Source organism: Candidatus Sulfotelmatobacter sp. (genome assembly GCA_035504415.1).
GTDB lineage: Bacteria > Vulcanimicrobiota > Vulcanimicrobiia > Vulcanimicrobiales > Vulcanimicrobiaceae > Vulcanimicrobium.
In genome coordinates, this window is record DATJRY010000019.1 from 114779 (window position 1) to 169346 (window position 54568).

The following is a 54568-nucleotide window of genomic DNA, read 5'->3' on the forward strand; positions in this document are numbered from 1 at the left end:
GGTTGACCTCGGTGACGTCGAGCTCGGCCGCGTCACGCCAGAACGTCGAGGCGCGGAACTTCTCGCCGACGTGCATCGGGTAGCCGCTGGCGAGCGCCGTCATCAGCGAATACGCCTCGGCGTTGATGTGGAAGAAGGGCAGCACGCACCACAGGCGCTGTGGGCCTTCCAGGCGCAGCCACGTCGGCATCGACTGACCGGCGCCGGCGTACGCGAGGTGGCGAACCTGCGCGCCCTTCGGACGGCTGGTCGTGCCCGACGTATAGACGATGGCCGCGACGTCGTCGGGCGAGACTGCGGCCGGGGCGATCGGATCGGCTCCCGCGCCGATGAGCCCCAGCCCGAGCGCGGCGTCCAGACCCGCCAGCGGGATCGTCGTGCCGAGCGCGCCACCGCCGTAGCCGAGAGCGTCGTCGCCCGCGGCGAGCAGCACCATCGACGGGCGCAGATCGTCGAGCAGATACGCGAACTCGGGCTCGGTGAGGGCGGGATTGGTGGCCGCCGGGATCGCCCCGGCGTGGATGGCGCCCAGCCACGCTTCGATGGTCGCGATCGTGTTGGCGCCGCGAATCAGGATGCGCTGGCCCGGGACGACGCCGTGGTTGCGCAACCAGCCGGCGATGCGCGCGGTCCGGTCCGCCGTTTGCGCGAACGTACGCGCGTCGGCGGCGGTGCTCAGGAACGGCGCGGACCCGAACCGCTCGGCGGCCGCCGCCACGAGTCCGGAAACCGTGAGCGGGGCATTTTGTATCCTGGAATCCAAGATGCCCTCGGGTTCGGCAGGGCCAGGAAGTTGACCCTCTCAACGGACGAATGCGCGGCGCCGAGGGGAAAGCCCTTGGCCCGGCGCACGGAGCCGGCGATGCGAACCGTGCTGGTCGCGGGCGCCGCGGGCGGGGTCGGCGAGGGGATCGTCCGACAAGTGCTGTTGCGCTGCCCCGAGCTGGTGCTGATCGCGACGTCGCGCTCGCAAGCGCGGCTGGACGCGCTGCGCGAGCGACTGGGGCCGGTCGACCTCACGCGGCTGCGCACGCTCGTCGGCGACGTCGCCACCGCGCAGCGCGCCGAGGCGCTTGACGCACAGATCGCGCACGAGTTCGGCCCGCTCGACGTCGCGATCGCCTCGCTCGGCGGCTGGTGGGAAGGCGGGCCGTTCTTGGACGTCGATCCGCCGACGTGGGACGCGGTGATGCACGAGATGCTCGGCACGCACGTCCACTTCGCGCAGACGTTCGTGCCGCGCTTGGCACGGCGCCCGGGCAGCATGTATCTCGGCATCGGCGGCGGCGCCGCGATCACGCCGGTGCCGAATGCCGGCCTCGTCTCGATCGCCGGCGCGGCGCAGGCGATGCTCACCCGCGTGCTGGCGGCCGAGATGACGGACGTGCGGATCGTCGAGCTGATCGCGAACGGCCCGGTGCGCACCTACGAGTCTCCGCCCGACGCACCGGCGGATTGGATCAGCGCCGACGACGTCGGCGCCGTCGTGGCCGCGCTCGTCGCGGGGGACACACCGAGCTGGCCCGCGCTGCGCAAGCGGGGCCCGCTCGTGATTATGGATCCCCTCGCAGATCGTCGCCGATGACGGCGACGGTGGTGCGCCCGCGGAATCCGCACCGTTCCGCTCGCCGTATCGCTCTGCGGTCGACCGGACATTCGGCGTGGCGGAAGCGCCCCGACATGGGTATCTCTCACCGAGACGGCAGCTCGCCGGAGGAGGATCCATGGATCGGTCGGATGTTCAGCGTGCGGCGCAAGGGATGATGCGCGTTTCCGGGTCGATGGTGCGCGCGCAAATCGACGCACGCGCGGAGTTGTTCGGCAAACAGCTGACCGCGGTCGGCGCCGAGCTGCGGCGCGTCTCCGCGGACATGCGGCAGAATCCGAACGTGCCGGGTGGCGCCGAGCTGACGGCGCGCGGCGCCGAGCTGGCCGAACGCGCGGGCGCGTACTTCGAGGCCGCCGACAGCGAGCGGATGATCGCGGATGCCGAGCACTTCACGCGCAAGCGTCCGCTGGTCGCGGCCGCGGCGGCGGCCGCCGTCGGCTTCGCGGCCTCGCGCATCCTCAAAGCGGCCGCGACCCGCCGTTATCACGAATCGACCGAAGGAGCCCGCTGACATGGATGCCGAGACGCTGAAGGACGAGATCCCCGAGCAGAGCTACGCCGGGATTCGCGGACGGATCGAAACGGTGCGTGGCACGATCGTCACGGCGATGCGCGGAGCGAGCGGTACGGTGACGAGCACCGTCTCGGACGCGGGCACACGCGTCACCCGTGCGCGCGACGAAGCCTCGCAGCGCGGTCGAAAGATGGCGCAAGCCGTCGCCGAGAATCCCCTCGGCATCACGCTCGGGGCGCTGGCCATCGGGTTCCTGGTCGGCCTGCTGATCCCGGTCACGGAGATCGAACGCGAGCGGGTCGGCAAACCCGTGCGCGACGCGGCCACGCAGCGCACGCACGCGGTCATGGAGAACGCGGTCGAAGCCGCGCGCGAGATCGTGCGCGACACGCTACAAGCCGCGCGCTCGTCAGCGCAGGCGCACGGCGCGACGATGGCGCGCCAAGCGTTGGACGGCGCGCCGTTCGCCGCCGGGGACGTCAAAGAGGTCTGAGCGTTACCAGCGCTTGAAGGCGCGTTCCGCGAGCTCGCGCTCGAGTTGGTCGGTCATGACCGCGCCGGCCAGCGAGTTGTCCTCGCGGTGCGTCAGGCGCGTCCAGGCCTGGGAAACGGTGTGGGCGGCGGTGCGAAACGCGTCGCCGATCGAAGCCGTGCGATCGCGGCGAATCGTCTGTTGCATGGTGCAAGCGTAGCAGGGTTCACCTGGCCGCGCAGTGAGGATAGTCGTTATCGGCCACGCCGATCAAGGACGATTCTTGCGCCCGCGACGCATCGTGGCTGAAAGCATCTGCGTGCCGATCAGCCTTCGCCCAGGCTGATCCGGCCCCAGAGCTGCGCCGAGTCACCAGCCGGCGGCTTGCCCAACGTCATGTGCCGCAGACGCCGGCTCGCAGCGAACCCCCGGGCGGCCAGGAGCTCCGGGCCGGCCGCGTTCGTCGACGGGAGATGAATGCGGCGGGGCGCGCCGGATCGCAACGCCAGGGCCGCGTCGATGACGGCTTCGGCCGCTTGGGGGTTCGGGGCCGCGATCGGGCCGATCAGATCGTGGGGCCGAGCCATCGCGAACGCGCCGCCGCCTCCGACAAAAGCCACCGTTTCCGGCTCTTCGATCAAGGAAGCGAGCCGCCAGCCGCGATCGGCGCCGAACGCGCGCCGGTCGAGCGCCGTCATCGCGTCGAGGTCGGCGCTCGTCGCGCGGCGCACGGTGCCGTCGGGCGTTCCCACCGGATGCGCCTCACCGGCATATACCACCGTCTCGCCGTCGTCGACGAAGCCGAACGATGCATAGAGCGGCGCGCCCATCGCCGTCGCGTCGAGCCGCCACGGCAACCGGCGCGCTTCGCCCCACGCCAACATCGCCGCGAACAGTGCGCGCGCGATGCCACGCCGGTGCATCGCGGGATCGACGCCCATCATCGAGACGTACGCGACCGTCTCGTAGTCGATCGCGAACACGCAGCCGACCGGGGCTGCGCCGTCGTCGGCGACGAACGAGGCGACCTGCGGCGCGCGCAGGTACGACGCCAGCCGATCGACCCACGACGAGGGACGGCCGTACGCCGCCTGCAGCACGCGGTCGAGCGGCGCGACGTCCGCCGGCCGCAGCTCGCGAATCTGCATGCGGCAGCTCAGATGAGCGAGATGGTTTCTTTCGGCCGCGGACGCGCCGCGATCGCCGCGTCGAGCTGCCGCGCCAAGCGATCGATGATCGGGTCGTCGATCTCCTCGACGCGGCCCGAGTCGGCCAGCGCGACCAGGTTCGGATCGATCGGCATACGCGCGAACACCGGCGCCTGCGCCAGCTCCGCGACCTGATCGGCGTACGAGGGCCCGAAGACCTCGTAGCGTTTCCCGGTGTCGGGCGCGACGAAGTACGACATGTTCTCGACCACGCCGACGATCGGTTTCTTCAACTGGTGCACGAGGTTCGCGGCCTTGCGCACGATCATCGTCGCCAGCTTCTGCGGCATCGTGACCAGCACGATCCCGTCGACGGCCAGCGACTGCAGCACCGTCAGCGGCGCGTCCGACGTCCCCGGCGGCAGGTCGATCAGCAGATAGTCGAGATCGCTCCACAGCGCCTGCTCGTAGAACTGGCGGATCACGCCGGAGAGGATCGGGCCGCGCCAGATCATCGCCGTGTCTTCCTTGTCCGTGAGCAGGTTCGAGCTGACGACTTCGATCGCCGAGCGCGTCACGGCCGGCACCATCAACGGCTTGGGCTGCTGGCCGGGCGGCGTCGAGGGGTCGGACTCGAGCAGCAGCGGTTCGGTCAGCCCGAACAACCGCGGGATCGACGGCCCCGTTATGTCGGCATCCAGAATGCCGACTTTCTTGCCCATGCGCCGCAGGCCGACCGCGAACAGCGCCGTCGTCAGCGACTTGCCGACGCCGCCCTTGCCCGACATGACCGGGACCACCGCGCCGAACTTCGCGCGGCGGGTGAACTCCCCGGGCGCGCGCCGCTGCGGGGTGCGGTCCTCGTTGGCGATGGTCGGAATGCGACCGGAAAGGCGGGCCTGCGTGAGCGCCGCGACGATCGGCTCGACGCGCAGCCCGTGGGCGTTCGCGCCTTGGCCGATCGTCTCGTACTTGTTGACGCCGCAGCCCGCGCAGTGCAGGCCGAACTGCGTGAGCACGTCTTCCGCGATGGGGAAGGCCGCGACCAGCTCGCTGATGTTGGTGTTCGGGGTGATCTCGATCGATGCGGTCATAGGGAAGCGGGAGGTCCAATCTCGGATGGCGGAAGCGCGAGGGAAGCTCCTCGCTCCAAGACCCGCTTGCGGAGGACGATGGTTGACGCGCTGATCGTGGGCGGCGGCCCGGCAGGCCTGGCAGCCGCCCTCTACCTCGTCGAGGCCGGCCGCAGTCCGGTCGTCTTGGAGAAGCGACCGGTTCTGGGCGGCAAGCTCTCGTCCTGGCGCGACGCCGACGGTGACGTCCTCGAGACGGGGTTGCACGCCTTCTTCGGCGGCTACGCGCGGCTCCATGCGCTGTTGGCCAAAGTCGGAATCGCCGACCGCGTCCGGTGGCAGCCGCACACGCTGACCTGGGCGATGCCGCCGCACTTCTCGCCGCGCTGGAACGGCCAGGCCGTCTACGAGGAGTTCCGCTTCGTCGACGCGCCCTCGCCGTTCAACGGCATCGGCGCCGTGCTCAACGCGCGCTACGTCTTCAACGCGTGGGAGAAGGTGCTGTTCGCGAGCGGCACGCTGCCCGTTCTGCTGCGCGATCACCGCTACGCCGAGCGCCAGGACGATCTGAGCTACGCGCAGTGGCACCGCAAGCGCGGGATGTCCGAGCACATGCTGCGCACGTTCTTCGCGCCGATGGCCCTGGCGCTCAACTTCACCCCCGTCGAGGCGATCTCCGCGACGGCGATGCTGCGCGTCATGGCCTACTTCGCCTCGACCCGCAACGCCAGCCGCGCGGGCTTTCTCGACGGACCGCCCGGACCGCGCTTCGTCGACCCGCTTGCCGACCACGTCCGCCGCGGCGGCGCGACCGTCGAGACCAGCGCGGGCGTGGCCGAGCTGCTGTTCTCCGGCGATCGCTGCACCGGCGTGCGCACCCGCGACGGGCGCACGATCGAGGCCGAGCAGGTCGTGCTGGCGACGCCCATCCACGACGCGCGCCGCCTACTCCCGACCGATCTGTTGCGCGCGCCCGCACTGCGCGGCGTCGCGACGCTCGAGAGCGCGCCGGTCATCAACGCGCACCTGTGGTTCGACCGGCCGGTCTCGCCGTTCACCAACCTGATGTTCGCGCCGGGAACGATTCTGAGCGTGCACGCGGACCTCGGGCAGGCCTCGCCGGGCTACGGCTGGCGCGACCGCTCCTTCATCGAAGCGTGCGTCGCGCCGGCCGACGAGCTGATCGCGCAGGACGACGAGACGGTGATCGCGCGCGTGCTGGACGATCTGGGCAGGCTCTATCCGGCGGCGACGCGCGAGCGACTGGTCAAGGCGAAGCTCGTCCGCGTTCCGCGCAGCGTCTACCGCGCCAGTCCGGGCGCGGAACGGCTGCGGCCCGGTGTCCGCACGCCGGTGCGCAACCTGTTCCTGGCCGGCTGTTACGTCGACACCCAGTTCCCGGCCAGCGTCGAGGGCGCGGTGCGCAGCGCCCGCATGGCGGTCGACGCGTTGCTGGCGGAGTCGCATGCGCGCGCGTGAGGTCGATCCGGTCGACGCGTGCCGCGCCATCGCGCGCCGGCACTCGAAGACGTTCTACTGGAGCTCGCTGTTCCTGCCGGCCGTCCGCCGGCGCGCGGTGTGGGCCGTCTACGCGTTCTGCCGCCGGGCCGACGACATCGTCGACGACGACGCGCCGGTCGCGCAGCGCGAGGCCGCGCTCGACCGGTGGGAGCGCGCGGCGCGCGACGCCTTCGCCGGCCGACCGAACGAAGATCCGGTCCTGATCGCGCTGGCGGGCGCGGTCGCGCGCTTCGGCGTGCCGCTGGCGCCGGCGCTGGCGCTCCTGCGCGGCGCGCGCCAGGATCTGCGCATCCAGCGCTACGCGTCCTACGAGGACTTGCGCGAGTACTGCGATCTGGTCGCCGCCACCGTCGGGCAGCTGGTGCTGCCGATCCTGGGCGCGCGCGACCCGCGTGCCGAGCGCTATGCGACGGCACTGGGACGGGCGATGCAGATGACGAACATCCTGCGCGATGTCGGTGAAGACGCCCGCCTGGGCCGCGTGTACCTGCCCGCCGAGGACCTGCGACGGTTCGGATACTCCGAGGAGGCGATCTTCGCCCATGCGCTCGACGATCGGTTCGTCGCGCTGATGCGGTTCGAGATCGCGCGCGTGCGCGAGCTGTACGCGCAGGCCGAGCCGGGCGTCGCGATGCTCGAGCCCTCCTCGCGCTTCACCGTCGGCGTCGCGCTCTCGCTCTACCGCGCGATCCTCGAGCGCATCGAGGCCAACGGCTACGACGTCTTCGGCCGGCGCGCCTACGTGCCGCTGCGCGGCAAGCTGCTCGGCGCGCTGAGCATCGCGCTGGCCCGATGAGCGAACGCCCCGTGCGCGAACCGCATGCGATCCGAATCGTCGAAGACCGCTGGACGACGTTCCGCCACGTCATCGAGGCGGTCGCCATCATCGCGGCCGGGTTGTGGGCGTTCTACACGTTCGTCTACCAAGAGAAGATCAAGCCCGCCGGCGAGCCGGCCGCGCTCGACCCCACCATCCTCGTGCAACGGGTCGGCCACGACGCCAAGCGCGAAGTGCTCCGGGTGACCGTGCAGTGGCGCAACACCGGCCAAACGGAGATCGACATCGCCGCCGACGGGTGGAACCTGTACGGTGAGCGCTACGGCCCGCGCCCCGTTCACCATACCGTCGATCAGGACGGGAACCTGCGCGACGAGACGAACGCGCTGCCGATCGTCTCGCGAACGCTGCTGCGCGCGTACGGCCAACTGCGCGACGCCGCGGTCGGCGGGCTCACCGGCGACCATATCGTGATCGAGCCGGGGACGACGACGACGTACGACGACCCGGGCGGCGACGTGATCGTCCCGCGCGGACGCTACGACGTCATCGACGCCGAGATCATCGGCGTTCCGGTCAAGACGCCGGTTCGCCGCAAGGTGCACATCACGATGACGCGCAGCTCGCGGGGCGGCGTCTGGTTTCGGTCCAACGAGGTGACCTCTTCGGACACGCGGTCGAGCACGTCCCTGATTCCTTAGACGGGCGAAACGGCGGCGGCGCCGCCGACCAGCGTCTCGTAGGCGGCTCGCAGCGTGGCGGCGGTGACGGCCAGACCGAGCTGTTCGTCGGCGGTTCGTTCGACCGAGTGGCGCTCGCGCACGCCGTCGCGGCCCAGCGCGCACGGGAGCTCGAGCACGACGTCGCCGACCGCGTACGATCGCGGCGCGGTGGCGCAGACCTCTTGGACCTCGCCGCGATCGCTCAGAATGGCCGCGACCACCTGCACGACCCGGTCGGCTTGGTCGCGGCGCGGGCCGCCGACACCGACGATGCGTTCGCTCGAGCGGGTGGAGACGTCGATCGCGATGCGCGTCGTCAGCGCGGCCGGCGGGGACGCGATCACCAGCACGGCGTGCGGCACCGCTTCGTCCAGGCGGCGCACCACCCAGGCGACCGACGGCGCGTTGCGCGCGGCGGCGGCGACCAAGTTCTCGGCGTCGAGCGCGAACGATCCGGTCGCCAGCACGACGACGTCGGCGTTGACCCGGGCGGCGTCGGCCGGCTCGACGACGGCGACCCGTATGGGGAGCGCCGCGAGGGCGGTCTGAAATGAGGCGGCGACGCAACCGTGGCCGACGACTGCGACGCGAGCGGGCTGGGGGGTCATTTCACGGGAGGATCGCACGGCGCGCTGTCCGCGCGCTTACGAATCGGGCGATGTCTCGCGCGAGAAGGCGAACGCGAGCGCCGAGAGCGCCGCGATCGCGAGCCAACCGATCAAGCCTTCGGGGACCGGTCCGCTCGTCGCGGCCGGCACGTGTGGCGTATTCGAGTCAGTCGCGAGCTGGAAGACGTAGGCCGCCACGTCGTTGAGGTCCGCGTCGCTGAGCTGCTGGGTGGTGAAGGGCGGCATCTCGTCGGGGCCGATGCGAATCGCCTCGGCGACCTGCGTGATGCTGGTGTGGTGCAGGTTCGGCGCCCAGTAGTCGCCGCCCAGCGGCGCGCCCTCGGCGGCGACGCCGTGGCAGTGCTCGCAGTTCTGTTCGAACAGCGTGCGGCCGCGGGTTGCATCGCCGATGACGACCTGGGGGATCGCGGGGCCGCCCGGCGCCACCGCCGCGATGTAGGCCTCGATGTGCGCGATCGTCGCCGGCGGGAGCTGTACCCGGCGGTCGCCGATCTCGACGTTCGGATCGGCGGCCGGCATGCGCCCCGTCTGCAGCATGAAGTCGACGGTGGCCGCGCCGACGCCGACGAGCGGCGGCCCGCCGAGGCCGCCGTGGAGATCGGCACCGTGACACGACGAGCAATGTTGCGCGTACGCCAGCGCGCCGGCGGCGTCGGGCGCGGGCGTCGCGGTGGCGAGGATCGCCGCCAGCAGTAGCGTCACGTCGCCAGCCGCCGTTCGCGCGCGCCCCAGTCGCCGACGCACCACAGCAGTGCCAGGAACAACGGGACCCCGCCGCCCAGCCACATCACCGTCCCGGCGTCGCGCTGGTCGGCCAGCGCGCCGGGCATCGCCGCGTAGTGCGGATACAGGACGTGGCGCGCGACGTAAAACGCGAAGCCGAGGAACGCGCAGGTCGGCATCGCGAGGAACAGCGTCATGATGCGCAGCGGGTGCGAGGGCGCGTGCGGCGCCGGCGCGACGGCCAGGATCGGCGTCCAGAACAGCAGCGCGGCGGTCAGGTAGAGCGCGTGCTCGAACGCGTGCACGTTCTCGTTCTCGAGCGCGGCCTCGTAGAGCGGCGAGAAGTGCGTGCCGTACAGCACCGCGAGGAAGAGGACCAGTGCGACGATCGGGTGCGTCAGCCAGCGCACCGGCGCGGAGCGCATCACCCGCGCCAGCGTGCTCGCCTGGCGCGCCGGCAGCGCCGCCAGCGCCAGCCGCAGCGGCGCGCCCAGCAACAGCAGCGGTGCGGCCAGGCCCGTCAGCAGCAGATGCTCGGTCATGTGCCACGAGAACGAGGCGTCGGCGAGCCGGTCGACCGGGCCCGTCAGCGCGAGCGCGATGACCACCAGACCGCTCGCGAACGCGACGATCGCCCACCGCGAGAACGACCGTCCGCGCGCGTGCGCGCGTGCCAGGCCCCAGCCGTAGAGGCACGCGGCGAGCAGCAGCAGCGCGGCGATCGTCACGTCGTCTCCGGTTCGCGTTCGTCGAAGCCGCCCTGCGCGTTGCGCACCAAAGCGACGACGCGCTCGCGCTCACGACCGTACCGCGCACGCCGCGCGGCCAGCTCGCGCGCGAACGTGGCGGCCGCGACGCCGGCCAACAGGCTGCCGAACGGAAACAGGATGCGATAGAACCAGACCACCGCGACGACCGGCATGTGCAGCGCCTGCGCGAACTGGTCGTCGCTGGCGGCCAGCGTCAGCACGACGGCCGCGGCCAGGAGCGTCACGCCGACGCCGACGCGTCGCGGCGCCAGGCTGGGCGGAACGAGCACGTCGTGTTGCGTCGCCTCGTCGTGCGTCCAGCGGCGATCGATCCACGGCCACGTGTAGAGGAAGGCGAACGCCAGCGTCGGCAGCAGGACCCCGGGCCAGAAGACCGGCGGGATCGGATGCCCGAAGATGCGCAGCTCGGTCGAGGGCCCCAAACGCAGCCCACCGTCGAGGAAGGCCGCGTACCAGTCGGGCGTGGCGGGATTCGGGACCGTCCAATCGTGATAGGGCCCGTACTGCGCGATCGGGTTGATCTCGACCAGCGTCGCCAAGAGCACGATCACGGCGACGGTGGCGGCGAACGCGGCCAGCGTGCGCAGCGCGTAGTCGGGCCAAAAGCGGCGGCCGACGACGTGCGCCGGATCGCGCACGAACTGCGTGTGCTTCTGGTAGACGAGCAGACCGAGGTGGAGCGAGAGCAGCGCCGCGATCGTCACCGGCAAGAAGTAGACGTGGATCGTGTAGAGGTGCGGGAAGAGCAGCGGTCCCGGGTAGGCGCCCCCGTTGAACACCTCGGCCACCCAGCCGCCGACGAAGGGGACCGACTCGGTGACGCTGTCGGCGATGCGCAGGCCGGTTCCGGAGAGCGCGTCGTTCGGCAACGAGTAGCCGGTGAAACCGGTCAGCGAGGCCAGCACCAGCATCGTCAGACCGATGACCCAATTGACTTCACGCGGCGCGCGGTACGCGGCGGTGAAGAAGATGCGGCCCATGTGCACGACGATCGCGGCGACGAAGACGTCGGCGCTCCAGTGGTGCACCTGGCGGATCAGGTAGCCGACCGGGGTCGCGCGCGTCAGCGCGGCGACCGAGTCGAAGGCGCGGTCGGGCGCGTCTTGATAGACGAAGGTGAGCCAGATGCCGGTCGCGACGAGCAGGATGAACGCGTAGAGCGCGAACTCGCCCAGATAGAACGACCAGTGGTCGGGATAGATCTTGGCCAGCACGAAGCGTACCGCCGCGTTGGTGCCGAAGCGGTCGTCGAAGAAGCGCGCGGTACGGCGCACGATCACAGCGTGCGCCACCAGGTGTCGGGCCCGACCGGTGCGTCGAAGTCGCCCTCGGCGACCAGGTAGCCCGCCGCGTCGGTGCCGAGCGGCAACTGCGGCAGCGGGCGCGGCGCGGGGCCCGAGACCGGACGCGCGCCGTCGGTCACGTCGAACACCGACTGATGGCACGGGCAGTAGAGCTGCTGCGAGACGCGGCGATAGATCGCGACCGGACAGCCCGCGTGCGTGCAGATCTTCGAGTAGGCGACGTTGTGCTGCTCGTCGAGCCGGATCAGCACCGCGGCCGTCTCGGGCGCGTCGACCTTGCCCTCGGGGAAGACGGTCTCGATGCCGCCGACGGCCAGATCCGTCGGCCGCAGCGGCGTTCCGGCCGGGCTGACCAGGCGCGTCCCGCGCGCCCATGCCTGCGGGCGCTGGTCGTTCCAGCGCTGCAGCGCCAGCAGCGGGACGACGCCGAGCAGTGCGAACGCGCCCAGCGTCACGCCCCACATGCGGTTGAAGACGCCGCGGCGCGAGACGACGTCCTCCGGCAGCGGCGCCAGATCGAGCGTCGGTCCGCGCGCATGGCGCGGCTCGGTCAGGTCGTTCGGCGCGTGCAGCGCGACGGCGGCGGCGCCGGCCGCGACCGCGACGGCGGCGCACGCGATGACGGTGGCGGCGCCCAGCAGCGCCGGACTGGCGTGCAGCGCCGCCGCGACGATGCAGCCCACGACCGCCAGCACGGCGAGGATCAGGGTGGCGCGCGTCATCGGATCAGGTAGATCGTCGACCACACCGCGAGCCAGACGATGAAGACGAAGTGCCAGTAGTACGCGATCGCCTCGACGCCGGCGTGGGCGTCGCGCGTGAAGGCCGGCTTGCCCAAGAACAGCGTGAGGGCGAAGAGCAGGATCGCGCCGGCCAGGACGTGCGCGAGATGCGTGCCGGTCAGGCAGTAGAAGAGCGTCCCGTAGGCGTCGGTGTTCACCTTGAAGTTCGAGCGCGACCAGTCGTCGAGCGCGATATAGGCGAAGCCGAGCGCGAAGAACAGCGTGAGCACCAGCATCGCGCGCGCGACGACGCGGCGGCCGCGGCCGGCCGCGACCTGCGCGATCCCCATCGTCACGCTGCCCAGGCCCAGCAGTATGGTGCCGAAGGTGGCCGTCGCGACGTCGAGCTGCGCCCCCACCGGCGGCCAAGTGCTCGCCTGCCCGCGCAGGTCGTAATACGCGGCCAGCAGTCCCGCGAACAGCATCGACTCGGACGCGAGGAAGATGACGACGCCGAACACGAGGGGATGCGCGCGTACCGGCAACGGTCGCATGGCGTTCCCCTACCCACGCGTTCACGCGACGAAAACCGGGGTACGAGACCGGCGTGCACGGTCATGTGTGGCCCGCTGCCGTCACCACGCAGGCGTCGGCGATGACCTCGGATTGGGTGTTGTTCATCGCCTGCGGTGCCGGCGTTGCGCTGCTGGTCTGGGGGCTGATCCTATTCGCCGTGTTCCGCTGGCGCGTGCGGTCGTCGGACGACGGCGGGCTGCCGCCGCAGTTCAGCTCGAACAACGTGCTCGAGATCAGCTGGACGCTGATCCCGCTGGCGCTGGTCATCGCGCTGTTCGTGTTCACCTACCGGGTCGAGGCGCGGGTCGAGGCCGTCACCCCGCGGCCGGCGGTCTCCGTCGACGTGACCGGGTTCCGCTGGGGCTGGACGTTCGCGTACGCGGGCGGCCCGACGATCACCGGGACGGCGCTCGCGCCGCCGCAGCTGGTGCTCCCGGCCGGCGAGACGACGCGCATCTCGATCACCTCGAGCGACGTCAACCACGCGTTCTGGGTGCCGGCCTTCCTGTTCAAGCGCGACGCCATCCCCGGGCTGGTGACGACCTTCGACCTGCGGCCGGTCGAGACGGGCACGTTCCAGGGGCACTGCGCGGAGTTCTGCGGCCTGCAGCACGCGCTGATGGGCTTCACCGTGCGCGTCGTCTCGCCGGCCGACTACACCGCTTGGCTCCACGGAGGGCACACGTGAGCGCCACCACCGCGCCGCGCATCGAGGCCGAGTCGAACGATCTGCTCGGCTGGCTGACGACGACCGATCACAAGCGGATCGGCATTCTGTACCTGACGACGAGCCTGGCCTACTTCGCCGTCGCCGGCCTGCTGGCGATCGCGATTCGCACCCAGCTGGCCCGGCCGGACAACGCCGTCGTCACCCCGGAGCAGTACGCGCAGCTCTTCACGCTGCACGGCACCGCGATGATCTTCTTGGTCGTCGCGCCGTTCGCGCTCGGGTTGGCGAACTTTCTGATCCCGCTGCAGATCGGCGCGGCCGACATGGCCTTCCCGCGCCTGAACGCGACCTCGTACTGGATGTTCCTCTTCGGCGGGTTGACGGTTTTCGCCGGCGCCGCGACCAACGAGGGTGCCGCCGGGAACGGCTGGACCTCGTACGCGCCGCTCTCCGAGATCGCGATCAGCACCGGCCTGGGGCAAGACTTGTGGATCGTCGGGATCTTCCTGGTCTCGGTGGCGACGATCCTGACCGCGATCAACTTCGTGACGACGGCGTTCATCTATCGCGCGCCGGGGATGACGATGTGGCGGATCCCGATCTTCACCTGGGAGATGATCGCGACGTCGCTGCTGATCTTCATGGCGTTCCCGTCGCTGGCGGCGGACCTGGAGCTGCTGTTCGTCGACCGGAACCTGGGCGGCCACGCCTTCGATCCGGCCTACGGCGGCAACGCGCTGCTCTGGCAGCACCTGTTCTGGTTCTTCGGGCACCCCGAAGTCTACGTGATGATCTTGCCGTACTTCGGGGTCGTGAGCGAGATCATCCCGGTCTTCTCGCGCAAGCCGATCTTCGGCTACACGGGGCTGGTGCTGGCGGCGTTCGCCATCGCCGGGTTGTCGATGGGCGTGTGGGCGCACCACATGTTCACCAGCGGCGCGGTCGACGACCCGTTCTTCAGCGCGGTCTCGTTCCTGATCGCGGTTCCGACCGGGGTCAAGTTCTTCAACTGGATCGCGACCATGTGGCGCGGCCGGATCGTGCTCGCGACGCCGATGCTGTTCTGTATCGGCTTTCTGATCAACTTTCTGCTGGGCGGCGTGACGGGCGTGATGATCGCCTCGCCGCCGATCGACTTCCAAGCGCACCAGTCGTACTTCATCGTCGCGCACATGCACTACGTGCTCGGCGGCGGCAGCCTGTTCGCGATCTTCGCCGCGTTGTTCTTCTGGTGGCCGAAGATGTTCGGCGTCAAGCTCGACGAGACGCTGGGCAAGGTCTGCTTCTGGCTGCTGTTCGTCGGTTTCAACGTGACCTTCTTCCCGATGCACCTGAGCGGGCTGTACGGGATGGCGCGTCGCGTCTACACCTATCCCGCCAACGGGCCGCTGCCCGAGCTGAACATGATCGCGACGATCGGGTCGTACGTCATGCTGCTGGGCGTGCTGGTGTTCGTCTGGGACGTCATCGTCTCGACGCGCCGTCACGAGCCGGTGCCGGATGATCCGTGGGGTGGGTACTCGCTGGAGTGGGCGACCAGCTCGCCGCCGCCCGAGCACAACTTCGATTCGCTGCCGCCGATCCACAGCGAACGGCCGGTCTTCGACGCACGCCATCCGGAGCTCACGCCGCCATGAGCGTGGGGGTTCGGCTGTTCCTCTCCTCGGCGCTGTTCTCGATCGTGATCGCGGTCGCGTACTGGTATCTCAGCCACGAGCCGACCGGCACGTTCCTGTTGGGCGTGATGGCGTTCGGCCTCTCGTTCGCGTCCGGTTACATGATCTTGGCCGAGCGCGATGCGAATCTCGTCGGCGACAAGCGCGATGCCGATCCGGACGCCGAGACCGGCGTCCTGGTCGGCACCTACAGCTTGCACTCTCCGCTGCCGCTGTGGAGCGCGCTGTCGATCACCTGCGTGCTCGTCGGCCTGGTGATCTCGCCGGCGCTCTCGGCGCTCGGCCTGGTCGGCGGTCTGGTGCTCGGGGTGTTCTTCATCCTGCAGAGCCGCTGAGGGAGAGACGCGCAAGCCGGAGCGCGAAGGACGCGGTTCGACCATGCGCAGCCCGACCGTTTCCGCTCCAGCTCTCGACGACGTGCTCGCCGGCGGCGCCAGCTCGCCCGTGCGAGCGGGGCGGCGCGTCGGCGGCGCCCCGTTCGTGTGCGCGCGCTCGGACGGCGCCTACGCCTTCGATCGCGCGGGACGGCGCTACATCGATTACGTGATGGCGTACGGGCCGCTGCTGTTCGGGCACACGCCCCCGTTCGTGTACGGCCTCGACGCGCTGGCGGCCGACGGCATCGTGCACGGCTCGACCTCGCCGCTCGAGCTGGAGCTGGCGGCGCGGATTCGCGGGCACCTGCCCTCGATGGAGAAGCTGCGCTTCTCGACGACCGGCAGCGAGGCGGTGCAGGGCGCGGTGCGCGTCGCCCGCGCGTTCACCGGCCGTGACGCGGTCCTCAAGTTCAGCGGTAACTATCACGGCCACTTCGATCTGGCGCTGCAAGACGCGGGCGCGTCGGCCGAGACACCGCTCGCGACGAGCTCCGGCATCCCGGCCGCCGTCGTCGGCGACCTCGCCGTCGCGCGCTACAACGATCTGGCCGACGTCGACCGGCACCTGGCGCGCATCGGCGATCGTCTGGCGGCCATCCTCGTCGAGCCGATCTGCGGCAACATGGGCCTGGTCGAGACCGAGCCCGGCTTCCTCGAAGGCCTGCGCGAGCGCGCCGATCGATTCGGTGCGCTGCTGATCTTCGACGAGGTCATCACCTGGCTGCGACTCGGCCTCGACGGTGCGCAGGGCCGCGTCGGCGTTCGCCCCGATCTGACGACGGTCGGCAAGATCCTCGGCGGCTGCTTCCCGCTGGCCGCGTTCGGCGGCCGTGCCGACGTGATGGGCGTGCTCGCGCCCGACGGCCCGTGCTTCACCGGTGGCACCCACGCCGGCATGCCGTTCGCGGTCGCGATGGGCTTGCGCGTGCTCGACCACCTCGAGACGCGGCCCGAGCTGTACGTCGAGATGGATCGCCGCGCGCGCACGCTGGCGGACGCACTCCGCGCGACGCTGCGCGACCTCGACCTCGATTATGTCGTCGTGCAGATGGAGTCGATCGTCGACTTCAAGTTCCGCCCGGGACCGCCGACGCGCTCGTACGACGACCAGCAGCGCGACGACCAGCGCGCCTATGCCGCGTTCTACTGGCAAATGCGCGAGCGCGGCATCCTCTTGCCGCCCTCGCACAACGAGGTGATGTTCCTCTCCACCGCCCACAGCGACGCCGACGTCGCCGAAACGATCGCCGCCGCCGACGCGAGCCTGCGCGCCATGCGCGCGGAAGGGATCGTCTGATGGACGCTCCGCCCGGCTGGACCAACGACGGCCATGCTCTCACCAAGACCTTCGATCGCAAAGACTTCGACGGCAGCATCGCCTTCGTCAACGCCATTGCCAAGATCGCCAACGAGCAAAACCATCACCCGGACATCACGATCTCCTGGAACGAGGTGACGATCCGAACCTGGTCTCACGACGTCAATGCGATCACCGACCGCGACGCCTTGCTTGCCGCCGCGATCGACGCGGCGGCGAATGACGACTGACCCTCCTGGTAACGTTGTGAGGCACGCGGACGTATTATTCGGCCTTCGAGGCCGACCGATACAACGGCCCGGAGGGTCCCCCAACCTCCCTGATACGCCCTGGGCGGGCGCGGGCTCGAATTGACCACCCACCCGCCGAGGAGGCTCGTGCTCTCGACGCTGAGCGTCCTCGGCTGGGTTTGGTTCGGGATTCACATCCTGTTCGTCGCGCTGCTTCCGCTCTTGATCGGGTTCGCGCCGCTCTTGCTGTCGTTCGTTCCGTTCTTCCTCGCGGTCCGCTATGCGAAGCGCGGGGCACGCCACGCGCCCGAAGTCGACGCGGCTACGATCGGCTCCGGCATCGTCGTGATCGCACTGGTCGACGCCTACGCGTTCTACGTCGGGTTCCACCCGTGGGCGTACCCGATCGGGCCGATCGACGCGTTCATCTTTCGGTCCCTGCATTGGTGGCCGCTCTGGCGGCGATGAGCGCTATCGGGTCGGCGTCGGTTCCCGCAACGAGTCAGCCGTGAAGCGGCGGGCCGCCGTCGGCGTCTTCCTCGCCGTCGAGGTCCTCGTCGGACTCCAGGCCCGGATCGTCGGCGTCGCCGAACTGGCCCGTTTCCTCATCCGGGATGTCGCCCGGCCGCGGCCGGTCGCCGCCGTATTCCCGATCCGTTTCCATGGCGAGGCTATTCCCGCCGTCGCGACGGTCCACCCGGCGGCTAACGCACCGGTGTCGGAAAACCCGCCGGTGACCGGTGTCCCGCGGCGTCGACGCTGACGACGCCGAACTGCCAGTCGTCCTTCGAGTAGGGGATGGTGATCTTGGTGACGTTGCCCGCGTCTTGGGCCGACGTCCATTGCGCGTCGGTCGAGGCGCGGCGGACGACCTCGTAGCGGACGGCGCCGGGGACGGCGGTCCACGCCAGCGTCGTGTCGTTGCTGAGGTTCTTGGTATCGACGGTCACGACGGGGACGGCGGCCCCGAGCGCCATCGTCGCGAGCGACGCGATGTTGTAGCGCGTGACCTTGGCCAGGTAGTCGAAGTCGACGTACCGCAGCAGGTCGCCGTATTGGACGCCGTTCTCGACGCGCACGTCCTGGTGCTGGTGGGCGAAGGTTTCGCGTGGCTCGGTGAAGCGGAGCGCGGCGTAGCCGGCGGCGTTGAACGACTCGTGGTCGCCGCCGCGCAAGAACCGGTCGGCGCGGAAGATCAGGTGTCCGGTGAAGCCGGGGTCGTACGCGTCGCCGGTCGTCTTCGCGAAGCGCGCCAGCTCGCGCGAGGGCGAATCGTTCTCGGTGCCCAGCGCGTTCACGCGCGCGACGCTCGCCTCGGCCGGGATCGCCTCCGAGAAGATGCGCACGTAGTCGTCGCGCTTGACGCCGTCGTCGCCGACGGACGCGCCGACGATGTCGTTGTTGAGATCGCCCTCGACCGGGACGGCGTCGGCTTGCAAGGTGCGCGCGAAGTGCGCGCTGCCCAGCAGCCCTTGCTCCTCGGCGTCGAAGCAGGCGAACACGACCGCGGCGTGGACCGGCAGGTTCACCATCACGCGGGCCGCTTCGAGCACGGCCGAGACCGCGGAGCCGTTGTCGTCGGCGCCCGGCGCATCTTTGACCGCGTCCTCGACGTCGGTGACGCGCGAGTCGAGGTGGCTGGACATGACGACGGTGCGGCCGGTCGGATCGTCGCCGCGGAGCGTCGCGATGACCGACGAGATCACGACCGGCCGCGGTGTGCGTTTGGCCGGATCGGTCGGCTGCAGATACTCGTCGTAGCGGACCGTCAGACGTCCGTTGCTGTGGCGCGCGATCTCACGGAACTGCTCCGCCACCCAGTCGCGCGCGGCAAAGATGCCGCGCCCGCCCGGGTCGTGTTCCGAGAGCGTGCTGCGCGTCCCAAAAGCGACCAAGCGTGTATCGGTGGCGCGCAGGCGGGCCGCCGAGACCTGGGCCAGCACGGCCACGACGGCCGGGTCGAGCGGCGGCGTCAGGTCGTCGGCGCGGGCCGGCAGACCGGCGGCCAGCGCGAGGGAAGCGGCGAGGGCGAGCAAACGTGCCGTGCGCATCCCTGCGCGGCTACCGTCAGCTGGCGATCGACTCCTGGTTCGCCTCGGCGTCGTAGCGCAGCGTGCGGCCCAGGACGACGGTCGTCCCGCCGCCCGGCGTGGTGCGCAGCGAGAAGTGGTCGGTGCAGCGCCGCATGATCGGCAGGCCGCGGCCGCGCTCGGAGAAGTCGTCGGGCAGGTCGACGGGCCGCAGCACGCGCTCGATCGGGAAGCCGCGGCCGTGGTCGACGATCGTCGCGAGCAACGTGACCCCACCCAGCAGCGAGCAGCTGATTTCGATCGGGCGGACGGTCTGGGCGTGCTCCACCGCGTTCGCGAACGCCTCGGCCACGGCGCTGACGAACTCGAGCGTATCGGCCTCCGGGATGCCGCACGCTTGCGTAAACGCCATGACGCGTGCGCGGACGAATCGGCTCCGCCGCGGATCCGGTGGAGTGCTCAACCGAAGGGCGGCGACCTTCGGGCGGGGCATGTTCGCTGCTACCTCGGTCTTCGCGGCCGGACGACCAGATGGCCGTCCCTTGTCACCATCGTACCCATCGCGGGCAGGGTGCCTAACGCGGGTCCCGGCCGGTCGCGTGTGGTACGAGGCCCGACGATGGCCACGCACGACAAACCAACCGCCGACGAAGTCACGACCCTCGCCGCCGAGGCGAAGACCGCCAAAGCCCGCATCTCGACCGCCAAGGGCGACATCGTCTTCTCGTTCTATCCCGACGTCGCGCCGCTGCACTCGGCCGCGTTCATCAAGCTGGCGCGCGCCGGCTTCTACGACGGTACGACGTTCCACCGGGTCGAACCGGGCTTCGTCATCCAGGGCGGTGACCCGGACGGCACCGGCATGGGCGGCCCGGGCTATCGGCTCGAGGCCGAGTTCAGCGAGCAGCCGCACCTCAAAGGGACCGTCGCGATGGCGCGTTCCTCGAACCCCAACTCCGCCGGCTCGCAGTTCTACATCTGCCTGGACGACGCGCCGTTTCTCAACCGCCAGTACACGGTCTTCGGCCACGTCGTCGAAGGCCAGACCGTCGTCGACGCCATCCGCGTCGGCGACGTGATGGACAAAGTCACCATCGAATAACGATAGCGCAACCGCACGCGCGACGTGGAGGTTCGATCTCTGATGGACACCACAACACTGACCCCATTCCAAGCGCGGCTCGGAACCCCGTCGGATTTGGCGGAGTCGGACCGCGGCGAGATCGGCAAGGCGCTCACGCCGCTGGTCGCCGATCTGATCGCGCTCTACCTGAAGACGAAGAACTACCACTGGCACGTCTCGGGCAGCCACTACAAGGAGTACCACGAGCTGCTCGACGAGCAGGCGGATCAGATCTTCGCCTACGTCGACCAGCTCGCGGAGCGCTCGCGCAAGCTCGGTCAGCCGACGATCCGTTCGGCCGGTCAGGTGGCGCGCATCACGCGCATCGACGACGACGATCGCGAGTACGTCGAGCCGCATGCGATGCTGCACCAGCTCGTCGAGGACAACAAGGACATCGTCGAGCGGATGCGCGAGCTGCACGGCGTGTGCGACGAGATCGGCGACATCGCGACGGCCTCGCTGCTCGAGACGTTCGTCGACGAAACCGAACGGCGCATCTGGTTCTTGTTCGAAACCGTCCAGGGCGGTCAGTACACGAACTAAGTGGCTTCGGATCTGCCGAAGCCACTCAGGATGTGCGCAACGCGGCGTCGACGCGGCGAGCGATCGCGGCGATGCCGGCGTTGCCGGCCGTGTAGTCGGTGAGGTCGCGGGTGAGCACGACCAGCACGTAGGGCGCGTCGCCGAACGGGTCGACGATCGCGGCGTCGTTGCGCGTGCCGTCGAGCTCGCCCGTCTTGTGCGCGCACGGCGTGCCGGGCGGCAGGCCGCGCACGATCTTGGTCGCGTCGTCGTTGCCGAGCATCACCTCGATCATCGCGCGGCAGCTCTGCGGCGTCGCGATCGTGCGTTCGCCTTCGCGCGTGCCGTGCTCGAGCGAGAACAGCAATCGCGCGACGTCGCGCGGGGTGACCACGTTCAGGTTGCGCTTCCAGGCCGGCACGACGTCGGCGAAGTGGCGCGCGAGCTTCGAGTCGCGCATGCCCGCCAGCCGCATGGTGTGATTGATCGTGCTCATGCCGAACTGCGTGATCAGCGTGTTCGCGGCCGCGTTGTCGCTGACGCGGATCATGGCCTTCACCAGCGTGTCGAGCGACCAGGCCGCGCCGGGCTGCGAGCCCGCCAGCACGTCGGAACCCCCGATGAGGTCGTCGGCACGCGTGCGCACCAGATCAGTCGGTCGCGCCGTCCCGGCGTCGTACGCGCGATAGACGGTCGCCATGATCGCGAGCTTGATGACCGACGCGGCCGGGAACTGTTCGCCCGCCCGCCAACTGGCGGCCGGCGGACCCGCGGCCAGCGTGCGCGCGTAGACGCCCGTGATGCCGGGAATCCCGGCGATCAGACCGTCCAGGGCCAGCTCCGGCGCCGCGAACGCCCGGCGCGGTGCGAGTGCGGCGGCGCCCAGCATGCCCAGGAACGGTCCGCGCCTCATCGCGGCAGCTCGCTCTCGACGAATGCCGCGACCTGATCGCCCAGCCACCGCAGGCGCGGATACATCCACGCGCGCTGCGCCGGACAGCTCAGCTCCCCGAACTCGATCAGCAGCTTCTGGGGCGCGTCGACCTTGCGGAACCCGTAGTAGCCGCTCTCGTGTCCGGTGAAGTTTTCGCCCACGAAACGGAACGGAAAGAGCGGCCGATAGAAGCGTTCCCACGCGGCGACGAACGCGCGGCTCGTCGTCGGCGGAAAGCCCACCGAGGCACCGCTGGCGCAGGCCGGCGCCGAGCCGTCGAAGTGCAAGAACAAGGCGATGCGGGCCGTATCGTGCTCGGGATAGTCGGCCGGCCGCCGCAGGACGCGATACCCGTCGGCGCGCAGACGCCGCGTCGCCTCGTCGGCGACGACCGGCGTCCAGTCGCGCTCGCGGAACCCGCCGCCGGCCGCGCCCAGGTAGCAGTGGACGACGTGGTTGGGTGCGCAGCTGGCGGGCCGGCCCTGGTGACCGGCCTGGATCAGCACGTCGCCGGTCTGGGCACGCGCCGTTCCCGGGAGGACGAGGGCTACCAGAAGCACGGAGAACGCGGGAAGCCGCATCGTCGGGCGTAAATGCACCGCGTCGATGGCCACTCCTCTCGTACCGAGCGACCTGCTTCGTGTCGTCTTGGTCTCCGATCCGCAGATCACCCCGGCCGGCGACGCGGTTTTCTACCGCCGCACGACGTTCGACGCGTCGGCCGACGAGCTGCGCGGCGCGATCCATCGCGTCGACCGCGACGGGAGCGACCGCCCGTTCACGCGCGGCACGAACGATCGCTTGCCGCGCGTCGCGCCGGACGGCTCGGCGCTGGCGTATGTCGGCGATCGCGGCGACGAGCAGCAGATCTTCGTGCTGCGGTTCGACGGCGGCGAGGCCATCCCGGTGGGCGCCACGCACGCCAAGATCGCCGCGCTGGCGTGGTCGCCCGACGCGCGCCGGCTGGCCTTCGTCGCGACGGCCGAACTGGATCCCGCGACGGCGCTCGGCTATCACGATGAGCGAACGGGCGCGCGCCACTTTCGCGCGCTGCCGTTCAAGAGTGACGCCGACGGTCTGCTGGACGGCCGGCGCAAGCATCTATTCGTCGTCGACGTCGCCGGCGGTGACGCGCGCCAGATCACGCACGGCGACTTCGACGCCGGTGCGCCGTCCTGGTCGCCCGACGGGACACGGATCGCGTTCGCGGCGCGGATCGATCTGCCCGAGACGGTGACGGCGCTGGCCGACGTGTACGTCGTCGACGTCGAGAAGGGCACGCGCACGCAGATCACGCGCGGCGCGGGACCGGCGGCGTTGCCGGTGTTCTCGCACGACGGGCGCGAGATCGCGTTCATCGGGCACGAGCACGGTGACAGCGGCGGCGGCCAGTACGACTTCGAGCTGCTCGTCGTGCCGGCGGCCGGTGGCACCCTGCGCTCGCTTTCGGCAACCCTGGGACGCACGATCGGCGATCAGTTGGCCGGCGACCTGCGCACCTCGCTACCGGCGGCACCGGTCTGGAGCCCGGACGACGGTGAGATTCTCGCGCACGTATGCGACGAGGGCGCGACCTCGGTGCGTGCGTTCGCGCGCCACGGCAGCGGCGTGCGCACGCTGGCCGGCGGTGAACGGCACGTGTTCGCGTATACGCTGGCGGCCAACGGCGCGGCGGCGATCGCGTTCTCCACGCCGACGGTCCCCAACGAGATCGCGCTGCTCGAGCCGTACGGTGCCGAACGCGTCCTGACGGCGAGCAACCCGTGGTTGGCGGAAAAGACGGTGCTCGCGCCGCGCCGGTTTCGGCCGCGGGCCGCCGACGGCGCGGTGCTCGACGGCTGGCTGCTCGTCCCCGAACGCGCGCGAGAGACGCGCGTCCCGCTGGTGCTCGAGATTCACGGCGGCCCGCACGGCGCGTACGGCGCGACGTTCTTCCTCGAGTTCCAGGTGCTGGCGGCCCAGGGCATGGCGGTCGCGTACGGCAACCCGCGCGGCTCGCAGTCGTACGGCACGGCCTACGCCGACGCCATCCTCGGCGATTGGGGCGGCATCGACGCCGCCGACGTGCTCTCGATCCTCGATGGCGCGCTCGCGCTGGGAACGTTCGACGAGCAGCGGCTCGGCGTGGCGGGCGGCTCGTACGGCGGCTTCATGACGACCTGGCTGGTCGGCCACAGCGACCGTTTCGCCGCCGGCGTGTCGATGCGCGCCGTCAACGACTTCCTCAGCGAGATCGGCGCCTCGGACATCGGGTGGTTCCTGGAACGCGAGCTGGCGACGGCGTGGGTGGACGACGCGGGCCGCGCGCTGTTCGAGGGTTCGCCGATCCGCGCGGCCGGCTCGATGCGCGCCCCGCTGCTGATCGAGCACAGCGAACGCGACTATCGCTGTCCGGTCGATCAGGGCGAGCAGCTGTTCACGCTGCTGCGCCGGCTGGGCCGTGGCGAGACCGAGTTCGTCCGGTTCGCGCAGACGGGACACGAGCTCTCGCGCGGCGGCAAGCCGCGCAGCCGCGTGCTGCGGTTGCGTGCGATCGTCCAGTGGTTCGTGCGGCACCTGCGTCCCGCCGGCATCGACGCCGCCCCGCGCGAAGCGGGCGCGCTGTTCCGCCCGGTACCGGGTGAACCGGCGCTGCCCGACTGACGCCGCCGCGCGTCACGGCGCGCCGAAGACGGGGATGTGCAGGTTGGGCTCGCCGCGATAGCGCGGTGCGGCCGTCGCGCTCGCGATGTCGACGCCGGCGGTGAGCACGCGGCGCACGACGGCCGTCGCGATGGTGACGGCGAGGTGCTCGCCCAAGCACGCGTGCGCGCCGTCTCCGAAGGTGAACGAGACCGGCGCGGGGCGATCGGGGTCGAACGTGTCGGGCCGGCGGTTCGCGGCCGGATCGCGATTGGCCGCGGCCAGCATGACGATCACGGTATCGCCGGTGCGGACGCGGTAGTCGCCGAGCGTCGTGTCGGCGGCGGCGAACCGGCGCGTGCTGAGCACCGAGGGATCCCAGCGCGCGGTCTCGCGCACGACCCGCTGCGTCAGCGCGACGTCGTCCGCGGCCACGCGAGCGAGCTGCGGGCGCGCCGCGAGCGCCAGCAGCGTCGCGCCGATCAATCCGGCGGTGGCGTCGAACGCCTGGGTGAAGACGCCGACGAGGTTCGCGTGCAGGTCGTCATCGCCGGGCCACACGGCCGCGACGCGTTCGGTCAGCCGGACCGCCGCGGCCGAAGCCGCCACGATCGCATCGTCGGTCGGCGCGGGCGCGAAACCGGCGACCAGCGCGCCGACGTCGTCGGCCATCGTCTCCGCCTCGGGCAGATCGAGAAGCGCCGCCAGCGCCGTCGAGGGGACCTCGCGCGCGAGCCGATCGAGCAGCGCACCGTCGCGCGCCGGGGACGCGGCGATCAGACGTCCCGTCCGCCGTCGCGCGGCATGGTCGAGTGCCGTGCCCTCGCCGTTGCGCAGCGCCGTCATCAGGATCGCGCGCAGCGCGTCGTGGCGCGGCCCGTCGTTCTGCCGGCACAGCCGCGCGAAGAGGTCGCCGGCCGGCGTGCCGGCGATCGCGAGCGGAATTGGCTCGTCGATCGGACGCACGCGTAGCAACGGATCGGCGAGCGCTTCGCGCACGCTGGCGGCGCCGTTGGCGACCCACACGCAGGGAGACTCGCGCGGCTCCGACACCGGTATCGCATTCAACATATCAGAATATCTTGATGTATCGCAGAAAGCGCGCTATACTATCACCGATGCTGGCCTCGGTCAACCCCGGTTTGCGCTTGGTGCGCGCGCTCGACGATCCGTTGCGCTACGAACTGGTCATGCGGCTGTTCGCCGGCCCGGCGACCGTCTCGGAGCTCGTCGCCGCCAGCGGCGCGGCGCAGTCGAAGGTGTCGAATCATCTCGCGATCTTGCGCGACGCCGAGGTCGTGAGCACCGAACGCATGGGGCGTGCCGTCGTCTACGCCGTCGCCGATCCCGCGATCGCCGCGGTCGTCGAGGCGCTCGAGCATGCCTGCGGCGGCGCGCGCGCGGCGATCCGCACGGCGCCGGAGCTGGCCGTCGCGCGCAGCTGCTACGATCATCTCGCCGGCCGCTTGGGCGTGGCGGTGTACGACGCGCTGGTCGCGCGGCGCGCGCTGCACGACGTCAACGCGCCGACGCCGGCCCGCAAAGTGCGCGGCGCGTTCGGCGCGGTCGAGCTCGGCCCGGCCGCGCGCGGCGTGTTCGCGCAGCTCGACATCGACCTCGACGCGGTGATGGCGCAGCGGCGGCAGTTCGCCACCGCGTGCAGCGACTGGACCGAGTCGCGCGCGCATTTGGGCGGCGCGCTCGGCGCGGCGCTGCAAGAGCGTCTGCTGCGCGAGCGTTGGGTGCTACGGCGCGGCGGCACGCGGGCGCTGCGGATCACCGACCGCGGGCGCGCCGGGCTGCGCGAGCGGTTCGGCATCGAGGTCGACGCGCTGGGACGCTGACGACGAGGGCTCGGCAGGCGCGCCGCGTAGGAGGATGGATGCGCCGTTTTCGTCTCACCGTGCTCGTCGCGTTGCTTCCCTTGCTGCTGGCCGTGCCGGCCGCGCACGCGCAGAGCGCGCGCCGGGTCGATCCCTCGCTGTACGCGGGCATGCGCTGGCGCAACATCGGGCCGTTCCGCGGCGGCCGCACCGTGGCGGTCAGCGGTGTGGTGGGCGACGGCCGGACGGTCTACATGGGCGCGGTCGGCGGCGGGGTCTGGAAGACGACCGACGCCGGACGCAGCTGGACGCCGATCATGGACGGTCAGCTGGTCGCGTCGATCGGCGCGCTGGCCGTCGCGCCGAGCGATCCGAGCACGGTCTACGTCGGCAGCGGCGAGGCCGACATGCGCTCCGACATCATTCACGGCAACGGGATGTACCGCTCGACCGACGCCGGCGCGACCTGGACGCGCATCGGCCTGGAGGACTCGCGCCAGATCGGGCGCATCCTGGTCGATCCGCACGATCCGCGCACGCTGCTGGTCGCCGCGCTCGGTCACGCCTACGCGGCGAACGAGATGCGCGGCGTCTACCGCTCGACCGACGGCGGCGCGACCTGGACCCGCACGCTGTTCCACGACGTCAACACCGGCGCCATCGATCTGGCCGCCGACGCGTCGGGCCGCGAAGTGTTCGCCTCGCTGTGGCAGACGCGGCGTCCGCCGTGGAACACCTACCCGCCTGCCAACGGCCCGGGCACCGGCCTCTACAAGTCGACCGACGGCGGCGTGACGTGGACGCAGCTGCAGGGCGGCGGCTTTCCGTCGATCGGCTTGGGCAAGATCGGCCTGGCGGTCGCGCCGAGCGATCCGAATCGCGTGTACGCGATCGTCGACGCGCGCGACGGCGGCTTGTATCGCAGCGACGACGGCGGCGTGACCTGGCAGCTGGCCGATAAGGATCCGCGCCTCTGGGCGCGCGGCTGGTACTTCTGCCACGTCGCGGTCGATCCGAAGGACGAGAACCTCGTCTACATCTCCGACACCGGGTTCTACCGTTCGACGAACGGCGGCGCGCACTTCGACGCCATCAAAGGCTCGCCGGACGGTGACGATTTCCACGGCATCTGGATCGATCCGCAGGACGGCGACCACATCGCGTTGGCCAGCGACCAGGGCACCGCGATCAGCATCGACCGCGGCGCGCACTGGAGCTCGTGGTTCAATCAGCCGACGGGCCAGTTCTATCACGTCGCGACCGACGACCAGTTTCCGTATCGGGTGTACGGCGCGCAGCAGGACAGCGGCGCCGCGATGATCCTCTCGCGCAGCGATCACAGCGGGATCGAGGACCGCGATTGGCGCCCGATCAACGTCGGCGGCGAGAACGGCAGCATCGCGCCCGACCCGACCGACGCCAACGTCGTGTACGGTTTCGGCGACGAGGTCGACCGCGAGGACTTGCGGACCGGACAGCTGCGGGACATCTCGCCGCTGGTGGGGCGCAGCGGCGTCTGGCGCCAAACGTGGACCGAACCGGCGGTGCTCTCGCCGGTCGATCGCGCGCTGTACGTCTCGAATCAGGTCGTCTTCCGCACCCGCGACGGCGGCGCGCACTGGGACGTGATCTCGCCGGATCTCACGCGGCCGAACCCGGCCGTTCCGGCCACGCTCGACCCGGTGACCGCGGCCGACACGCCGATCAAGGACGCGCGCCGCGGCGTCGTCTACGCGATCGCGCCCTCGCCGCTGCGCGCGCAGACGCTGTGGGCCGGCACCGACGACGGCTACCTGTGGATCACCCGCGACGCGCGCAACTGGCGCAACGTGACGCCGCCGGGTCTGACCGCGTGGAGCAAGATCGGGATGATCGAAGCGTCGCACTTCGACGAGGGAACCGCCTACGTCGCGGTCGACCGGCATCGTCTCGACGACGACCGCCCCTACGTCTACGTCACGCACGACTTCGGTCGCACCTGGCGGCTGGCGGTCAGCGGGATCCCCGACGGCAGCTTCGTCAACGCGATTCGCGAAGATCCCACGCATCGCGGGCTGCTCTACGCGGGAACGGAGACCGGCGTCTTCGTCTCGTTCGACGAGGGCGCGTCGTGGCAGTCGCTGCAGCTCAACCTGCCGACCAGCTCGGTGCGCGATCTCTCCGTGCGCCAAGGCGATCTCGTGATCGCGACGCACGGACGCGCGTTCTGGATCCTCGACGACCTCGCGCCGCTGCGCGAGCTGGCGAACGATCCGGCCGCCGGCGCGCGTCTGTTCGCGCCGCGCGAAGCGATCCGCGTGCGGCCGGGCAACGACGAGGCCGAAGCCTCGCCGCCGGAGACACCGGTCGGGGAGAATCCGCCCTACGGCGCGCTGATCGATTACGTCGTTCCGCCCGGCGCGCACGGTCCGGTGCAACTGTCGATCGTCGATGCGAGCGGCACGGTGCTGCGCGCGTGGTCGAGCGAGGACAAGCCGCCGGTGACGAGTCCGGACGACGTGCCGTTCCCGGCGTACTGGCTCTCGCCGCCGGCCGTCCCGGCGGCGCAGCCGGGGATGCACCGCTTCGCGTGGGACTTCCACGCCGCCGCGGCCGCCGAGCGCCGCCGGCGCCGTCGCGGCGGCGACGGCCCGCTCGTCCCGCCCGGCCGCTACGCGGTGCGACTGACGATCGCCGGCAAGACCTACACGCAGCCGCTGACCGTCGTGCGCGACCCGCGCGTCCACGTCAGCGACGCCGATCTGGTCGCGCAGTACCGGCTCGCCGTCGCCGTCGACGTGCAGCTGGCGCGCGTCAACGCGGCGATCGCGGCGGCCGACGCCGCGCGCAAGCAGCGCGATGCCGACGTCGCGAAGATCGATGCCATCGCCGGCGTGCCGCCGGTCGAGGACCCGCGCAATTCGGTCGGCTCACCACCGACGACGTTCACGACGCTGCGCTGGTACGCGAACGCGCTGGGCGCGCTCGAGGGCGCGGTCGAAAGCGCCGACACGGCCCCGACGACCGACGAGCACGCCCGGTGGGAAGAGCTCCGCGCCGCCTCGGACCACGCGCTAGCGGCGTGGGAGCACCGCGACGACTAGCGCGCTAGGTGCGAATGAACGCCGCGATCGCCGGATCGCGGCGTAGCGCGGCGAGGTCGTCGTCCGAGGGCAGCTGGGGACGATCGCGCTCGGAGCTGACCAGGCAGAGGAAGCCCAGCGGCGCGTCGTCGGCGGCGCGGAACTGGTGCCACGTCATCGGCGGAACGCGGCAGAGGTCGAACGCCGCGACGTCGCGCACCTCGTCGCCGATCAGCGCGCTGCCGCGGCCGTTGACGATCGCGACGGCGTGGACGTGCTGGTGGCGCTCGAGCGTCGTGTGCCCACCGGGCGCGACCTCGAAGTAGCGCAGCTGGCAGCCCTGTTCGGCCTCCTCGAACAGCACCTGTCGGGTGACCTCGCGGAACGGCGCGCTGCCCTCGTCCTTGTAGATCAGCACGTCGACGTCGTCCCAGCGGAACCGATCGCCGTCGGGCCGGAAGCTACGCGTGTTGCTCGACGCCCGCAGGTCCATGCGCCTCCACCTTCGCCACGTACTCGCGCGTGCGCTCCAAGAGCGCGTCGCGCGCGACCAAGAGGTTGCCGCCGATGAGCAGCATCGTGTCGCGGCCGTAGAACCCGATCAGCTCGTCGACCCGGTCCAGCTGCATCCCGCCGGCCGGAACGGGGAGCGTCGGGCGCAGGTGGCCCCACGGCTCGCGCGCGGCGCGCGCCAGCGCGGCGCAGTCCTCGACCGGGTACGGAAAGCGGCCGCCGTAGTTGGTGAAGATCGTCGCGTCGGCGCCGAACAGGCGGAACAGCCGGCCGAACAGCAGCGTGGGCGCGATGCGCGTCGCGCCGCCGAACGAGGGGTGGGCCAGGTAGACGAAGTCGGGATACTCGTCGATCAGGTCGACGAAGGCCGGCAGCCCGATCACCATCGGCGAGACGAGCACGACGCGCGCGCCGATCTCACGCGCGATCCGCGCGCGCTCGCGCAGCGCGCGCGGCGAGCCGATCAGGTTGGGCGCGTAGAACGACGGGCGCCCCGTCTGCTGCACCGCCGCTTCGCAGGCCGCCTGACAGGCGCGCACGCGCTCCGCGAACGGCGAGTAGTCCTGGTTCGCGATCCCGTGGTCGTCCTTGATGATGTCGACGCCGCCCAACGCGAAGGTGCGCACCAGGCGCGCCAGCTCGGGGATCGGCAGGCCCTGCGGCTTGATGGCGGTCGAGATCAGCGGCCGCTCCGGCGCGCCGACCAACGCGCGGATCCCGGCGATGCCGTGCCGCGGGCCGGGGAACTGCGCCAAGAACGCTGGCGGCAGCTCGAGCCCGGCGAACTGCACGTTCTCCCACAGCGAGCAGTTGCCGAAGATCATGTTGATCAGCTGGGCCGTCTCGCCGCCGGTGGTCTCGGTCGCGATGCGTACCTGGACGCGATACCGTCCCGCGGCGACCGGCTCGATCGCGGCGACCTGCGCGACGATCTCGTCGAGCACGCGCTGGTCGCCGATCGCCGCCAGCGGGCACTCGACGCTCTGTTCGAGCGCCAGCGCTTCGGCGCGCGCTTCGATCCGCTCCGGTTCCGAGTCGATGAGGTAGGTGGCGGTGAGCCAGGCCATCCGGTTCGGGTTCCGGCCGGCGCCCGTCCGTCCTGTCTCGGCCGGGCGCCGGGCGATGGTCAGGATGCCACGAGCGGCGTCTCCAGGTCCTGGGCGTTCTGCTCGAGGTCGTCGAGGAGCCCGATCCCGGTGGGGTTCCAGCCCAGGCGCTGCCGCGTGAGCGCGCTCGAGGCGGGCATGTCGGTCGCCGCGAGGTGCGCCATCCAACCGAAGTAGGCGGGTGCCTCGTCGGCCGAGATGCTCACGACCGGCGCGTGCAATCGCCGGCCGATCACCGCGGCGATGTCGCGCGCCGGCACGCCTTCCTCGGCGACCGCGTTGTAGCGCGTGCCGGCGGTGCCGTGCTCGAGCGCGAGCCGATAGAGCCGTGCGACGTCAAGGCGGTGGGCGGCGGGCCAACGGTTCGCGCCGTCGCCGACGTACGCGACGGTGCCCTTTTCGCGAGCGATGCGGATGAGGTAGGTGATCAGCCCTTGCGCTTCGCGCGCGTGGACTTGCGGGAGGCGCATCGCCGAGGCGTTCACGCCGCGCGCCGTGACGGCGTCGAGCGCCTCTTCCGACGCGGCGCGCGGAAACACCGACGCCGGCACCGGCGGCGCGTCTTCCGTCGCGAGCTGCCCCGGCGGCACGTTGGCGATGGCCGTGCCGGACGTCACGATCAGCCGGCGGTCGGAGCCGGCAAGTGCGTCGCCGAGCGCCGCGATGACCCGCCGGTCGTCGTCGCAATTCTGCGCGAACCGCGAGAAGTCGTGATTGAACGCCAAGTGGATGACGCCGTCCGAGTCGGCGGCGGCCCGCCGCACCGCGTCCAGATCGTTGACGTCGCCGCGCAGCACGGCGGAGCCGCTGGCCGCGAGCGACTGGGCGCCCGCATCCGAGCGGGTGAGGCCGAGCACCTGATGGCCCGCGCCGATGAGCTCTTGGACGACCGCCGAGCCGATGAAGCCGGAGGCTCCGGTAACGAATACTCGCATGACGAGAGAGACGATACGCCCGGGAGAGAATACGGTCTATGCTGAAAAGTCCGTAGAATCTTCGCGATCGTCCGGAAACGAGATATGGACCCGCTCTCCGACGTCCTCTCCCTGCTCAAGCCGCGCACGTTCATGTCGCGCGGGATTGACGTCGGCGGACCCCACGCCGTGCAGTTCGGTCCGCACGAGGGGATCAAGTGCTACGCCATCGGGTCGGGCCGGCTGTGGCTGTCGGTCGACGGGGTGCCCGATCCCGTCCAGCTCGAGCGCGGCGACTGCTTTCTGTTGCCGACCGGGCGTCCGTTTCGACTCACGACCGATCTGCGGCTGACTCCGGTCGACTTCCGCACGCTGTTGCCGCCGGAGCCGAACGGCGCGATCACCACCGTCAACGGCGGCGGCGACGCGCTGATCGTGGGCGGCCACTTCACCTTCGGCAGCCCGCACGCCGGGATGCTGCTCGGCATGTTGCCGCCCATCGTGCACATCCGCAAGGAGGTCGATAAAGCCGCGCTGCGCTGGCTCTTGCGCCGCCTCAGCGAGGAGTTGCGCGAAGAACAGCCGGGCGGGTTCCTCGTCGCGCAGAACGTCGCGTATCTGCTCTTGGTGCAGGCGCTGCGGCTGTACCTCGCCGATGCGCCGCGCGACGGCGTCGGGTGGCTGTTCGCGTTGGCGGACCGCGAGATGAGCGTCGCGATCAGCGCGATGCACGCCGAGCCCGCGCGCCGCTGGACGCTCGGGGAGCTGGCCGAGCGCGTCGGCCTCTCGCGCTCGACCTTCGCGCTCAAGTTCAAAGCGACGGTCGGCTCGTCGCCGATGGAGTATCTCACCCGCTGGCGCATGATGCTGGCCGAGGACCGGCTGGGCGCATCGAGCGAGCCGGTCGGCGAGATCGCCGCGGCGCTGGGCTACGAGTCCGAGAGCGCGTTCAGCACCGCGTTCAAACGCGTGATGGGCCGTTCGCCGCGTTCAGCTCGCGGCGACCGCGCGCGCGTACGCACCGGGCGGGACGCCGAAGGCGCGTTTGAAGTGGCGCGTGAGCGCGCTCTGGTCGGCGAAGCCGGCCGCGAAAGCGACCTCGGTGGCCGACCGTCCCTCGGCCAGCAGCCGCTTCGCGCGGTTGACGCGCACTTGCACGAGATAGGCGTGCGGCGCGATGCCGTACCGCGCGCGAAACGCGCGCATGAAGTGGAACCGGCTCAACCCGCATAGCCGCGCGAGGTCGTCGATGGCGACGTCCTCGCAGAAGTGTGCCTCGAGGTACTCGCGCGCGACGCGCAGGCGGCGCTCCGACACCCGCGCGTCCGGAACGCGCGGCCGCGGGTGCCCGTAGCGGGTGAACAGCGTTCCCAGCGCGAGCGACCACGCCGATTGCCGCGTCAGCAGCGGTGCGTCGCTCTCGGCGCAGCGGTGCGCGTCGAGCAGCAGCCGCGCCAACTGCTCGTCGCGATACAAACCGGGCGGCACGTGCAGCGCGCGCACGCGTTCGGCGTCGAACGCGCCGGCCAGCTCGCGCAGCGATCGCTCGCCGAGGTAGGCGCCGCGATACTGCCAATCGGCTTCGACGAAGCCCTGATGCGCCTCGCCGGGCGCGAAGATCCAGAACGTCCCGGGGCCGCCGCACGCGGCACCGTCCCTGGTCTCGCACACGCCGGTCCCCGCCTCGCTGATCGAGAGCACCAGCTCCTCGTGCACGTGACGTTCCCAGACGTGCGCGCCGTAGCGCGCCGCCAACAGGCACGTGTCGTCGCGCTCGCGTTCGCGCCACTACCGCAGGTCGGCCGCCATACCGCACTTTTCGCAAAGCCGTGCGGGCGGCCCCGCTGCTAGGATCGTCGAGCATGAGCATCGCGGTGGTCGGCGTGGGCGGCATCGGCGGGGTCGTCGCGGCGACGTTGCGCGCCGCCGGCCACGACGTGATCGCCTGCGCGCGCCGGCCGTTCGCGCGCCTCGCGCTGCTGCGCCCCGAGGGCGACGTCGAGGTGGACCTCTGCGTCCACTGCGATCCGGCCGGCGTCTGGGCCGCCGACTGGGTGCTGCTGTGCACCAAGGCCCACCAGTCGAGCTCGGCGGCGCCGTGGCTGGCGCGTCTCTGCGGTCCGGCGACGCGGGTCGCGGTGCTGCAGAACGGGATCGGGCAGCGCGAGCGGGTGGCGCCGCTCGTCGGATCGGCGCACGTCGTGCCGACGATCGTCTACTACAACGGCGAACGGTTGGCCGACGATCGCGTGCGGATGCGCCATGCCGACGTCGTCGACCTCGCGGTCGGCGACGACGCGGACGGCCGCGCGTTCGCGGCGCTGTTCGCCGGCACGCCGCTCGCCGTGCGCGTTACCGGCGACCTGCCGACGCTGGCCTGGCGCAAGCTGTTGCTCAACCTGGCCGCCAACCCGATCACCGCGCTCACCGGTCGGCGCCAAGAAGTCTTGCGCGGCGATGCGATGCGTGCGCTGTGCAGCGCGGTCTTCGACGAGGCGGTCGCGGTGGCACGCGCCGAGGGCGCGCGCTTCGGGCCGACCGAGTCAGTCGACGCGCTCGCGCGCCTGATGAGCTATCCGGCCGACGCCGGCACCTCGATGTACTTCGACCGCTTGGCCGGCCGTCGCTCGGAAGTCGACGAGCTCACCGGCCCGCTCGTGGCGGCCGGACGCCGGCACGGCATCCCCACCCCGCTGAACGCGGCCTTGCTCGCGCTCATGCGCGCGATCGACGACGCGCAGCCGGCCGGTTAGCGCGACGCCGCGCGCGCCCGGACCAGCTCTTTCGCCTCGTCCAGCACGGCGCGCCGTTCGGGTGAGAGATGGCGGCCGGCCCGGTTTTCGTAGAACGTGAGCTTCGCCATCGCGCGCCGTTCGAGATGCTCGTCCGCACCCTCTTCGAGCGCCGCCCCGATGACCGCGTCGGCGATCTCCGCCGCCGTGCCGGTCGAGAACACGCCGCCGCCGACGTCGTGCCGGTCGTGCGCGGTGACGTCTGCGGACCAGCGGTTCTGGGATTCGTCGTCCATCGGATCGTCCTCCGCGGCGTGCTTCGACGTGGACGGAGCCGTCAGCTCCCGGTGCCTTGGTAGCGGTTCAGTCCGAAGCGCCAAAAGGCGTACGCGATCGCCGCGCAGGCCAGCCCGACCAGCGGCGTGAGCAGCCCGACCGTGGGGTTCAGGTGCAGCCCGTCCTCGCTCTTGTGCAACAGGAACGTCGCCGGAAAGTAGTTCATGAAGGCGAACGGCAGCACGAACGCGAGCGCGAGCCGCACGCCCTTCTGATAGATGCCGATCGGATAGCGCGAGAAGTCCTGTTCGAGCGACATGACGATCCAGCGCAGCGCGTCGATGCGGATCACCCAGAACGACGCCGTGGCGATCGCGAGCGTGACGCCGAAGTCGATCAGCGCGCCGCCGATCGCGACCAGCGGCACGTAGGCGACGAACAGCGCGTCGACGTGCACGCCGACGTAGGCCGTCGCGACGCAGAAGAACAGGACCGCCAGGACCAGCTCGTCGGGTGAGATCTGCTGTGGCACCGTGAGCGCCTGGAAGAGCGGGTCCAGCGGGCGCACCAGGAAGCGGTCGAAGCGGCCTTCGCGCACGAACGTCGGCACGTCGCCGACGGTGAAGAAGAGCGTGTTGTGGAGTGCGTGGCCGAGCATCCACAAGCCGTACATGAACGCGGTCTCGCGGAAGTCCCAACCGTCGATCGAGGGGAAGTTGCGCAGCGTGACCCACAGCGCCACGATCGCCGTGCCGTGGTAGAAGATCGTGAAGAAGAACCACATGACAAAGTTCGCGCGGTACTCGAGCATCGTGAGCAGGTTGATCCGCCAATACCGCGCGTAGGTCGCCAGGTACACGCCGCAACGCTTCCCGCCGCGCGGCGGTCGTCCTCGTCGTGAGCGTTCGCGAGGCCGACGTCCCCGTGCGCACGCCGTACCGGCTCGACCTGACGGCGGCGGTGCTGCGGCGCCTCTCGACCAACGCGGTCGACACCTTCGACGGCACGACGTACCGCCGGCTGTTGGGCGTGCCCGCGGCGCCGACGCTGCTGGCGGTGACGCAGAGCGCACCGGGGCAGCTGCGCGTGCGCCTGGAGGGTCCGCAGGCGCGCGCCCTCGATCCCGCGGCGATCGTGCGCCGCATGCTCGGGACCGAGGTCTCGCTGGCGGCCTTCGACGCCGGCGCGCGGCGGATTCCGTGGCTGGCGCCGCTGGCGAAGGCCGCTCGTGGCGTCAAGCCGCCGCGCTACCCCTCCCTGTGGGAGACGGTCGTCAACGCGGTCGTCTACCAGCAGGTCTCGATCCACGCCGCGGGCGCCATCCTGCGGCGCGTCGTCGAGCGCTACGCGCCGTTGCGCGAGGTCGCCGGCGTCGCCCTGCGCGCCTTCGTCCCGGCCGAGACGATCCTGGCCGCCGAGCCGCCGGAGCTGCGCGCGCTCGGGCTTTCGATCAACAAGGTGCTCTCGCTCAAGGCGGTGGCCCGAGCGATCCTCTCGGGCGAGCTCGACGAGCCGACCCTCGACCGGTTGTCGACTCCGGACCTGCTCGCCGCCCTGACCGCGCACAAGGGAATCGGGCCCTGGACGGCCGCCGTCATCGGCCTGCGAGGGTTCGCCCGGCTCGACCTGTTCCCGATGAACGACTCGGGCGCGGCGGCCGCCTTTCGGCGCCTCTCGGGGGACGCGAACTTGGCGCCGGAGCCGATCCTCGACGCGCTCGCCCCGCAGCAGGGTATGCTCTACTACCATCTGCTGATGGACCGCTTGGCGGACCGCGGCGAGATCCGGCTGGCCGGCCGGACGCCCGTCACGTCTGTGTAAACTCAGGCGGCGTTCAGGGGCGGTCGGCAGAATCGCCGATACAGACCACAGGGAGGTGCCATGAGCGTATCGTCGGTGAGCAGCGGCTCGCTGCCCGATCCCGCCGCCTACACGTACACGCCCAGTCTGCCGACCGGGCTCGCCTACGGCGACGCCGCCGCGCCGGGCGCCTCGTCGTCGTCTTCGTCCGGCTCGTCGTCGACGTCGTCGTCGACGAGCAGCACCGGCAACGCGCAGACGATCTCGCCGTACGTGGCCGAGTACAGCACGCTGCAAGAAGACGACGCCGCCGAGCTGTTGCAGGTGTCGCTCGATTCGCCGACCGACGCCACGTCGAACGTCGAGAGCGTGCTGGCCCAAGCCGCCGCGTATCAGGCGCAGCAGAACGCCGCGCAGAGCCAAGCGGCCGCGGCGACCGCGCAGTCCGCCATCCAGAGCGGCACGTCGAGCAGCAGCTCGTCGTCGACCGTGTCGGGCCCGCTCGACATCCCGAGTTACGAATCGATCATCAGCCAGAGCGATCAGGACGGCTACAACGCGATCAACGACGCGTTCAACATCGGCACCGGGACCAGCTCGAGCGGGACCACGAACTCCTACGCCAGCATGGCGACGCTGCTGGGTCTGGGCGCGACCGGCACGGGCAGCGCGATCGACACGACGGCCTGAGCCGCGCAACCGCCGGCCCGCGGCGGCGGGTCCTAGGTCCACCATGGCAACGCTTGCCGCTCCCGTTTTCGCGGTCCAGCGGGCGCAGGACCGCGCCTTCTACGACTACGGCTGGCTGAAGACGTACCACTCGTTCAGCTTCGCCGACTACCACGATCCGGCGAACCTCCATTGGGGCGCGCTGCGCGTGTTCAACGACGACACCGTCGCGCCGGGCCAGGGCTTCGGCGAGCACCCGCACCGCGACATGGAGATCGTCACCTACGTGCTGCGCGGGGAGCTCGAGCACCGCGACTCGATGGGGCACCACGGCGTGGTCGGACCGGGCGGCGTGCAGTACATGAGCGCGGGGACGGGCGTGCGCCACAGCGAGTTCAACCACTCGGCGGAGCGCGACGTGCACTTCGTGCAGATGTGGATCCTGCCGCCCCACGCGGGCGGCGCGCCGCAGTACGGGCAGCAGGCCTTCGATCCGGCCGCGCGGCGCGACCGCTGGCTGACCGTCGCCAGCGGCGAATCCGGCGTGCCGGCGCCGGTCGCGTTGCGCCAGCAGGCGACGCTGCGCGTCGCGAGCGTCGCGGACGTGACCCTGGCCCACAGCTTCGGACCCGGCCGCTACGGCTTTCTGTTCGTGGCCGACGGCACCGTCGAGGCGAACGGCGAGCGGCTCGCGACCGGCGACGCGGTTCGCATCCACGGCGTCCCCGAGCTGCGCGTGCACGGCACCGGCGAGCTGGTCCTGTGGGACGTCCCCGGCGTCGGCGAGAACTGACCGCACCGTATGAGCGAATCGACCGCGCTGCCGATCCCTCTCGACGACGGTGCCGCCGCCCACCTGGCGGGGACGCGGATTCCGTCGCTCGCGTTGCCGGCGACCGACGGCACGAGCGTCGATCTCTCGACGATTCCGGGTCTGGTCGTCGTGTTCGCATACCCGCGCACGGGCCGCCCGGGCGAGCCGTCGCTGACCGACGACTGGGATACGATTCCCGGTGCCCGCGGCTGCACGCCGCAGACCTGCAGCTTCCGCGATCTGCACGCCGACTTCGCCGCCCGCGGCGCGCGCGTCTACGGACTCTCCACGCAGGACACGGACTATCAGCGCGAGATGGTGGAACGGCTGCACGTGCCGTTTCCGGTGCTCAGCGACGCGCAGCTGCGGCTGGCGCACGCGCTGCGGTTACCGACCTTCGACGCCGCCGGGCTCACGCTGCTCAAGCGCATGGCGTGGATCGCGCGCGACGGCGTGATCGAGCGCGTCTTCTACCCGGTCTTTCCGCCCGAACGCAACGCCGACGACGTCCTCGCCGCCCTGAGCTGAGGCTCAGCGCGGCGGCAGCATCTCGTCGACCGGAACGCGAATGCCCGGGAAGGCCAGCGGTGCGATGGTTTCACCGCGTCGCGCGACCGTGACGATCGCGAAGCCGTCAGCGCGTGGGTCGCGATAGGCGACCACCAGATCGTCGACGAGGTCGACCAGCCACACCTCCCGCACGCCGTGGTGAGCATAGAGCGGCGCCTTGAGGCGGCGGTCCTGATCGTGCGAGCTGTCGCTGACCTCGACCAGGAAGAAGACGTCGTCGGTTTGCGGGTGGCCGTCGAGGTACTCACGCGAATTCGGACGGACCAGCGCAAAGTCCGGCAGCGGCTCGGAGTACTCGCCGAGAATCACCGGCAACTGGCACCGGATCGTCGCGACGTCGCCCAGGCGCCGGACGAGGGCTACATTCAACCGCTGCACGCTGACCGCGTGCGGCGGATTCATCGACACGACGGTCTCGTAGAACTGCCCGTCGAGGAGTTCGACCCGAGCGTCCGGCGCGAAGTATCCCGCGTCGGACATCCGGTGAAAGTCGTCGACCGTAAAGCGGTGGGGCGCGTACGCGATCTGCATGTCACTCATCGGACGGTATCTCTACTGTATTGCCGACGTGTGTCGGCCTTGTCAGTGTCCTGCGCCGAGGTGACCGCAGGCTTCGGCGTACGTCGCGCGGCCGGTCGCGTCGCGCACGTCGACGACGTAGTTGCCGGACTCCAGCTCGTTGAGCGGCAGGTTCACGATCGTCGAGGACGACTGCGCGTTGTTGCCCGCCTGGTTGATCGGGGTCAGCGCGACGAGCGTGCGAGCGCGCGTGACGGAGTCATAACAGTCCGACGCCTTGTAGAGCGAGAGCCGCTCGTTGCTCGCCTTGGGGATGGTGACGACGACGCGCGTGCGCGTATGCCCGATCTGGTAGAGCGCGATCGACCCGCTCATCGCGCTGCCGTTACGCGCGCTGATGTTGAAGGTGACGGCCTGAGCTTTCGCGGTGGCCGCTCTGGCGGCGTGCACCGCTTGGGGGTTGGGCGTTTGCGCGAAGGCGGCGGCGGAGAGCGCGGCGGCGAGAAGCGCGGTGGTGGCGATGGCGACGGTACGCATGTGCGTCGATTGTACCCGCTCGGCCCTCATCGCGGCCAGGCTCGCTCGAGAATCGCGCCCGTCTGGGCGCTCGGCGGGAGGGTTCCGAACGCGAGCCCGCCTTCGCCGCCGAGTCGGCTGGCGCAGAACGCGTCCGCGACGGCGGCCGGCGCGTGCCGCACCAGCAGCGAGGCCTGTAAAACGAGCGCGAGCCGCTCGACGATGCGCCGCGCGCCGGCCTCGACGCCGGCGGGGTCGGTCGCCGCGAGGTCCGCGCGGAGCGCGGCGGCGGCGGCGTCCAAGCGCCGATCGCTTCCGGCCGCCAGCGCGACCTCGGCGAAGTACGCCTCGCCCGCGGCCGGCTGACGGCTCAGCGCGCGCAGCAGGTCGAGCGCGTTGACGTTGCCCGAGCCTTCCCAGATCGAGTTGACCGGCGCCTCGCGATAGAGGCGCGGCAAGATGCTCTCCTCGACGTAGCCGTTGCCGCCCAGGCACTCCATCGCCTCGCCGGTGTGCACCGGCCCGCGCTTGCAGACCCAATACTTGCCCACCGCCGTGCCCAGCCGCGCGAACGCGGCTTCGCGCGGATCGTCGGGGGCGCGGTCGACCGCGCGCGCCAGGCGCAGGAAGAGCGCGGTGGCCGCTTCGCTCTCGAGGGCGAGGTCGGCGAGGACGTTGCGCATCAGCGGCTGATCGGCCAGCAACGCGCCGAACGCGCGGCGATGACGGGTGTGGTGCGCCGCTTGCGCGAACGCTTGGCGCATCAGCGACGCGGTGCCGGCGATGCAGTCGAGCCGCGTGTGGTTGACCATCTCGATGATGGTGGCGACGCCGCGTCCCTCCTCGCCGATGCGCAGCGCGATCGCGCTCTCGAGCTCGATCTCGCTCGACGCGTTGGAACGGTTGCCGAGCTTGTCCTTGAGCCGCTGGATGCGGAACGCGTTGCGCGTCCCGTCGGGCAGCACGCGCGGCAAGAAGAAGCAGGTCAACCCCTCGGGTGCCTGCGCCAGCACGAGGAACGCGTCGGACATCGGTGCCGAGCAGAACCACTTGTGGCCGGTCAGCGTGTACGTGTCGCCGTCGAACGGCTCGGCGCGCGTCGTGTTGGCGCGCACGTCCGAGCCGCCTTGCTTCTCGGTCATCGCCATGCCGCACAGCGCGCCGCGCTTCTCGCGCAGCGGTCGCAGCACGGGCTCGTAGGTCGTCGACGTCAGCACCGGTTCGGCCAGCACCGCGAGATCGGGGCGCCGGCGCAGGACGGGCACCGAGGCGTACGTCATCGAGATCGGACACCCGTGGCCGGACTCGACCTGCGACCACACGTAGAAGCCGGCGTAGCGCGCGACGTGCGCGCCCTCGCGCGGTTCGCGCCACGGGCTGCCGTGCAGGCCGTGTGCGATCGCGACCTCCATCAACCGGTGCCAGCTCGGATGGAACGCGACCTCGTCGATGCGGTTGCCGAAGCGATCGTGCGTGCGCAGCTCCGGCTCGTTGCGGTTGGCCTCGAACCCCCAGGCGATCGCCTCTTCCGAGCCCGCCAGCGTCCCCAGCTCGTGCAGTCCGGCCTCCGCCCATCCGGCGCCCTCGCGGCGCAGGCCTTCCATGAGCGCCACGTCGGCCGCGGCGACGTCGTACCCGGCCAGCGGCGGCGGCTGATTGGTCACCTCATGGGTCGCGTGACTCGGCCGGTCGATGGTGTCCATGGCGGGGAGACGTTCGCGGTTCGACGGGCGCCACCGCTCGCTCCGCGGCGGCGTGAACTAGTCGGCCGTCGTCGGACGGGTGCGCTCCGTCCACGGGTCGACCAGGGTCTTGATCTGCGCGGCGCGGCCTTCGACCATAGGGAGAATGCCGTCGCTGACGAGCTGGTCGAGCGGGATCGCGACGGGTGCGACGGCGGTCCAGAGCGGTTGATCGATCGCGAGCAGGCGCGCGGCTTCGGGGACGTCGTCGCGGCCGATCAGCGCGTTGGTGCCGATCACCTCGAGCTCTTTGACGGTGACGCGGCGGGCGTCGATCGTCAGCGGATGCTTCGCGATGCCGACCGAGACGACGCGACCGCCGGGATCGCAGGCGGCGATCGCGCTCTCGTAGCCGGCCTGACTGCCGGTGACCTCGAACACCAGCGTCGGCACGACGCCCAGCGCGTCGAGCCGCTCGCGCACCGTCGCGGCGTCGGCGGCGTCGATGGTGGCGTCGGCGCCCAGCCGTTCGGCGATCGCGAGCCGGCCGGGCAGCACGTCGGCCGCGATGACGCGCGCGCCGCCTTCGGCCAACGCGTAGATCAGGAACGCGCCGATCCCGCCGGCGCCCAGCACGAGCACCGTCTCTTCGGGACGCGGCGAGCCGCGGCGCAGCGCGTGGACGGCGATCGCCATCGGCTGCGCCAGCACGGCGATGTCGTCGGCCAGCCCGAACGGCGCCGCGCGCAGCGCGATGTGGGCGGGGACGCGGACGTACTGCGCGAGGCCGCCGTCGCGATGCAGGCCGACGGTCGCGTAGAGCGTGCAAATGCTGGTGCGGCCGGCGCGACACTGCGGGCACTCGCCGCACCAGAGTGCCGCACCGGTCACCACGGGCTCGCCCTCGGTGAAGCCGTGGACGCCGGCGCCGATCGCGGCGACGCGGCCGGCGAACTCGTGACCGGGCACGATCGGCCCCAGATGCCCGGTCAGCCCGTGCTTGGCGTGCAGCGGGTACATCTGCGGTCCGGCGACGTACTCGCCGGCGTCGGTGCCGCAGATGCCGTTGGCGTGCACGCGCACCAGCAACTCGCCGTGCGCCGGCTGCGGCACCGGCAGCTCCTCGACGCGGATGTCGCGCGGACCGTGATAGACGGCCGCGCGCATCGTCTCGCTCACGGCGTCATCCGCAGCCGTTGCACGGCGGATAGCTGCGCGAGTAGACCGGATGGCTGAGGTACTCTTTCGGCGGCACGTTCCAGAACTGCGAGACGTGCGGGTAGGTCTGGACGACCGCGTTGACCAGCGCGCCGCCGCGCTGCTCGACCCGGCGCACGTAGATGTTCTGCACCGGATTGCCGTAGGCGTCGAAGGTGATCGGGCCCCGCGGCGCGCTGGGGATCGTCGTGTGCTTGAGCGCGCGCAGGAACGCCGGCGTGTTCGACGTGTCGCCGTGGACCGACGCCAGCGCCCGGTCGAGCAGCGCGGCACCGTCGTACGTCCCCTCGCCGTAGTACGAGGGCACGTGGTGGAACGCGTGCTCGTAGGCGGCGACGAAGGCGTTGTTGACCGAGGTGTCGAGCGTCGCGCTGTACTGCAGCGCGGTGACGATCCCGACCGCGCCCGGCCCTTCGGCGTCGAGCGTGCTCTCGTCGGTGGTGTTGCCCTGACAGATCAGCGGCATCTTCAGCCCGAACGCGCGGTACTGGTGAATGAAGTTCACCGCCGCGGTCCCCGAAAAGCTGCACATCACGACGTCGACGTCGCGCGGGATCGCCGAAAGGTACGGCGAGTAGTCCGACGTCACCGTCGGCGTCCAGACTTGCTTGACGACCTTGCCGCCGTCGCGCTGGAAGGTGTCGACGAACCCGCCGATGCTCTCCCAGCCGAAGTTGAAATCGTACGCGACCGTGGCCGCGGTCTTGTATTTCAGCACCCGAAACGCGTAGTCGCCGAGCACGTGCGTGGGCTGACTGCTGGTCCAGCCGGTGCGCACGATGTACGGCGAGGGCGTCCGTTGGGTGAGATCGTCCGACGAGACGATCGGATAGATGGCCGGCATCTTGTGCTGGTCGATGTAGGGCACCAGCGCCGAGCCGACGGCCGCCGAGAGCGGTCCGAAGATGACGTCGACGTGTTCCTGTTCGACCAGGCGCCGAATCTCGGTCAAGCCGACCGACGGGTTTCCTTGCGTGTCGCCCGCGACGATCTGCACCGGACGGCCGCCCAGCTCGTTGCGGTGCTGCGCGAGGTAGAGGTCGAGGCCTTCGCGCATGTAGGCACCCGGCGCGGCGAAGACGCCGGAGGTCGGGATCAGCACGCCCAGCCGCAGCGGCTTCGCGTCGGCGAGCGCGTGCGGCGGCCGCGCGATCGAACCCAGGGCGAGCAGCGCGCCGGCGGCGATCGCCGCCGGCACGCGCGACGCCCACCGCGCCCGCCTCACTTGATCCCCTGGAACGACTCGGTGTAGACCGGCTGTTTGAGGTACGTCTTCGGGTTGTAGGTCCAGAACTGCGAGACGTGCGGCCAGGTCTTGGTCACGACGTTCCAGGTCTTGGCGTACTTCGCCGCCGGACCGCTGGTCGCGACCACGCGGCGCAGGTAGACGTTCTCGACCGGCGCGTTGTAGCGGTCGAGCTCGAGCGGGCCCAGCGGCGAGTCGGCCAGCCGCACGTCGTGGATCGCGGTCAGCAGGCGCGCGGAGTCGGCGATGTCGCCATGGACGTGGGTGATCGCCATGTCGAGCCACTGCGCGGCGGTGTAGAAGCCCGCGGCCATGTACGACGGGAGCACACCCTCGGCGGCGCCGTACTTCAGCTCGAAGCTGCGGGTCGCCGCGTCGTCGCGACCTTCGGCGTAGTGGCCGAAGCTGACGATGCCGTCGACGACCTCGGGCGGCATCGATCGGATGTTGGACTGGTCGGTCGTCGTCTCGTTGGCGATCAGCGGGATCTTGTTCTTGAGTCCGAACGAGTTCCACAGCTGCAGGAAGTGTACCGCGTCCGCGCCGACCATCTCGACGAACACCGCGTCCGGATGCGCGGCCTGCAGGCGGGAGATGTAGGGACTGTAGTCGGCCGTGCCGAGCGGCGACCACAGCTGGGCGACGATCTTGCCGCCCTTCTCGGTAAAGGTCTGCGCGAAGCCACCCGCGTTCTCGTACCCGAACGCGTAGGAGTTCGCGATCGTGGCGACGTTCTTGTAACCCTGCTCGGCGGCCCATTCGCCGGCGACGTGCGTCGGCAGGCTCGACGTCCAGCCGGCGACCTTGACGACGTAGGAGTTGGCCAGCCGCTGCGAGAGGTCGTCGGCCGACACCGTCGGGAGGATCATCGGAACCCGGTGCGCTTCGAGATAGGGCGCGACGGCCAGCCCGGAGTTGGCGAGATAGGGCCCGACCACGAGCTGCGCACCGTCCTGCTCGACCGCGTGCCGCGCCTGATCGAGCGCGCGCGACGGGTTCGAAGCGGTATCGTACACGGTGGTGACGATCGCGTGCCCGGCGACGGAGCTGCCGTGCTCGCTCCAGTACAGGTTCCAGCCGTTGACCATGTCGTGGCCCGCTGCCGCGGCGTTGCCGGAGGTCGGCGCCAACAGCGCGACCTTGATCGGCGGACCACCGGCGGAGATGGCGGGTGCCGTTTGCACCAGGCAGAGCGCGCAGAGCATGACGAGCGTCATGCGGAAAGAGTGCTTCATCGACTCGGTCCTTCGTAAGTGCGAGTGTGAGCGGGGATCAAACCCCGAGATACGTCGTGCGAACCTCCTGGTCGTGGCGGATACGGTCGGGCGCGCCGTCGAACACGACGCGGCCTTTGCTGATGATCGACGCGGTGTCGGCGACGGAGAGCGCGAGCGGCAGGTTCTGCTCGACCAGCACGATCGCGAGGCCCGTCGCCTTGAGCTCGTGCAGCGCGCGGGTCAGGTCGCGCACGATCAGCGGCGCGAGCCCTTCGGACGGTTCGTCGAGCAGCAGCAGCGCCGGGTTGGCCATCAGCGCGCGCCCGATCGCGAGCATCTGCTGCTCGCCGCCGCTGAGCTGGCCGCCGTAGTTGGTCGCCCGCTCGCGCAGGCGCGGAAACATCTCGTAGACGCGCTCGAGCGTCCAGCTCCCGGGCGGCCGGCCGACGCCACCGATCTGCAGGTTCTCGCGGACGGTCAGCGAGGGGAAGACGCGGCGTCCTTGCGGCACCAGGCCGACGCCGCGGCGCGCGATCGCGTGCGAGGGCAGCTTCTCGATCTGCTCGCCGTTGAAGCGGATCGTCCCGCTGCGCGGAGGCGTGAAGCCGATGATCGAGCGGATCAGCGTCGTCTTGCCGACGCCGTTGCGGCCGAGCACCGCCGTCACCGCGCCGGCCGGCGCGCGCAGCGTCACGCCTTGCAAGACGTGGCTGTGGTCGTCGTAGTAGGTGTGGACGTCCTCGACCGCCAGCATCGCGTCCGTCATCAGTCGAGCTTCCCGCCCAGGTAGACGTCCTGCACGTAGGCGTCGTTGCGAATCTGGTCGATCGGTCCGTCGGCGACGACGCGGCCGTGGTGCAGCACCGTCAGCCGGTCGACGACGTCGAACATGACCGCCATGTCGTGCTCGATGACCACCATCGTCGTCGAGCGCGCTTCGCGCTTGAGCATGTCGGTCACCAGCTCGGTGTCGCCCGGCGCGAGCCCGGCCGTCGGCTCGTCGAGCAGCAGCAGGCGCGGCTTCTGCGCGATCGCCAGCAGAATCTCGATTTGGCGCTTCTCCCCGTAGCCGAGCGCGTCGACGATCGTCTCGGCGCTCGCGGTCAAGCCGACCCGCTCGAGCAGGGCGCGCGCCTCGTCATAGCGGGCGGTCCGCGTGCGGCGCGGCGCGAGCAGCTGGAAACGATCGGACGAACCGGCCTGCAGCGCGAGCGCCAGGTTCTCGACGACGCTCAGCTTGGGGAAGAGCGTCGTGGTCTGGAAGGTGCGCGCGAGGCCCAGCCGCGCGCGCTGGTGCGCGCGCAAACGCGTGACGTCGCGGCCGAGCAGCGTGACGTGGCCGCCCGAGCACGGCAGCTCGCCGGCGATGATGTTGAACAGCGTCGACTTGCCCGCGCCGTTGGGCCCCAGGATGCCGCGCCGCTCGCCGTGCTCGACCCGCAGCGAGACGTCCTCGAGGACGCTCAGGCTGCCGAAGCGCTTCGAGACGCCCTGCAGCTCCAAGCACACGCCGTTCGCGTTCGCGGTCATGACGGCTCCAACGGCGCGGGCGCGATGCGCTGGCCTTGCACGCGGCGCGAGAGACGGCGCCCCAGGCCGACCAGCCCGTCGGGCGCGTACATGACGATGATGAAGTAGATCGCGCCCAAGATCAGCTCCCAGCGCTGGGTGATCGCGGAGAGACCGTTGCTCAGGAAGACGACGATCACCGCGCCCAGCAGGTTGCCGTACAGCGAGCCGATCCCGCCCAGGATGACGATGATCAAGAACTGGGTCGAGAGGTCGAGCGCGAGGTCGACCGGGCCGACGAACTGGTTGTACCAGGCGAACAGGACGCCGGCCGCGCCGGCGATCGCGGCCGAGAGCAGCAGCGCGCAGTAGCGGTAGAGCCACACGTCGTAGCCGAGCGCGCGCATCCGCCGCGGCGTCTCGCGCACGCCCTGCAGCACCAGCCCGAACGGCGAGTGCACGACGGCCCACAGCAGCGCGAGCGCGATGACGACGCCGGCCAGGCAGACGTAGTAGTAGGCGGTGTTGCCGGACAGGTCGATCCCGAACAGCGCGGGCCGCACCAGCCCGGTGATGCCGTTGTCGCCGCCGCTCACGGAGACCCACTGGTAGGCCAGCCCCCAGGCGATCTGGTTGAGCGCGATGGTGATGATGATGAAGCCGGTGTTCTCCGCCCGCAGCGCGACCAGCGAGAACAGCGCCGCCGTCACCACCGCGCAGGCGATTCCCAGCAGCAGCGGCTGGAAGAAGCCGGTGACGTGGAACCGGGTCGCGGCGATGGCGACGGTGTACGCGCCGACGCCGAAATACGCCGCCTGGCTGAAGTTGACCAGGCCGGTGAATCCGACCAGCAGATCGAGGCTCATCGCGACCATCGCGTAGATCCACGTCTGCGTCAGCAGCGAGACGTAGAAGGTCGGAACGCCCACCCGCGGCAGCGCCAGCACGAGCAGCAGCCCGAGAACGATCGCCAGCCAGCGCGTTCGACGGGTCACGGGGCGCGGCCGAACAGTCCTTGCGGTCGCAGCGCCATGATCAGCGCGACCGGCACGAAGATGGTGAAGTAGGAGAACTCGGGGAAGAGCGCCTTGCCGAACGCGTTGACCAGCCCGATCAGCAAACTGCCGACGAGCGCCCCGCTCAAGCTGCCCATGCCGCCCACGATGACGACCGCGAACGCGAGCGGCAGCAGCTCGCCGTCGAGCCCGGGGTACGCGCTGGTGATCGGACCGCCGAGCAGGCCGCCCGCGCCGGCCAGCAGCGCGCCCAGCGCGAAGACCACGTAGAACGCGCGGTTGACGTCGACGCCCAGACCGCGCGTCATCTCCTCGTCGTCGACGGCGGCGCGGATGATCATGCCGAGCATCGTGCGCTGCAGCCCGACGAACAGCGCCGCCGCGATCGCCAGGCTGATGACGATCACGGCCAGCCAGTACTCGGGGAAGATCAGCGTGCCCAGCTGCACCGAGCCGGCCAGGAACGGCGGCGGCGAGATCGACTGCGGATCGCCGCCCCAGATCCAGAGCACCGTGTCGTCGAGCATCAGCGTGAAGCCGATCGTCAACAGCAGCGAGGTCAGCGCGTCGCGGCGGTAGCGGTGCAGGAAGAGCGCGTACAGCGCCAGGCCGAGCGCCATCGTGACGACGCCGGCGGCGACGCTGGCCAGCCAGAAGTTGAAGCCGTGCGCGAGCAGCGTCAGCCCGACGTACGCGCCCAGCAAGTAGAACGCGGTCTGGGCGAGGTTGAGGATGCGCATCAACCCGAAGATCAGCGTCAGCCCGGCGGCGATCAGAAACAACAGGCTGCCGTAGGCGAGGCCGCCCAAGAAGTTCTGCGCGTAGAAGGCGGCCCCCATCAGAGCGACGTGCTCCGCGCCGGATCGGCCAGCGCGCGCAAGCTGGTCACGATCGCCGAGGTGTCGTCCTTGGCGTGGCCGTCCGCCTGCGCGGCGCGATAGAAGGGCAGGCTCTGCGCGAACAGCGGCGTCGGGGCACCGACGGCATGCGCGAAGGCGTCGATGATCTGCAAGTCCTTTTCGTAGACGTCCATTTTCATCGCCGCCGGTTGAAATTTGTTGCCTGCCATGAGCGGACCGCGCACGCGCAGCATGCGCGAGTCGGCCGCGCTGCCGGCCAACACGTCGAGCATCAGCTGCGGATCCAAGCCCGCGCGCTCCGCCAGCACCACCGCCTCGGCGGCGGCGAGATTGTGGATGGTCACCAGCAGGTTGGCGACGTACTTGAGCTTCGAGCCGGTGCCGAAGGCGCCCACGTGGCGCACGTCGCGCGCGAACGTCTGCAAGACCGGTTGCGCGCGCTCGAACGCGTCCCGCTCGCCGCTGGCGAAGATGGTCAGGTCTTTCGCCTCGGCCTGCGAGCCGGTGCCGCTGACCGGCGCGTCGAGGACGGCGACGCCCAGCGCCGCCATCCGCGCGCGCAACTGCTCCTTGACCTCGAGGGTGAACGTGCTCTGCTCGCTGACGACGAGCGTCGCATGCGCGCCGGCCGCGATGCCGTCGGGGCCGAAGAAGGCCGCCTCGAGCGCGTCGACGCCCGGCAGCGCGGTGATCAGCACGTCGCTGCCGGCCGCGACGTCGCGCGCGCTGGCCGCGGCGATCCCGCCGCGCGCCGCGAAGCGCTCGCGCGCGCCGGCGTCGACGTCGTACCCGGTGGTGACGAGGCCGGCCTCGCAAAGGTGACGCGCGTACGCCGACCCCATGATCCCCAGGCCGACGACCCCCGCCCGCAGCGCCACGCTCACGCCACCGCCGCGTTGACGCGCGGCAGCACTTCGGTCGCCATCAGCTCCATCGAGCGCCGCCCCAGCACCGGATCGACCCAATCGTGGCCCGCGTAGAGCAGCGTTCCGAACTCGCCGATCGTGCCGCGGAACGCGAGCAGCTGCTCGACGACGCTGTCGACCGTCCCCGCGATCACCAGCGAGTCGAGCACGTAGTCGAGCGTCACGGCGGCGTCGGGCATGTCGAGATCGCCTTTGAAGAGCTCGGGGCGGCCGTTGCCGATCAACTTCGTCATCAGCGAGCGGAAGTAGTAGGAGTACGGCCCGCCGGGCCCCTTGCCGTAGCGCTGCGCCGTCTCCTCGTCGTCGGCGACGAAGATGCTCTTGGCGACGCGCCAGTCGGCTGGATCGGCGGAACGGCCGCCGAGCGCGCAGCCCTCCTGGTACTTGGGCCAGTGCGAAGCAACCCAGCGCGGCTGGAGGAAGTTGGCCGAGATCGGCGTCCAGCCGCGCTGCGCCGCCGCCGTCACGCCTTTCGAGAACGGCGCGACGGCGGTCACGACGATCGGCGGATGCGGCCGCTGATACGGCTTGACGATCGCGCCTTGGCCGAGCTCGACGCGCATCGTGCGCGCCGTGCTGTACGACCAGAACTGGCCGTGCGTTTCGTACGGCGGCTCGCCGGCCCAGATCGCCAGCACTTGGTCGATCGCCTCGACGAACATCGCGGTCCGGTCGCGGTCGAGGTTGCCGAAGATCTCGGCGTCGGAGAGCAGGCCGCCCGGACTGATTCCGAACAGGAACCGCCCTTCGAGCAGGTGGTCGATCATCGCGACCTGCGCGGCGACCTGGGCGGGATGGTTGTTGGGCAAGTTGATCGTGCCGGCGCCCAGCTTGATCCGGCGCGTCGACTCGAGCATCGTCGCGATGAAGATCAGCGACGAGGTGACCGGCTCGGCGATGTCGGTCACGTGCTCGCCGACGAACGCCTCTTCGTACCCGAGCTGGTCGGCCAGCACGAGCGCCTCGCGGTCCTCCTTCAGAACCTCGGTGTAGTTCCGCGCGGGCGGATGGAGGGGCATCATGAAGTAACCGAGTCGCACCGTCGGGCCTCCCCTGGGCGTCTATCAAGCGATAACTTACGGCCGGGCCAGCAAAATCATTCCGGCGCCCGGTCCGGGCGCGAAAATTCCCTCCGGCCGGGGAGGTGCGGCGAGCGACCCGGGAGCCCGCCAATTTATCACCGTAGTACGCCCGAATGGCACCAGCCGCCAAGGCCGAGCGCAAACGGCTGCCGCGCGACGAGCGCGAGCGGCTGATCGCCCGCGAGGCGGTGCTGTTCTTCTGCGAGGTCGGCTTCGACGGCCAGACCCGCGAGCTGGCCAAGCGCATCGGGATCACCCAGCCGCTGCTGTACCGCTACTTCCCGAGCAAGAGCGCGCTGATCGAGCGCGTCTACCAAGAGGTCTACCTCAACCGCTGGAACCCGCACTGGGAAGAGATCCTCGATGACCGCTCGCGGCCGTTGCGCGAACGCATCGTCGCCTTCTATCAGGATTACGCCAAGGCGATCCTGGCGTACGAGTGGATCCGGATCTGGATGTTCTCCGGCCTCAAGGGGATGGACCTCAACGCGCGCTACCTGACCATCCTGCGCGACCGCATCTACGCGCGCGTGATCCGGGAGATCCGCCACGACCACCACTTGCCCTCACCCGACGAGGTGCCGATCGGCGAGATGGAGTTCGAGCTGGTGTGGGCGCTGCACGCCAGCATCTTCTACATCGGGATCCGCAAGTGGATCTACGGTCTGCCGATCCCGGAGAACGTCGACGCGGTGGTGACGGGGCTGGCCGTCGCGTTCCTCGACGGCGCGCCCGACGTCATTGCCTCGCTGGTGCGGGCGCGGCAGCCGACGCCGCGCGGTACCAGTCCGCGATCTCGCTCGCGCGCAGCGCGATGACGCCGGCGTGGTCGCGCGCGCGCGAGAGCAGCTCGTCGAGGTAGTCGATGCGATGCGGCACGCCGATGATCCACGGGTGCAGCGAGACCGACATGATCTTGGCCTGCGCGGCGCTCTCGCGGTAGAGCCGATCGAAGTGGCGTGAGCCGCGTTCGAGGAGCGTGTCGTCGGGCCGTTTCTCCAAGCCGTACATGACGATGTCGTTCATGTCGATCGGATACGGGACGGCCAGCAGCGAGCCGCGCGCGACGGTCAGCTCGTAGGGCAGGTCGTCGGCCGGACCCCAGTCGCAGCAGTACGTCAACCCTTCGTCGGCGAGGATGTCGCAGGTCTCCATCGTCTCGACCAGGCCGGGACCGAGCCAGCCGCGCGGGCGCGTGCCGCTCGCCGCTTCGAGCCGGTCGAGCGCGCCGCGCACGACGGCGCGCTCGTCGCCCACCACCGACATCGCCTTCTGCTGCAAGCCGTGGCCCATCATCTCCCAGCCCTCGGCGACGGCGGCCGCGACGATCTCGGGGTACGCGTCGCACACGCTGGCGTTGATGCTCAGCGTCGCGCGCACGCCGTGCGAGCGCAGCACATCGAACACCCGCCAGATGCCGACCCGCATCCCGTACTCGAACCAGGCGAAGTTGGGGACGTCGGGGACCGGCTCGACGCCGCCCGGCGCGGTCAGCGTTTGGCGCGGCAGCTTCGCGTCGTACGCCCACGCCTCGACGTTGACGATGACGTGCAGCGCCAACCGCGCGCCGTCGGGGAGCTGCAAGCGCGGACGCTGCGGCGCGGGCACGTAGGGCGCGCGGCCGTGGACGCGGTCGCTCATCGCGCCGATTCCTGCAGATCGTGCGCGCGCGAGAGGAAGCCGCGCGCGTTGCCGCCGAGGATCGCCTCGCGCTGCGTGTCGTCCAAGCCCGGCAACGCGGCGATCAGCCCGCGCGGGTCGTCGATGCCCATGTCGAACGGGCGATCGGTGCCGACGACGACCTGGCTCGCGCCGACCCGCTCGACCAGCGTGCCGAGCAACGCCGTGTCGTGCGTGATGGTGTCGAAGAAGAGCTGGCGCAGATAGCTGCTCGGCGGGCGCGGGATGGTCTTCGTCTCGGGTCGCACGCGGTACCCGTGATCGAGCCGGCCCGCGATCCACGGCAGCGTCCCGCCGGCGTGGGCGAGGATGAAGTGCAGCGTCGGGAAGCGCTCGAAGACGCCCGCGTAGATCAAGCGCGCCGCGATCAGCCCGGTCTCCGACGGGTTCCCGAACAGGTTGAAGAGATAATACGGCTTCGCGCGTTCGCCGCCCAGCTCGTGGTGCGGGTGCATGAAGACGGGCACGTCGAGCTCGCAACAGGCGGCCCAGAAGACGTCCAGCGCGGGGTCGTCGAGCGGTGCGCCCGCGACGCTCGAGCCGATCTCGACGCCCCAGAATCCCAACTCTCGAACGGCCCGGCGCAACTCGGTGACGGCGTCGGCGGGCGACTGCAGCGGCACGGTCGCGAAGCCGGCCAGCTGATGCGGCGCCCGCGCGATCGTGGCGGCCAGCGCGTCGTTCCCGTCGCGGCAAATCGCGATGCCCAGCTCGGCGGGCGCGCGGTAGGCGAAGTAGAACGGCGGCAGGCACACGATCTGCCGGTCGATGCCCTGCTGCTTCGCCAGCGCGACCCGCGCGTCGAGATCGTACTGCAGCGGGAAGTAGGGCAGACGCGAGCGTTCGACGCTGTAGTCGCACACCAAGCGCGCCAGCTCGAGCACGCCCTCGTCCTTGCGGGCGTCGATCAAGCCGCGCGCGGTCAGTGCCGCGACGAACGCGTCAGGAAGGAAATGGGCGTGGCAATCGATGCAGATCGACATGGGCCTCCCTCTTGGGCTGGCCGGCGCGGGCCGCCCCCTTGACAGCGGCGACCCCCAGTGATTTTATCAAAAGATAAATAACCCTACGGCGGAGAGGGGGCGATCGCGACGGCACACGATCAGGCGACGGCCTTCGACGGGCGCGACCTGCGGCGAGCCTTCGGGATCTTCGCCACCGGGGTCACCATCATCACCACGCGCGACGCCGACGGCCAGCTCTACGGCTTGACGGCCAGCTCGTTCAACTCGGTCTCGCTCGAGCCGCCGCTGGTGCTGTGGAGCTTGGCGCGCGGCGCCGGCAGCTACCCGGCGTTCCGCGACGCGACGCACTTCGGCGTGAGCGTGCTGGGCGGCGAGCACCGCGCGCTCTCGCACCGCTTCGCGACGCCGCACCCCGACAAGTTCGCCGGCATCGAGTACACGCTGGGGCGCTTCGGCGTCCCGTTGCTGGCCGGCGCGGCGGCGCACTTCGAGTGCCGCATCGAGCAGCGCTACGAGGGCGGCGATCACGTCATCGTCCTGGGCCGCGTCGAAGCCTACGATTACGTCGACAAGCCGACGCTGCTCTTCTGGCGCGGCAAGTACCATACTGCGCACGAGCTACCCGACGAGGGCGAGGAGTCGTGATCGCGGCGCAGACGAGTGACGTCCGCGACGGGATGCGCATCGATTGGAACGTTCCGATCCCGATGGATGACGGCGTCGTGCTGCGCGCCGACGTCTTCCGGCCGCTCGACGAGCGGCCGGCGCCGGCGATCCTGAGCTACGGTCCGTACGCGAAAGGACTGGCGTTCCAAGACGGCTATCCGAGCGCGTGGAACCGGATGGCGGAGCAGCATCCCGACGTCACCGCCGGGTCGTCGAACCGCTACCAGAATTGGGAGGTCGTCGACCCCGAGAGGTGGGTCCCCGACGGCTACGTCTGCGTGCGCGTCGACTCGCGCGGCGCGGGCTGTTCGCCGGGCCATCTCGATCCGTGGTCCCCGCGCGAGACGCTCGACCTCGAGGCGTGCATCGCGTGGGCCGCGGCGCAGCCGTGGTGCGACGGCGCCGTCGGGCTCAACGGCATCTCGTACTACGCGATGAACCAGTGGACGGTGGCCGCGCGGCAGCCGCCGGCGCTGCGCGCGATCTGCGCGTGGGAGGGCGCGGCCGACTTCTACCGCGACGTCACCCATCACGGCGGGATCCTGTGCACGTTCGCCGCCAACTGGTACGACATGCAGGTGAAGACCGTGCAACACGGTGCGCACGGGGCGCGCAGCCGCGTCACCGGTCAGCCCGTGTGCGGTGAGGACGAGCTCGACGAGGAGCGGCTGTTGGAGAATCGCGTCGATTTCGGCGCCGACATCCGCGCGCACGCGCTCGACGACGACTACCACCGCTCACGTTCGCCCGACTGGTCGCGCGTGCGCGTCCCGCTGCTCTCGAGCGCGAACTGGGGCGGTCAGGGACTGCACCCGCGCGGCAACTTCGAGGCCTTCACCCGGGCGGCGTCGCCGGAGAAGTTCCTCGAGGTGCACGGGATCGAGCACTGGACGGAGTTCTACACCGCCTACGGCGTCGCGCTGCAGAAGCGCTTCTTCGCGCGCTACCTCAAGGGCGATCGCGCGGCCTGGGCCGGCCAGCCGCGCGTGCAGCTGCAGGTGCGCCACCTCGACCGCTTCATGCCGCGCGCCGAAGCGGAGTGGCCGCTGGCGCGCACGCGCTGGACGCGCGCCTTCCTCGATCTCGACGACCGCGCGCTGGTCGACGCGGCGCCGGGCCGC

The 54568-nt window shown here is 70.6% G+C and carries 61 protein-coding genes and 1 pseudogene (2 of these 62 cut by a window edge); 26 read left to right on the forward strand and 36 right to left on the reverse strand.

What is annotated here, in order from left to right:
* A protein-coding gene (locus tag VMD91_17070) for an AMP-binding protein (GenBank protein ID HTW85785.1) crosses the window boundary here: on the reverse strand, positions 1 to 718 show its start. 791 nt of this gene lie to the left of the window's left edge; the window shows 718 of its 1509 coding nt (coding positions 1-718); its start codon is at positions 716 to 718; its stop codon lies beyond the left edge, outside the window.
* 144 nt (positions 719 to 862) lie between these two features.
* On the opposite strand from VMD91_17070, the gene VMD91_17075 reads away from it, so the two are divergent.
* The 3 genes from VMD91_17075 (at position 863) to VMD91_17085 (ending at position 2616) form a co-directional block, all read left to right on the forward strand.
* A complete protein-coding gene (locus VMD91_17075) occupies positions 863 to 1585 on the forward strand; it encodes an SDR family oxidoreductase (GenBank protein ID HTW85786.1) in 723 nt (240 codons plus the stop codon).
* Positions 1586 to 1724: 139 nt separating this feature from the next.
* Positions 1725 to 2120, forward strand: coding sequence for a hypothetical protein (locus VMD91_17080; protein ID HTW85787.1), 396 nt, complete (start codon positions 1725 to 1727; stop codon positions 2118 to 2120).
* Between the two features lies 1 nt (position 2121).
* Positions 2122 to 2616 (forward strand): hypothetical protein, encoded by a 495-nt coding sequence (locus tag VMD91_17085; protein HTW85788.1) that lies wholly within the window; start codon positions 2122 to 2124, stop codon positions 2614 to 2616.
* A gap of 3 nt (positions 2617 to 2619) precedes the next feature.
* On the opposite strand, the gene VMD91_17090 is transcribed toward VMD91_17085, so the two are convergent.
* From VMD91_17090 to VMD91_17100, 3 genes are all read right to left on the reverse strand, one after another.
* Entirely contained in the window at positions 2620 to 2802 is a 183-nt protein-coding gene (locus VMD91_17090; GenBank protein ID HTW85789.1) for a hypothetical protein, read from the reverse strand.
* Positions 2803 to 2921: 119 nt separating this feature from the next.
* On the reverse strand, positions 2922 to 3743 hold the full coding sequence (locus tag VMD91_17095) for a GNAT family N-acetyltransferase (protein HTW85790.1): 822 nt from the start codon (positions 3741 to 3743) through the stop codon (positions 2922 to 2924).
* A gap of 8 nt (positions 3744 to 3751) precedes the next feature.
* The gene (locus VMD91_17100; protein HTW85791.1) at positions 3752 to 4837 is read right to left on the reverse strand and encodes a P-loop NTPase; all 1086 of its coding nucleotides are present in this window, start codon (positions 4835 to 4837) and stop codon (positions 3752 to 3754) included.
* A 78-nt stretch (positions 4838 to 4915) separates the two neighbouring features.
* Here VMD91_17100 and VMD91_17105 point away from each other — a divergent pair, with 78 nt between their 5' ends.
* From VMD91_17105 to VMD91_17115, 3 genes are read left to right on the forward strand one after another with little or no spacing between them, the layout of a single operon-like run.
* Entirely contained in the window at positions 4916 to 6295 is a 1380-nt protein-coding gene (locus tag VMD91_17105) for an FAD-dependent oxidoreductase (protein HTW85792.1), read from the forward strand.
* Positions 6282 to 7133: a squalene/phytoene synthase family protein gene (locus tag VMD91_17110; protein ID HTW85793.1), complete on the forward strand. Its 852-nt coding sequence runs from the start codon at positions 6282 to 6284 to the stop codon at positions 7131 to 7133. The genes VMD91_17105 and VMD91_17110 overlap by 14 nt, the downstream gene beginning before the upstream one ends.
* On the forward strand, positions 7130 to 7816 hold the full coding sequence (locus VMD91_17115) for a hypothetical protein (protein HTW85794.1): 687 nt from the start codon (positions 7130 to 7132) through the stop codon (positions 7814 to 7816). The genes VMD91_17110 and VMD91_17115 overlap by 4 nt, the downstream gene beginning before the upstream one ends.
* On the opposite strand, the gene VMD91_17120 is transcribed toward VMD91_17115, so the two are convergent.
* Genes VMD91_17120 through VMD91_17145 form a run of 6 tightly spaced genes read right to left on the reverse strand, consistent with a single transcriptional unit; the run spans position 7813 to position 12539 of the window.
* The gene (locus tag VMD91_17120; protein HTW85795.1) at positions 7813 to 8445 is read right to left on the reverse strand and encodes a hypothetical protein; all 633 of its coding nucleotides are present in this window, start codon (positions 8443 to 8445) and stop codon (positions 7813 to 7815) included. The two genes, VMD91_17115 and VMD91_17120, sit on opposite strands and share 4 nt — an antisense overlap.
* Positions 8446 to 8481: 36 nt before the next feature.
* Positions 8482 to 9168, reverse strand: coding sequence for a c-type cytochrome (locus VMD91_17125; protein HTW85796.1), 687 nt, complete (start codon positions 9166 to 9168; stop codon positions 8482 to 8484).
* A complete protein-coding gene (locus tag VMD91_17130) occupies positions 9165 to 9917 on the reverse strand; it encodes a cytochrome c oxidase assembly protein (protein ID HTW85797.1) in 753 nt (250 codons plus the stop codon). The genes VMD91_17125 and VMD91_17130 overlap by 4 nt, the downstream gene beginning before the upstream one ends.
* Positions 9914 to 11251 carry a cytochrome b N-terminal domain-containing protein gene (locus VMD91_17135; GenBank protein HTW85798.1) on the reverse strand — a complete coding sequence of 446 codons (1338 nt, stop codon included), beginning with the start codon at positions 11249 to 11251 and terminating at the stop codon, positions 9914 to 9916. Before VMD91_17135 ends, VMD91_17130 begins: the two co-directional genes overlap by 4 nt.
* Positions 11236 to 11985 (reverse strand): Rieske (2Fe-2S) protein, encoded by a 750-nt coding sequence (locus VMD91_17140; GenBank protein ID HTW85799.1) that lies wholly within the window; start codon positions 11983 to 11985, stop codon positions 11236 to 11238. The genes VMD91_17135 and VMD91_17140 overlap by 16 nt, the downstream gene beginning before the upstream one ends.
* Positions 11982 to 12539 carry a cytochrome c oxidase subunit 3 gene (locus tag VMD91_17145; GenBank protein HTW85800.1) on the reverse strand — a complete coding sequence of 186 codons (558 nt, stop codon included), beginning with the start codon at positions 12537 to 12539 and terminating at the stop codon, positions 11982 to 11984. The genes VMD91_17140 and VMD91_17145 overlap by 4 nt, the downstream gene beginning before the upstream one ends.
* A 53-nt stretch (positions 12540 to 12592) precedes the next feature.
* On the opposite strand from VMD91_17145, the gene coxB reads away from it, so the two are divergent.
* The 6 genes from coxB (at position 12593) to VMD91_17175 (ending at position 17300) form a co-directional block, all read left to right on the forward strand.
* A complete protein-coding gene (gene coxB / locus VMD91_17150; GenBank protein HTW85801.1) occupies positions 12593 to 13249 on the forward strand; it encodes a cytochrome c oxidase subunit II in 657 nt (218 codons plus the stop codon).
* Positions 13246 to 14868: a cytochrome c oxidase subunit I gene (gene ctaD / locus VMD91_17155; GenBank protein HTW85802.1), complete on the forward strand. Its 1623-nt coding sequence runs from the start codon at positions 13246 to 13248 to the stop codon at positions 14866 to 14868. The genes coxB and ctaD overlap by 4 nt, the downstream gene beginning before the upstream one ends.
* Entirely contained in the window at positions 14865 to 15242 is a 378-nt protein-coding gene (locus tag VMD91_17160) for a cytochrome c oxidase subunit 4 (GenBank protein ID HTW85803.1), read from the forward strand. Before ctaD ends, VMD91_17160 begins: the two co-directional genes overlap by 4 nt.
* A 43-nt stretch (positions 15243 to 15285) precedes the next feature.
* Positions 15286 to 16581, forward strand: a complete 1296-nt coding sequence (locus tag VMD91_17165; GenBank protein ID HTW85804.1) for a glutamate-1-semialdehyde 2,1-aminomutase — start codon at positions 15286 to 15288, stop codon at positions 16579 to 16581.
* Positions 16581 to 16832, forward strand: a complete 252-nt coding sequence (locus VMD91_17170; protein HTW85805.1) for a 4a-hydroxytetrahydrobiopterin dehydratase — start codon at positions 16581 to 16583, stop codon at positions 16830 to 16832. Before VMD91_17165 ends, VMD91_17170 begins: the two co-directional genes overlap by 1 nt.
* Positions 16833 to 16979: 147 nt before the next feature.
* Positions 16980 to 17300, forward strand: coding sequence for a hypothetical protein (locus VMD91_17175; GenBank protein HTW85806.1), 321 nt, complete (start codon positions 16980 to 16982; stop codon positions 17298 to 17300).
* Positions 17301 to 17334: 34 nt separating this feature from the next.
* Here VMD91_17175 and VMD91_17180 read toward each other — a convergent pair whose 3' ends face one another.
* Genes VMD91_17180 through VMD91_17190 form a run of 3 tightly spaced genes read right to left on the reverse strand, consistent with a single transcriptional unit; the run spans position 17335 to position 19355 of the window.
* Positions 17335 to 17496: a hypothetical protein gene (locus VMD91_17180; GenBank protein ID HTW85807.1), complete on the reverse strand. Its 162-nt coding sequence runs from the start codon at positions 17494 to 17496 to the stop codon at positions 17335 to 17337.
* Between the two features lie 40 nt (positions 17497 to 17536).
* A complete protein-coding gene (locus VMD91_17185; protein HTW85808.1) occupies positions 17537 to 18883 on the reverse strand; it encodes a M28 family peptidase in 1347 nt (448 codons plus the stop codon).
* A gap of 16 nt (positions 18884 to 18899) precedes the next feature.
* On the reverse strand, positions 18900 to 19355 hold the full coding sequence (locus VMD91_17190) for an ATP-binding protein (GenBank protein ID HTW85809.1): 456 nt from the start codon (positions 19353 to 19355) through the stop codon (positions 18900 to 18902).
* Between the two features lie 126 nt (positions 19356 to 19481).
* Between VMD91_17190 and VMD91_17195 the strand changes: the two genes are divergently transcribed.
* Positions 19482 to 19964 carry a peptidylprolyl isomerase gene (locus VMD91_17195; protein HTW85810.1) on the forward strand — a complete coding sequence of 161 codons (483 nt, stop codon included), beginning with the start codon at positions 19482 to 19484 and terminating at the stop codon, positions 19962 to 19964.
* A gap of 42 nt (positions 19965 to 20006) precedes the next feature.
* Positions 20007 to 20531 carry a DNA starvation/stationary phase protection protein gene (locus VMD91_17200; protein HTW85811.1) on the forward strand — a complete coding sequence of 175 codons (525 nt, stop codon included), beginning with the start codon at positions 20007 to 20009 and terminating at the stop codon, positions 20529 to 20531.
* A gap of 25 nt (positions 20532 to 20556) precedes the next feature.
* On the opposite strand, the gene VMD91_17205 is transcribed toward VMD91_17200, so the two are convergent.
* Positions 20557 to 21423 (reverse strand): serine hydrolase, encoded by an 867-nt coding sequence (locus VMD91_17205; protein ID HTW85812.1) that lies wholly within the window; start codon positions 21421 to 21423, stop codon positions 20557 to 20559.
* Complete coding sequence (locus VMD91_17210; GenBank protein ID HTW85813.1) at positions 21420 to 22004, reverse strand: hypothetical protein; 585 nt, start codon at positions 22002 to 22004, stop codon at positions 21420 to 21422. Before VMD91_17210 ends, VMD91_17205 begins: the two co-directional genes overlap by 4 nt.
* A gap of 46 nt (positions 22005 to 22050) precedes the next feature.
* On the opposite strand from VMD91_17210, the gene VMD91_17215 reads away from it, so the two are divergent.
* Positions 22051 to 24087: a S9 family peptidase gene (locus VMD91_17215; protein HTW85814.1), complete on the forward strand. Its 2037-nt coding sequence runs from the start codon at positions 22051 to 22053 to the stop codon at positions 24085 to 24087.
* A gap of 12 nt (positions 24088 to 24099) precedes the next feature.
* Here the strand turns inward: VMD91_17215 and VMD91_17220 are convergent, their stop codons facing one another.
* A complete protein-coding gene (locus VMD91_17220) occupies positions 24100 to 25119 on the reverse strand; it encodes a cytochrome P450 (protein HTW85815.1) in 1020 nt (339 codons plus the stop codon).
* Positions 25120 to 25184: 65 nt separating this feature from the next.
* Between VMD91_17220 and VMD91_17225 the strand changes: the two genes are divergently transcribed.
* A complete protein-coding gene (locus VMD91_17225; protein HTW85816.1) occupies positions 25185 to 25910 on the forward strand; it encodes a metalloregulator ArsR/SmtB family transcription factor in 726 nt (241 codons plus the stop codon).
* A 38-nt stretch (positions 25911 to 25948) separates the two neighbouring features.
* The gene (locus VMD91_17230; protein HTW85817.1) at positions 25949 to 28972 is read left to right on the forward strand and encodes a hypothetical protein; all 3024 of its coding nucleotides are present in this window, start codon (positions 25949 to 25951) and stop codon (positions 28970 to 28972) included.
* A gap of 4 nt (positions 28973 to 28976) precedes the next feature.
* Here the strand turns inward: VMD91_17230 and VMD91_17235 are convergent, their stop codons facing one another.
* From VMD91_17235 to VMD91_17245, 3 genes are read right to left on the reverse strand one after another with little or no spacing between them, the layout of a single operon-like run.
* Complete coding sequence (locus VMD91_17235) at positions 28977 to 29444, reverse strand: cupin domain-containing protein (protein HTW85818.1); 468 nt, start codon at positions 29442 to 29444, stop codon at positions 28977 to 28979.
* Positions 29413 to 30531 carry a RuBisCO large subunit C-terminal-like domain-containing protein gene (locus VMD91_17240; GenBank protein ID HTW85819.1) on the reverse strand — a complete coding sequence of 373 codons (1119 nt, stop codon included), beginning with the start codon at positions 30529 to 30531 and terminating at the stop codon, positions 29413 to 29415. Before VMD91_17240 ends, VMD91_17235 begins: the two co-directional genes overlap by 32 nt.
* 59 nt (positions 30532 to 30590) lie before the next feature.
* Positions 30591 to 31505, reverse strand: a complete 915-nt coding sequence (locus VMD91_17245) for an SDR family oxidoreductase (GenBank protein ID HTW85820.1) — start codon at positions 31503 to 31505, stop codon at positions 30591 to 30593.
* Between the two features lie 84 nt (positions 31506 to 31589).
* Here VMD91_17245 and VMD91_17250 point away from each other — a divergent pair.
* Positions 31590 to 32465: pseudogene (locus VMD91_17250) on the forward strand (AraC family transcriptional regulator).
* Positions 32466 to 32474: 9 nt separating this feature from the next.
* Here VMD91_17250 and VMD91_17255 read toward each other — a convergent pair.
* Positions 32475 to 33239 (reverse strand): AraC family transcriptional regulator, encoded by a 765-nt coding sequence (locus VMD91_17255; GenBank protein HTW85821.1) that lies wholly within the window; start codon positions 33237 to 33239, stop codon positions 32475 to 32477.
* A gap of 107 nt (positions 33240 to 33346) precedes the next feature.
* On the opposite strand from VMD91_17255, the gene VMD91_17260 reads away from it, so the two are divergent.
* Positions 33347 to 34237 carry a 2-dehydropantoate 2-reductase gene (locus VMD91_17260; GenBank protein HTW85822.1) on the forward strand — a complete coding sequence of 297 codons (891 nt, stop codon included), beginning with the start codon at positions 33347 to 33349 and terminating at the stop codon, positions 34235 to 34237.
* On the opposite strand, the gene VMD91_17265 is transcribed toward VMD91_17260, so the two are convergent.
* On the reverse strand, positions 34234 to 34512 hold the full coding sequence (locus tag VMD91_17265) for a DUF3175 domain-containing protein (GenBank protein HTW85823.1): 279 nt from the start codon (positions 34510 to 34512) through the stop codon (positions 34234 to 34236). The genes VMD91_17260 and VMD91_17265 overlap by 4 nt on opposite strands.
* A gap of 41 nt (positions 34513 to 34553) precedes the next feature.
* Positions 34554 to 35351, reverse strand: a complete 798-nt coding sequence (locus VMD91_17270) for an ABC-2 family transporter protein (GenBank protein HTW85824.1) — start codon at positions 35349 to 35351, stop codon at positions 34554 to 34556.
* Between the two features lie 38 nt (positions 35352 to 35389).
* On the opposite strand from VMD91_17270, the gene VMD91_17275 reads away from it, so the two are divergent.
* Genes VMD91_17275 through VMD91_17290 form a run of 4 tightly spaced genes read left to right on the forward strand, consistent with a single transcriptional unit; the run spans position 35390 to position 38303 of the window.
* On the forward strand, positions 35390 to 36313 hold the full coding sequence (locus tag VMD91_17275; protein HTW85825.1) for an AlkA N-terminal domain-containing protein: 924 nt from the start codon (positions 35390 to 35392) through the stop codon (positions 36311 to 36313).
* 60 nt (positions 36314 to 36373) lie between these two features.
* Entirely contained in the window at positions 36374 to 36982 is a 609-nt protein-coding gene (locus VMD91_17280; GenBank protein HTW85826.1) for a hypothetical protein, read from the forward strand.
* Between the two features lie 43 nt (positions 36983 to 37025).
* Positions 37026 to 37754, forward strand: a complete 729-nt coding sequence (locus VMD91_17285; GenBank protein HTW85827.1) for a pirin family protein — start codon at positions 37026 to 37028, stop codon at positions 37752 to 37754.
* 9 nt (positions 37755 to 37763) lie between these two features.
* Positions 37764 to 38303, forward strand: a complete 540-nt coding sequence (locus VMD91_17290; protein HTW85828.1) for a peroxiredoxin — start codon at positions 37764 to 37766, stop codon at positions 38301 to 38303.
* 3 nt (positions 38304 to 38306) lie between these two features.
* Here the strand turns inward: VMD91_17290 and VMD91_17295 are convergent, their stop codons facing one another.
* Genes VMD91_17295 through VMD91_17350 form a run of 12 tightly spaced genes read right to left on the reverse strand, consistent with a single transcriptional unit; the run spans position 38307 to position 50094 of the window.
* A complete protein-coding gene (locus tag VMD91_17295; protein HTW85829.1) occupies positions 38307 to 38885 on the reverse strand; it encodes a Uma2 family endonuclease in 579 nt (192 codons plus the stop codon).
* Between the two features lie 42 nt (positions 38886 to 38927).
* Complete coding sequence (locus tag VMD91_17300; protein HTW85830.1) at positions 38928 to 39401, reverse strand: hypothetical protein; 474 nt, start codon at positions 39399 to 39401, stop codon at positions 38928 to 38930.
* Between the two features lie 26 nt (positions 39402 to 39427).
* On the reverse strand, positions 39428 to 41083 hold the full coding sequence (locus VMD91_17305) for an isovaleryl-CoA dehydrogenase (GenBank protein HTW85831.1): 1656 nt from the start codon (positions 41081 to 41083) through the stop codon (positions 39428 to 39430).
* 57 nt (positions 41084 to 41140) lie between these two features.
* Positions 41141 to 42241, reverse strand: coding sequence for an alcohol dehydrogenase catalytic domain-containing protein (locus VMD91_17310; GenBank protein ID HTW85832.1), 1101 nt, complete (start codon positions 42239 to 42241; stop codon positions 41141 to 41143).
* Between the two features lie 4 nt (positions 42242 to 42245).
* Positions 42246 to 43478: an ABC transporter substrate-binding protein gene (locus VMD91_17315; protein HTW85833.1), complete on the reverse strand. Its 1233-nt coding sequence runs from the start codon at positions 43476 to 43478 to the stop codon at positions 42246 to 42248.
* 23 nt (positions 43479 to 43501) lie between these two features.
* Complete coding sequence (locus VMD91_17320) at positions 43502 to 44761, reverse strand: ABC transporter substrate-binding protein (GenBank protein HTW85834.1); 1260 nt, start codon at positions 44759 to 44761, stop codon at positions 43502 to 43504.
* 37 nt (positions 44762 to 44798) lie between these two features.
* On the reverse strand, positions 44799 to 45509 hold the full coding sequence (locus tag VMD91_17325; protein HTW85835.1) for an ABC transporter ATP-binding protein: 711 nt from the start codon (positions 45507 to 45509) through the stop codon (positions 44799 to 44801).
* Complete coding sequence (locus VMD91_17330) at positions 45509 to 46273, reverse strand: ABC transporter ATP-binding protein (GenBank protein HTW85836.1); 765 nt, start codon at positions 46271 to 46273, stop codon at positions 45509 to 45511. Before VMD91_17330 ends, VMD91_17325 begins: the two co-directional genes overlap by 1 nt.
* On the reverse strand, positions 46270 to 47247 hold the full coding sequence (locus tag VMD91_17335) for a branched-chain amino acid ABC transporter permease (protein HTW85837.1): 978 nt from the start codon (positions 47245 to 47247) through the stop codon (positions 46270 to 46272). Before VMD91_17335 ends, VMD91_17330 begins: the two co-directional genes overlap by 4 nt.
* Positions 47244 to 48107: a branched-chain amino acid ABC transporter permease gene (locus tag VMD91_17340; protein ID HTW85838.1), complete on the reverse strand. Its 864-nt coding sequence runs from the start codon at positions 48105 to 48107 to the stop codon at positions 47244 to 47246. The genes VMD91_17335 and VMD91_17340 overlap by 4 nt, the downstream gene beginning before the upstream one ends.
* A complete protein-coding gene (locus VMD91_17345) occupies positions 48107 to 49006 on the reverse strand; it encodes an NAD(P)-dependent oxidoreductase (GenBank protein ID HTW85839.1) in 900 nt (299 codons plus the stop codon). The genes VMD91_17340 and VMD91_17345 overlap by 1 nt, the downstream gene beginning before the upstream one ends.
* Positions 49007 to 49008: 2 nt before the next feature.
* The gene (locus VMD91_17350; protein HTW85840.1) at positions 49009 to 50094 is read right to left on the reverse strand and encodes an LLM class flavin-dependent oxidoreductase; all 1086 of its coding nucleotides are present in this window, start codon (positions 50092 to 50094) and stop codon (positions 49009 to 49011) included.
* Between the two features lie 155 nt (positions 50095 to 50249).
* On the opposite strand from VMD91_17350, the gene VMD91_17355 reads away from it, so the two are divergent.
* Positions 50250 to 50954: a TetR/AcrR family transcriptional regulator gene (locus VMD91_17355; GenBank protein HTW85841.1), complete on the forward strand. Its 705-nt coding sequence runs from the start codon at positions 50250 to 50252 to the stop codon at positions 50952 to 50954.
* On the opposite strand, the gene VMD91_17360 is transcribed toward VMD91_17355, so the two are convergent.
* Together VMD91_17360 and VMD91_17365 are read right to left on the reverse strand one after the other, a co-directional pair.
* Positions 50875 to 51777 (reverse strand): polysaccharide deacetylase family protein, encoded by a 903-nt coding sequence (locus VMD91_17360; GenBank protein ID HTW85842.1) that lies wholly within the window; start codon positions 51775 to 51777, stop codon positions 50875 to 50877. The two genes, VMD91_17355 and VMD91_17360, sit on opposite strands and share 80 nt — an antisense overlap.
* Positions 51774 to 52799, reverse strand: coding sequence for an amidohydrolase family protein (locus VMD91_17365; protein ID HTW85843.1), 1026 nt, complete (start codon positions 52797 to 52799; stop codon positions 51774 to 51776). Before VMD91_17365 ends, VMD91_17360 begins: the two co-directional genes overlap by 4 nt.
* A 165-nt stretch (positions 52800 to 52964) precedes the next feature.
* On the opposite strand from VMD91_17365, the gene VMD91_17370 reads away from it, so the two are divergent.
* Complete coding sequence (locus VMD91_17370) at positions 52965 to 53426, forward strand: flavin reductase family protein (GenBank protein HTW85844.1); 462 nt, start codon at positions 52965 to 52967, stop codon at positions 53424 to 53426.
* Positions 53423 to 54568: the 5' portion of a CocE/NonD family hydrolase gene (locus VMD91_17375; GenBank protein HTW85845.1), read on the forward strand. Its footprint extends 597 nt past the window's final position; 1146 of the gene's 1743 nt are visible here — the first part of the coding sequence; its start codon is at positions 53423 to 53425; the stop codon falls past the right edge of the window. Before VMD91_17370 ends, VMD91_17375 begins: the two co-directional genes overlap by 4 nt.

What these genes read in the sequence shown, in the direction of transcription:
- VMD91_17075 (HTW85786.1), top strand. Translation starts at nt 863, where the DNA reads ATGCGAACCGTGCTGGTCGCGGGCGCCGCGGGCGGGGTCGGCGAGGGG.
- VMD91_17080 (HTW85787.1), top strand. Translation starts at nt 1,725, where the DNA reads ATGGATCGGTCGGATGTTCAGCGTGCGGCGCAAGGGATGATGCGCGTT.
- VMD91_17085 (HTW85788.1), top strand. Translation starts at nt 2,122, where the DNA reads ATGGATGCCGAGACGCTGAAGGACGAGATCCCCGAGCAGAGCTACGCC.
- VMD91_17090 (HTW85789.1), bottom strand. Translation starts at nt 2,802, where the DNA reads ATGCAACAGACGATTCGCCGCGATCGCACGGCTTCGATCGGCGACGCG.
- VMD91_17095 (HTW85790.1), bottom strand. Translation starts at nt 3,743, where the DNA reads ATGCAGATTCGCGAGCTGCGGCCGGCGGACGTCGCGCCGCTCGACCGC.
- VMD91_17100 (HTW85791.1), bottom strand. Translation starts at nt 4,837, where the DNA reads ATGACCGCATCGATCGAGATCACCCCGAACACCAACATCAGCGAGCTG.
- VMD91_17105 (HTW85792.1), top strand. Translation starts at nt 4,916, where the DNA reads ATGGTTGACGCGCTGATCGTGGGCGGCGGCCCGGCAGGCCTGGCAGCC.
- VMD91_17110 (HTW85793.1), top strand. Translation starts at nt 6,282, where the DNA reads ATGCGCGCGCGTGAGGTCGATCCGGTCGACGCGTGCCGCGCCATCGCG.
- VMD91_17115 (HTW85794.1), top strand. Translation starts at nt 7,130, where the DNA reads ATGAGCGAACGCCCCGTGCGCGAACCGCATGCGATCCGAATCGTCGAA.
- VMD91_17120 (HTW85795.1), bottom strand. Translation starts at nt 8,445, where the DNA reads ATGACCCCCCAGCCCGCTCGCGTCGCAGTCGTCGGCCACGGTTGCGTC.
- VMD91_17140 (HTW85799.1), bottom strand. Translation starts at nt 11,985, where the DNA reads ATGACGCGCGCCACCCTGATCCTCGCCGTGCTGGCGGTCGTGGGCTGC.
- VMD91_17145 (HTW85800.1), bottom strand. Translation starts at nt 12,539, where the DNA reads ATGCGACCGTTGCCGGTACGCGCGCATCCCCTCGTGTTCGGCGTCGTC.
- VMD91_17160 (HTW85803.1), top strand. Translation starts at nt 14,865, where the DNA reads ATGAGCGTGGGGGTTCGGCTGTTCCTCTCCTCGGCGCTGTTCTCGATC.
- VMD91_17165 (HTW85804.1), top strand. Translation starts at nt 15,286, where the DNA reads ATGCGCAGCCCGACCGTTTCCGCTCCAGCTCTCGACGACGTGCTCGCC.
- VMD91_17170 (HTW85805.1), top strand. Translation starts at nt 16,581, where the DNA reads ATGGACGCTCCGCCCGGCTGGACCAACGACGGCCATGCTCTCACCAAG.
- VMD91_17180 (HTW85807.1), bottom strand. Translation starts at nt 17,496, where the DNA reads ATGGAAACGGATCGGGAATACGGCGGCGACCGGCCGCGGCCGGGCGAC.
- VMD91_17185 (HTW85808.1), bottom strand. Translation starts at nt 18,883, where the DNA reads ATGCGCACGGCACGTTTGCTCGCCCTCGCCGCTTCCCTCGCGCTGGCC.
- VMD91_17190 (HTW85809.1), bottom strand. Translation starts at nt 19,355, where the DNA reads ATGCCCCGCCCGAAGGTCGCCGCCCTTCGGTTGAGCACTCCACCGGAT.
- VMD91_17195 (HTW85810.1), top strand. Translation starts at nt 19,482, where the DNA reads ATGGCCACGCACGACAAACCAACCGCCGACGAAGTCACGACCCTCGCC.
- VMD91_17200 (HTW85811.1), top strand. Translation starts at nt 20,007, where the DNA reads ATGGACACCACAACACTGACCCCATTCCAAGCGCGGCTCGGAACCCCG.
- VMD91_17205 (HTW85812.1), bottom strand. Translation starts at nt 21,423, where the DNA reads ATGAGGCGCGGACCGTTCCTGGGCATGCTGGGCGCCGCCGCACTCGCA.
- VMD91_17215 (HTW85814.1), top strand. Translation starts at nt 22,051, where the DNA reads ATGGCCACTCCTCTCGTACCGAGCGACCTGCTTCGTGTCGTCTTGGTC.
- VMD91_17225 (HTW85816.1), top strand. Translation starts at nt 25,185, where the DNA reads ATGCTGGCCTCGGTCAACCCCGGTTTGCGCTTGGTGCGCGCGCTCGAC.
- VMD91_17230 (HTW85817.1), top strand. Translation starts at nt 25,949, where the DNA reads ATGCGCCGTTTTCGTCTCACCGTGCTCGTCGCGTTGCTTCCCTTGCTG.
- VMD91_17235 (HTW85818.1), bottom strand. Translation starts at nt 29,444, where the DNA reads ATGGACCTGCGGGCGTCGAGCAACACGCGTAGCTTCCGGCCCGACGGC.
- VMD91_17240 (HTW85819.1), bottom strand. Translation starts at nt 30,531, where the DNA reads ATGGCCTGGCTCACCGCCACCTACCTCATCGACTCGGAACCGGAGCGG.
- VMD91_17245 (HTW85820.1), bottom strand. Translation starts at nt 31,505, where the DNA reads ATGCGAGTATTCGTTACCGGAGCCTCCGGCTTCATCGGCTCGGCGGTC.
- VMD91_17260 (HTW85822.1), top strand. Translation starts at nt 33,347, where the DNA reads ATGAGCATCGCGGTGGTCGGCGTGGGCGGCATCGGCGGGGTCGTCGCG.
- VMD91_17265 (HTW85823.1), bottom strand. Translation starts at nt 34,512, where the DNA reads ATGGACGACGAATCCCAGAACCGCTGGTCCGCAGACGTCACCGCGCAC.
- VMD91_17280 (HTW85826.1), top strand. Translation starts at nt 36,374, where the DNA reads ATGAGCGTATCGTCGGTGAGCAGCGGCTCGCTGCCCGATCCCGCCGCC.
- VMD91_17285 (HTW85827.1), top strand. Translation starts at nt 37,026, where the DNA reads ATGGCAACGCTTGCCGCTCCCGTTTTCGCGGTCCAGCGGGCGCAGGAC.
- VMD91_17290 (HTW85828.1), top strand. Translation starts at nt 37,764, where the DNA reads ATGAGCGAATCGACCGCGCTGCCGATCCCTCTCGACGACGGTGCCGCC.
- VMD91_17295 (HTW85829.1), bottom strand. Translation starts at nt 38,885, where the DNA reads ATGAGTGACATGCAGATCGCGTACGCGCCCCACCGCTTTACGGTCGAC.
- VMD91_17300 (HTW85830.1), bottom strand. Translation starts at nt 39,401, where the DNA reads ATGCGTACCGTCGCCATCGCCACCACCGCGCTTCTCGCCGCCGCGCTC.
- VMD91_17305 (HTW85831.1), bottom strand. Translation starts at nt 41,083, where the DNA reads ATGGACACCATCGACCGGCCGAGTCACGCGACCCATGAGGTGACCAAT.
- VMD91_17320 (HTW85834.1), bottom strand. Translation starts at nt 44,761, where the DNA reads ATGAAGCACTCTTTCCGCATGACGCTCGTCATGCTCTGCGCGCTCTGC.
- VMD91_17325 (HTW85835.1), bottom strand. Translation starts at nt 45,509, where the DNA reads ATGACGGACGCGATGCTGGCGGTCGAGGACGTCCACACCTACTACGAC.
- VMD91_17330 (HTW85836.1), bottom strand. Translation starts at nt 46,273, where the DNA reads ATGACCGCGAACGCGAACGGCGTGTGCTTGGAGCTGCAGGGCGTCTCG.
- VMD91_17340 (HTW85838.1), bottom strand. Translation starts at nt 48,107, where the DNA reads ATGGGGGCCGCCTTCTACGCGCAGAACTTCTTGGGCGGCCTCGCCTAC.
- VMD91_17355 (HTW85841.1), top strand. Translation starts at nt 50,250, where the DNA reads ATGGCACCAGCCGCCAAGGCCGAGCGCAAACGGCTGCCGCGCGACGAG.
- VMD91_17360 (HTW85842.1), bottom strand. Translation starts at nt 51,777, where the DNA reads ATGAGCGACCGCGTCCACGGCCGCGCGCCCTACGTGCCCGCGCCGCAG.
- VMD91_17365 (HTW85843.1), bottom strand. Translation starts at nt 52,799, where the DNA reads ATGTCGATCTGCATCGATTGCCACGCCCATTTCCTTCCTGACGCGTTC.